This is a genomic window from Mycobacterium sp. NTMscope_MAC_12 (assembly GCF_976985675.1).
Genome location: NZ_CDRJYY010000001.1, coordinates 1,551,346 through 1,607,931, shown reverse-complemented (window position 1 = coordinate 1,607,931; position 56,586 = coordinate 1,551,346). Strand labels below are relative to the sequence as shown.

Here is a 56,586-nt window from a genome sequence, read left to right as displayed (position 1 = left end):
GTCGGCCGCTGCGACATCGTGGCGAATGTCCTCGGTGAACTGACTCGTGACGTTCTCGTAGAGCGCCAACATGAGTTCTTCTTTACCGGCGAAGTGTTGGTAGAACGCACGCAGGCTCAGATTCGACCTGTCGATGAGGGTCTGGATCGTGAAATCGGCCTTACCCGACTCCTCCACCAATTCGAGCGCGGTGGCCAGGAACCGCGAACTGCGAGCGAGAGCACGCGCTCTGGCAGAACTCAGACGGCGCTCGATCGTGCGTTGCTGCCACGAGCCGTGCAGCTCGACGTTGTTATCGACCAATTCCAAGCCGGTTTCGGGGTCGGGACCGGCGGGCTTCTTCGTAGGCATAATGGGGAAAGAATACGCGCCCGACGCGGAAAACGTGCGATCTACCTGCACGTGCATGTTGATTCTCACTGCGCGCAAGTGGTTGTTGCCGGCGTCAACGCGGGCCGGGAGGGCGGTGCTCACCTCGAACCCGGTGAGACTCCGATGTCACGGTGGGGGCCAACGGCAGTCTGGAGGCGCCCCGCCGCACGGGACACACCCCATGCGGTACCGTGGAAACGGTCATTCTCATTTTTGAATCAATGTGCCGCTCGTTGAAGTCGTGGGCCGCTCTCGAAGGAGTACAGCGTTGAGCGCAGATATCCTCATCGTCTCGCCGGACGACCATCTGGTGGAGCCGGCCGATTTGTGGACAAGTCGGCTGCCCGAGCGTTATCGCGACATCGGTCCGCGGATCGTTCGCACCCGTGGGCGCATGGATCCATCCGTCACGTCCGACGTGGCGTTCGTAGAGGACGACGAGGGCCGCGCCGCGGACATCTGGCACTACGAGGACGCGGTCATCCCGATCCCACTCATCAGCGCGGCCGCCGGCTATGAAATCGACGAACTCACCACCGACCCGATCACCTACGACGAGATGCGTCCCGGCTGCTACCGTCCCGCGGATCGGCTCGCGGACATGGACATTGCCGGCATCGAAGCTTCGGCCTGCTTCCCCAACACCCTCGTACGCTTTTGTGGCCAACGCTTCCTGTACGCCAAGGACAAGGAGCTCGCCAAGCTCTGCGTCGAGGCGTACAACGACTTTCAGATCGACGAGTGGGGCGGCAGCTCGAACGGCCGGCTGATCCCGCTTGGCATCATCCCGCTCTGGGACGTCGAGTTGGCCGCGCAGGAGGTCGAAAGGGTGGCCGCCCGTGGGATGCACGCGGTGTGCTTCTCCGAGCTGCCCTCTCGTCTCGACCTGCCGTCCATTCACAGCGGCTATTGGGACCCATTCTTCGCCGCGTGCGAGCGAAATCAGGTCGGGATCATGCTGCACATCGGGTCGAGTTCGTCGCTGACGAAGTCCTCTCCCGACGCTCCGCATGTCGTGACGAGCGCACTGATGGCCGTCAATTGCACGATCGCCATGGTCGACTGGCTGTTTTCGGGCAAGCTCATGCAGTTCCCCGACCTCAAGCTCGCGTTCGCCGAGGCGCAAGCGGGCTGGATCCCCTACTACCTGCAGCGTGTCGACGAGGTCTGGGAGGACCGGCGCGGGTGGGGCGGCATTCACCCGCTGCTGACCGAACCGCCGAGCAGCCAGGTACCCGGTCGAGTGTGGTTCTCCACCTTCGGCGATCCGGTCGCGTTCCGCATCCTGGATCTGGTCGGGCCGGACCAGCTCATGTTCGAGACCGATTACCCGCACAACGACACGAACTGGCCGCGGAGCCTCGAGGTCGCAAACAAGGCGACGGAGGGCCTGGATGAGGACACCAAACGAAAGGTACTGTCCACCAACGCAAAGAACTTCTTCGGGATGGTATAGCGCGCGGAGTCAAGCCCTACAGGGCCTTCCACCGCGGCTTGCGCTTCTCGAGGAAGGCGCGCGGCCCCTCGATGGCATCCTTGGTCAGTGCCACCTTCATCCGGTAATTCTCGGCAAGCAGTTCTGCCTCGTAGATGGGCATCGTCAGCCCCTTGCGCACGGCCATGCGTGAACCACGCACCGCCAGCGGCGCATTCGAATTCACGACGTCGGCGATCTCCCAGGCGCGCGCCATGAGCTCATCGTGCGCGACCACTTCGGTGAAGACGCCCAAGTCATAAGCGCGCTGCGCGTCGAGCTTCTCGTGCTTGCCCATCAGGATCAGCCGCATCGCCACGGGCAGCGGGAGTATGCGGGCGAGCCTGACCCCCTCGCGCCCGGAGGTCACGCCGATGCTGACATGCGGGTCCATCAACGTCGCGCGCTCGGACGCGATGGTGATGTCCGCCGTGGTCACGAGGTCCATTCCCGCACCGCAGGCGATGCCGTTCACCGCGCAGATGATCGGCTTGGTCATTTGGAGCCACGGCGGCGTCGCCTCCTGCGGTGCATCCCACTGCCGCATCGAACTGAGAATGGGCTCGCCCTGATTGTCGATCCCTGCCGCGTTCTCCATGTCGTGCCCGGCGGCTTTATTGACGTCCGCTCCGACGCACAACGCACGGCCGGCGCCCGTGATGATCACGGTCCAGATATCTTGCGAGCGTTCGATTTCCGCATAAGCCACGGCCAGTTCGGCGATCATCTCGTCGTTGATCGCGTTGAGCACCTCAGGACGGTTGAGGGTCACACAGGCGGTATGACCCCTGACCTCGACCTCGATCGTGTCGTAGCGTGTCGCCAAGTCAAGGCCCTTCTCTCGATCTCGTTGGGGAATCGTCGGTTTCACTCGGCAGCCGCGGTGACGCGCGTGGTCGGTTGAACACCGAGGATGTCGTGAAATCGTTCGCAATAGCGCGGCCAGACAGCCGGGTTCAGCAAGCGAGGCGGCATGCGGCCTTCGAAGATCGTCTGCCACTGGGTCGCGGTGGCGACGGCGATATCCCGCGCGGCCTCCACAGTGATGCCCGCGGTGTGCGGCGTGGCAATGACATTGTCGAGCTGCAGCAGCGGGTTGTCCTGCCGGGGCGGCTCCTCGTGGAACACATCGAGGCCCGCCCCGGCGATTCCACCGCTCACCAGCGCGTCGAGCAAGGCCGCCTCGTCATGGACGGGCCCGCGCGCCGTGGTGATGAAGAAGGCGGTCGGCTTCATCGCGGCGAATTGCGTTCTGCCGATGAGACCGTGGGTCTCGCTGGTCAGAGGGCATGTCACCTGCACGAAGTCCGACCGTTCGACGAGCTCGGCGAGCGTCACCCGTTGCACACCGCGAGTCCGGGCGGTCATCTCGTCGAGATAGGGATCGAAGGCCAGCACCTCCATGCCGAACGGCGCACACAACTCGACGAGGCGGCTTCCTATGGCACCGAGCCCGATGACACCGAGCGTCTTGCCGAACAGCTGACTGCCACGCAGGGTCAGCCGATCGCGAAGCGGACCGCTTCGTAGTGCCCGGTCGGAGACAGTGATCTTCTTGGCGAGGTCGAGCATGAATCCCAGGGCGTGCTCGGCCACCGCCTCCGCCCCCGGCCCAGAGTTGTTGCACACCGCTATCCCCGCGCGGGTGCACGCATCGACATCGATGACGTCATATCCGGCTCCCGCCGAACAGACGGCCAGCAGCGACCGGCAGCGCGCGATCAATGCCTCACCGGCCAGCCACTGCGCGCCGTCGGCAACGGAAGCAACGTCGGTTCGCGTGGCGACTTGGTAGCCGTGCGCGGACTCCAATGCCGCCCAGCCTGATTCGGCGGGCGCAGTCAGATCGAGTTTGACGATGTCGATGCCGGACAGTTCCAGGACGTCCGCCGCGGCGGGGTCAGTCCACCGCTCGACGACCAATCGCGGTCGTGGCGCGCCGGTCATCTCCGTCGCGCGCCTTTCATGGCCGCGCCTTGGGTTTGGCCTGGGCCGCCTTGAACATGTCGGCCAGCGCCGTGTCGACGTTGCGGTAATCGTTGCGCGCGATCGCGCCGTCGCGCCCGGGCACCACGTCGTATCCGAGCCGCAAATCCTTGTTTTCCATGTGGAAGTACTCACGACCGATAGGCAGCCGACGATCTTCGCGCGGGACCTCCATCCAGGCGCGCAGGAAGCAGCGGGCCTTCTTGGGGTCGTCGCTGCTGACGAAGTCCGATCGGGAGTGGCACATCGCGAAATTGTTGGCCACGGCCGCTTCCCCGGATTCCAAACGGAATTCGACCTGTTGGTCGACGAGTATGGTGCGGAGCAGCTCGACGGCCTCTTCTTGCTCTGGGGTGAATTCGCGCCCAAGCGTCTTCATGGCCGGCAAGATGCTGCTATAGGTGAAGTTGATGCAGATTCGCCCGTTGATCTGGGAGAAGACCGGAACGTTGTAGGGCGTGACATCGGGCTGGTCATCAGGCTGTTCGCTGCGTCGGTGGTGCGGGAAGCCTTCGTAGAGCACGTCGAGCAGGTCGGGGCGTTCGGCCAGGATTCGGTTGTGCGCGGCGGGGCCGCTGGCGAACTGGCTTTCGCCTCCTTGGGCCGCCGGGTAGACGCACAGCAGCGCGAGGATGTCGGCGGCGTCGTTGTGCATCGCGAGTTCGGCGCGGGACTTCGTGCCGCGAGCGGGTTGCACGCCGCCGGGCAGGATCTCTTCCTGAACGCGCACCATGCGGTGACCAAAGGAGTTGTTTGATACGAGATAGCCGAGATGCGTGCAGAACGCCCAGTAGATGCGCTCGAGGTCGTCAATCGAATGCTGCTCGACGGGAAAGCCGCGCACGCAGGCCAGACCCTTACCGAACATCAGGTCCCGGTAGAGCCGTTCCAGATCGTCGTCGAGGTCTGGGTGACGAGCGTCCTCTGGCGTGATGTCGTCGCGGTCCTTATTCGCGGTCTTGGCCAGGATCGATTCCAGCGCAGCCACATTCCGGGCGGACAGGTCGAAGGCGAAGTCTTCCTTACTCGTGAAGTCCGCGCCGGTCCACGCCATCGGGTCGGTGACGCGTTCGGTGTAGATGGCTGTCGGCATCCGGTCCTCCTGTTATGTTGGCATCGCTCGGCTACTCGGTGTCATTCATCACGCTCGTCGCGGTGGCTCTGCAGTCCGCGAAGCGCTTTCGCGCGTGTTGTGGCCGCCTCGGTCATCATCCCGATGTCGGTCCCGGCCGAGATGAATCGCAATCCGAGTCCCACGAATCGATTCAGCAGGTCAACCGACGTTATTCCGGCGATACCGAGCGCCACGCCGTGACTACGACAAGCCGCCGCGACCGATTCTACTGCACTTTGGAAATGATCATTCTCATACTGTCCGTGGATGCCCATTTCGGCGGTCAGATCGCTCGGCCCGATGAGAATCATGTCGACGCCGTCGACGGCGGCGATGGAGTCGGACGCTTCGACAGCTTCCGGGGTCTCGACCATCACGGCCACGACCGTGCGCCGTTCGAGCAGCTCCACCAATTGCGGCGCTGTTCGCGGTGTGTATCCCGTGACCGCGTTGGGACCCGAAATGGACCGGTTGCCGATCGGCGGAAATCGTGCGGCCTGCACGATTCCTTCGGCTTCTTCCTTCGAATTTACGTGTGGCACAATCACTCCCACCGCACCAGCATCCAGCACCCGTGCGATGAGGCTGGGATCGTGGGACGGCACCCGCACCAGGCTCGAGATCCCCGCCCCGAGCGCGCTCGCACAGAGCATCTGGGCAGTATCCAGGGATGTGGACGTGTGCTCGAGGTCGACGTAAACGGCGTCGTATCCACAGGCCGCCGCGATTGCCGGCACATCGGGCGTGCGTGAGTGCAGCAACGCCAGGCACAACACCAGCTCCTGTCCCCGCAGGGCATCGCGCAGCGCCGTCGTCATAGGCTCACGGTAGCGGACCGAGAATAACGTTTCCATATTATCGTCAACGCCCATTATCAGCGACGACGTCGATGTGATAACCATGAGCTATGCGATCGAACCGCGTCGCCATCGTGGGCGCAGCCCTGTCCGACTGCGGCCGAGTGCCCGACAAGACCGCGATGGCTCTGATGGCCCAGTCCTCGCGGCGGGCGGTCGCCGATGCCGGGCTCACGAAGGAGGATGTCGACGGTTTCGGTGGGCACGGAACGTTGCTTCCCCCCGTGGAAGTCAGCGAGTACCTCGGCCTGCGACCCACCTGGGTCGATGCGACCAACGTCGGCGGATCCTCCTGGGAAGTGATGGCCGGCCATGCCGCCGCCGCGATCGCGGCCGGCGAAATCGAGGTCGCTCTGTTGACCTACGGATCGACCGCGCGCTCCGACGTCAAGCGACAGCTGCGCGCGTCGGCTGCCGCGATGGGAACCGGCGGTGCCCTGCAATACGAGGCGCCCTACGGCCCCACGTTGATTGCCAAGTACGCCATGGCGGCTCGACGCCACATGATCGAATTCGGTACCACGGTCGATCAACTGGCCGAAGTCGCCGTCGCGGCCCACGAGTGGGCGGCCATGAACGACAACGCATTTGAACGAGACCGCATCACCGTTGCCGACGTCGCCGCCGCACCCCTGTTGGCCGACCCGTTCACCTCCAAGCATGTGTGCCTGCGCACCGACGGTGGCGGTGCCGTCGTGCTCGCCAGCGAGCGCGTAGCCAAGGATTGCGCGAAGGATCCGGTGTGGATTCTTGGCACGGCCGACGCGACGTCGCATGTCAGCATGGGCCAATGGCCCGATTTCACGACGTCGCCGGCGGCGCGCTCGGGTCCGCAAGCATTCGCGCGGGCGGGTGTCAGCCCGGCCGACATCGATGTGTGCCAGCTCTACGACTCCTTCACGTCCACCGTCCTGCTGACCGTGGAGGACCTCGGCTTCTGCGCCAACGGAGAAGGGGGCCCGTTCATAGAGTCCGGAGCACTTCGCCCGGGCGGGTCGCTGCCGACTAACACCGATGGCGGCGGCCTGGCGTCGTGTCACCCGGGTATGCGAGGAATGTTCCTCATGGTGGAGGCGGTGCGGCAGTTGCGCGGCGAATGCGGAGCGCGTCAGGTCGCCGATGCCAGGCTGGCATGCGTCCACGCGATGGGGGGCTTCTTCACCCACAGCGCCACAATGATTCTCGGGAGGCAGTAATGACGGCTCCTGATCGGCCCACGATCGACGCCGACGGTCAGGCGTGGTGGTCAGCCACGCAGGACCGCCGGCTGTTGGTGAACGCCTGCGGGTCCTGCGGTCAGAAATCGTTATACGCCCGGCCGTTCTGCCCGCATTGTTGGGCTGAGGACGTCGAGTTGGCGCCGGCAACCGGTCGCGCGCGGCTCTACACGTGGAGCGTCATCCACCACAATGCCGCACCTTTCGACGTGCGCACGCCGTACGTGCTGGCGATGGTGGATCTCGAGGAGGGACCGCGGCTGATGACAGTCGTGGAGAATTGCCGCGTCGAAGATCTGCGCGCCGACATGGAATTGGTGATCGCTTTCCGCGACGACGAAGACGGATTCGTCGTCCCCGTCTTCCGTCCTGCTGCGGGCTAGCTTCCGGCGGCGCGATTCTCATCCGGTAGTGGTGAGACGGTCGGCGAGCAGCCGCTGCCGCCCGGCCGACCGCGTGTCGAGCTTGGCGCGGTCGACTTTGCCGTTGGCGTTGAGGGGAAGCGGCTCGTCCCAGAAGACAAGTTCTTCGGGCAGCTTGTATTTCGGCAGGCCTTCCGCGGCGAGAGCCCGGATGATTTCGGCGAGCGAGATCTCGACGCCGGGTTCGAGCACGACTGCCATAGCCAATCGTTCACCGGTGGTGGGGTCGGAAACGGAATAGGCGGCACATTCGCGTATCCCACCTATCCTCGAGACGGCTTCCTCGACTTCGGCGGCCGGGATCTTCAGCCCGTTACGAATCACGATGTCCTTGATCCGGCCGACGATCCGAACCCGACCGTCGGCAACCTCCGCCACGTCGCCGGTGCGGAACCATTCGCCCTCGAACGCGTATTTGTCGTCCTCGGCATCGGTGTAACCGAGAAACGTGTGCGGGCCCTTGATGCAGCACTCGGTGGGATCGGCCTCGGATCCGACGCGCACGTCGACGCCGCCGAGCGCGACCCCGTCGTCGGCATGGCGGATGTCTCGGGGTTCGGTTCGCAGTCCGGACGTGCTGATCGGGGTCTCCGAAGACCCGTAGGCGCGCATGACAACGATGCCGAACTCGTCTTCGATGCGTTCGACGATCCGCCGGTCCAGCATCGTGCCGCCCAGGTACACCGCGCGTAATGGCACAACAGCGTCGCGCGCGACGGCCTGGTCCAGCATCCGGTCCAGCAGCCGGTCCGGGCCCCCGTACCAGGTGGCACCCGAGCTGACCAGGAGGTCGCAGGTCGCCGCCGGGTCCCAGCGATCCTCCAGAATCACTGGCGCCGCCAGCATCGGACCGATGAACAGCGCCTGCAACACCCCGGTGACCGACGCGAGCGGGCTGATCAAGAAGATCCGGTCGTCGGAACCCAGGCCCGCCGCCGCAATGTAATTCGCCGAAGCCTTGGCCAGCGTGCTCAGCGAGTGGATCACGCCCTTGGGCCGCGCGGTTGTGCCCGAGGTGTAAAGCACAAGGCACGGCTCATCGGCTGACCGCACCGACCGCGGCGGCTGGGCGGTGCCCGTTCGGCCACCGTCACCGATCCAATCGCAGTGGCCGGACAGTTCTGCCTCGGTGATCCTCGCCCAGTTCGGCGCTACGCCGAATCGTGCACCGGTGCGTGTGAGGATGTCGGCGATCTGCGTCGCTCCGGCACTACGCGGCACGAGCAGAACCACCGCATCGACCCGTAGCGCCGCGTGAACCGACACCACCGAGTCCACGTCGTTACCGACTACGACGACGACCGCGCCGCCCGGAGCCACGCCGGCATCGATCATCGCTCGAGCGGCCGAATCGATGCGCTTGTCCAGTTCCCCGTAGGTCAGTTCGGCGCCTCGATCCGCGACGGCAAGCCGCGCAGAGTGCCGCGCCGCGGTGGACCGCACCAGGTCAATCGGCTCCGCCGTCCAGTAGCCGGCCTCGCGGTAGCGGTGCCGCATTCCTTCGGCTCTGCGGCGCGCATGTCGTAGCAACTCAGTCGGGCCGGTCATGGGCCTCCTCCGAAGCCTCCGATGCAAATGGTTGTTCTCGATTAGGTAAATGTAACCTCTCACCCATGCATTCAATGTCTTTCGACAACCAGGTCGCCATCGTCACGGGGGCGGGCCGCGGACTGGGCCGCTGTCATGCACTCGAGCTCGCCCGGCGCGGCGCCCGGGTCGTGGTCAACGACCTGGGTAGTTCGGTGGACGGCAGCGGGGCGACGATATCGGCGGCCCAAGCAGTGGTCGACGAGATCACCGCCGCCGGGGGTACCGCGATCGCCAACGGTGACTCGGTGGCCACCGAGGAGGGCGGTGCGGCAATCGTGACCGCCGCGATGGACGCTTTCGGGCAGGTCGATGTGCTGGTGAACAACGCGGGGATTCTGCGCGACGCGGCGTTCAAGAACATGACCGCCGAGCAGGTCGACGCCGTTATTGCCGTGCACCTCTCCGGAGCATTCAACGTCACGCGGGCGGTGTGGCCGGTCATGCGGGCGCAGAATTACGGCAGAATCGTTCAGACGACCTCGGGCACCGGCCTTTTCGGCAATTTCGGTCAGGCCAACTATGGCGCCGCAAAGATGGGGCTGGTCGGCATGATGCACGTTCTCGCCATCGAAGGCGCCCGCAACGGCATCGCCATCAACGCCATCGCCCCCATCGCGCTGACCCGAATGACCGAGGACATCATGGGCGACGCCGGTAAGGCCATGCATCCCGAGCTTGTCACCCCCGTCGTGGTCTATCTGTGCCACCGGTCCTGCGACCGCACCGCGCACATCTACTCAGTTGGCGCCGGGAAAGTGTCGCGGGTATTCATCGGTGTCACCAAGGGAGTCGAGGACACGTCGCTGACGGCGGAGTCGGTGGCATCGTCGATCGACGAGATCGACGACTGCGCAACGTTCACCGTTCGCGGCGGCCCGACTGCACGCTGACCCACGGTAAGTCATCGACCCAGGAACTTGGGATTGCGGCGTTCGGCGAACGACGCGAGACCCTCTTGGAGGTCCGCCGTACCCGACACCACCTCCTGAGCCCACGCCTCCTGCTCGAATGCGCGGTGCCGATCGGACTCCGACGAGACCGACAACAGCCGCTTGGTCAGCGCCAGCATCACCGTCGGCCCCGCGGCCAAGCGCCCCGCGAGCTCCTCGGCGACGGCGTCGGTGTCGTCCGGTGCGGTCACCCGATTGACCAGTCCGAGCCTTTCGCAGGTGGCCGCGTCGACCGGCTCACCGAGCATCAGCAGTTCGGTCGCCTTGCGCAGGCCGACGATCCTCGTCAGGAGGTGGATGGCGCCGGAATCCGGCAGGATTCCGCGATGCACAAACGCCTCGACAAGCTTTGCTTCCGTTGACATCACGACCAGGTCGCACGCCAGAACCAGGCTCGCGCCCGCCCCCGCGGCCGTGCCCTTGACCGCCGCGATCACCGGCTTGTCACAGTCGAGAATGGACGCGACCAGCCGCTGCCAGCCCTGCTGAAGCATCCGCGCGATGTCACCCGGACGCTTTTGCACCGGCTCGACGGCGGCCCCGGCGCCCGCCGCTTGCGGTGCGAGGCCGGCCCCGGCGCAGAAGTGCCGAGTGCCGCTGGCGTTCAACAGCACCGCGCGGACGGCGGGGTTGTCGTTAGCCCGTAGGAAGGCTTCGGTTAGTGCGTCACGCGCGAACGGAGACAACGAGTTTCCCGTTTCCGGGCGATCTATGGTCACCCGCGCGACGCCGTCGGCGCCGATCGCACACACGATCCCGGATGCTTCTTCTGCCATCTCGTTCACCCCTGCGTTAACGGCGTTTCCGTTTTTCGGGTATCTTAATTTCCACCTTGTCCGGGCTACGACGCGGGCCACAACGAGGAGGCGATCCGATGGGGCAGACCGGCCTGATCACCGACGAGGGATTGGCCAGGTTGCGCGCTACCATCGGCATCGCCGTCCCGCACACGCAGCCGCCGCACTACTACCGCCCCAACGAAGACACGTTTCGTCACGTCGCCGAAAGCTACGGTGACGCCAACCCGTTATGGACCGATCCGGAATACGCAGCGAAGTCTGTATGGGGAGAGTCTGTGGCCCCACCTGCCCTCGTCGGCGGCGACACGCTGATCGGAGAGGACGAGGTCCCGGCGCTCTCCGACGAGGACCGCGCACTGACCAAGGGCGACCCACTTCGCGGGGTACATGCCTTCTACGCCTCGTCGGCTCGGGAATGGTGGGCCCCGCTGCGCGCCAACCACCGCGTGTTCAGGCGCAACGCCCTGGTGGCGGCGCTCGACAAGAGCAGCGACTTCGCCGAGCGTGCCATCCACGAGTGGTCCGCCCAGGTGTTTCGTGACGACGAGGGCACGATCTTGGGCGCGCAGTACCGCAACATGATTCGCACCGAACGCAGCAAGGCGCGCGGCCGCAAGAAGTACGACACCGTCGAGCTCAAGACGTGGACCGCGGACGAGATCGCCGAGCTCGACGAACGCTACGCGCGCGAAAGCCCGCGCGGCGCCGATCCGCGATGGTGGGAAGACGTCACCGAAGGCGACGATGTGGGGCCGTTGACGAAGGGGCCGTTGACGGTTACCGACATGGTCTGCTGGCACGTCGGCATGGGTACCGGCATGTATGGTGTGCGTCCGCTGAGACTCGCATGGCGCAACCGGCAGCGCATCCCCCGCTTCTACACCCCCAACGAATACGGTGTCCCCGATGCCCAGCAGCGGGTGCACTGGGACCCCGGCGCCGCGCGCAACGCGGGCAACCCCACCACGTTCGACTACGGGCGCATGCGCGAGACGTGGCTGATCCACCTGTGCACGGACTGGATGGGCGACGACGCCTGGCTGTGGAAGCTCGATTGCGAGTTCCGTCTGTTCAACTACGTTGGCGACGTCCACACCGTCACCGGTACCGTCGTCCGCAAGTACCTCGCCGACGGTGAACGCCCCGCCGTCGACCTCGAACTCGCGGCGACCAACCACCGCGGCCAGATCACCGCGCCGGGACACGCGACCATCCTGCTGCCCAGCCGCGACCGAGGGCCCGTGCGCCTGCCCGACCCGCCGGGCGGCGCGACGAACCTCGGCGAATTGCTGACCGCCGTGACGAAACAGTTCGCCGAGCGCTGAGCACATGAGTTACCGCAGTGTTCCTGGTCTTCTGGCCGAACAGCAGGGCCCGATCCTGCGGCTGACCCTCGACCGCGCCGACCGCCGCAACGCCGTGAACGACGTCATGCTCGATGCGATGATCGGACACCTGGCCGACGCGGGCATCGACGAGTCGGTGCGGGTCATCCGGATCGACGCCAACGGAGCGGACTTCTGCGCCGGCGCGGACTTGATCGCCAATAACGCGAAGTCCGAACGGAAACCACGCGTGGGCAGCACGCAGCGCCGGTTACCGAACAAGGCCAATCGGCTGATCCCGCTGATGCTTCAGACGCAGGTGCCGATTGTCGCCGTGGTCCGCGGTTGGGCGATCGGCCTGGGCTTTCACATCGCGCTGGCGTCAGACTTCTGCGTCGCCGCCGACGACGCCCGGTTCTGGGAACCCTTCATGGCGCGCGGTTTCACCCCCGACAGCGGCGCGGCCTGGTTGCTGCCACGGCTCATCGGATTGGTCCGCACCAGACAACTGCTGATGCTGGGACAGCAGATCACCGGAGCTACCGCGGCCGACTGGGGAATCATCCACGGTACCTGCGCGTCCGACGAATTACCGTCGCTCGCGGAGCAACTCGTCGGGCAACTCGGAGAAGCGCCCACGGTTTCTCTCGGGCTCACCAAGTGGTTGTTGCACAGCGGCAACGGGCTCGATCTTGACCGCCATCTGCAGAACGAGGCATTGGCGCTCGAATTATCCAGCCGTAGTGAGGATTTCAAGGAGGGCCTGGCCGCCTTCCGCGACAAGCGCGGCGCAGAGTTCAAGGGCCGCTGAAAAGGTTGAGATCATGACCCAACTACCGATCCGCCCGGGCACACCGGTCGATGATGCACTCGCGGTGGTACGGCAGTGGATCGATGCCGAGGTGCCCGCAGCATGGCGCTCGGCCGCGGCCGACGGGCCGGCGGCGCTGCGGGCCGTCCGCACCCCCGCCGACTACCGGCGGTGGTACCCGACATTCGCCAGGACGGGTCTGGTCGTGCCGACGTGGCTCCCCGAACACGGCGGCCTCGGCATCGACAACGACATGGCGCGCGCCATCGAGGGAGTACTTGCGCCGCTACGCCTCTCGCGGCTCAACCCACTGGGGCTCAACAACGCCGCAGCCGCTCTGTTCAGTCACGGGACAGAGGAGCAACGCCGGCGTTTCCTCCCACCGATCGTGCGCAACGAGGAGAAGTGGTGCCAGTTGTTCAGTGAGCCGGGCGCTGGCTCGGATCTCGCGTCGCTCGCCACCAAGGCCGTACGGGACGGCTCGGGCGAGGACGCAGACTGGGTGATCTCCGGCCAGAAGGTGTGGACCACATGGGCCGATGAGGCCGATTTCGCGATCCTGTTGGCGCGGACGGATCCCGACCAGCCCAAGCACAAGGGCATCACGTACTTCCTGCTTGACATGCACCAACCGGGCGTCGAGGTGCGACCGCTTCGCCAGATCACCGGCGAGGCCGAGTTCAACGAGGTCTTCCTCGACGAGGCGCGCGTGCCGGACGCCCAGCGGGTCGGCGACGTCAACGACGGCTGGCGCGTGAGTGCATCGACATTGTCCAGCGAGCGGCAGATGGTGTCGGGCTCGGGTTCGGGTGGCATGGGCCGCCTCGGTGGCTCGAGCGCCGAACGACTGATCACCCTCGCCAGGGAGACCGGGCGGTGGGCCGATCCGGTGGTCCGGAACAAGGTGATGCGCCTGTGGGCGCAGGAGCGGGTCCGTGGCTGGACCAATGATCGTGTGCGCGCCGCACTTTCGGCCGGACAGTCACCGGGCGCGGCGTCCTCGATTGGCAAGGTTCACCAGGCCACCATCAATCAGCAGATACAGGACCTGATGGTCGATCTGCTGGGTACGGCGGCGATTGCATGGCCCACCACCGACGATGATGATGCTCTGCCACGGGATGTGCAGGGCATGATGCGCAGCCTCGCCAACGGCACCGAGGGCGGCACCACCGACATCAACAAGAACATCCTCGGTGAACGCGTGCTCGGCTTGCCGAAGGAGCCCGATCCCTGGAAGGGCAAGCCCTGGAAGGACATTCCCCGTTCATGAGCGGCTATGAACGCTTGATCGTATCCAAGTCCGACGGGATCGGCTGGCTGATCCTCAACAGGCCCGACGCGGGCAACGCCTTCGACGCGCTGATGCTCGACGAGCTCGAGGCCGCCTGGGCCGACCTCGATACCGATCCGGAGGTCAACGTGATCGTCAACGCCGCCAACGGCAAGGCGTTCTGCACCGGGATGGACGTGGTCCAGGTCGCGCGGGACAAGGGGGCCATGCGACGGCACTCCCGCCGAACCAGGGACGCCGAGCTGAAGATCTCGTCTTGGCACTGCGGCGTGTGGAAACCGGTGATCGCCGCGGTCAACGGGGTGTGCGCGGGAGGGGGTCTACACCTTGTCGCGGACGCCGACATCGTCATCGCCGCCGAGCAGGCATCCTTCACCGACCCCCACGTCTCCATCGGGCAGGCCGTCGCGTACGAGGCAGTCACGCTGCTGCGCAAGTCGCCGATGGAGGCGGTGCTTCGAATGACGCTGGGGGGCAAGGGTGAACGCATCTCGGCGCGGCGCGCCTACCAGTTGGGCATTCTGTCCGAGGTGGTGCCGACCGATCAGCTCCGCGCAACCGCGGGCCGACTCGCAGCCGCGATCGCCACAAATTCGCCGACCGCGATGCGCACCACCAAGAAGGCGCTCTGGCACTCCTTGGAAGTCGGATTGACGCAGGCGCGACGCGATGCCGCCGAGGAGATCTGGCGGCTCCGCAATCACCTTGATCATGCCGAGGGTGTGCGGGCGTGGCGCGAGAAGCGTGCGCCGCGGTGGCAGCCGCTGCCGGACGTGGCGGAGGTTTCATGACATACCAGCGACTCATCGTCGAACGGCGCGGTCCCGTCGGATGGATCATCAATGACCGCCCTGACCGTCTCAATGCCTATGACGTCGTGATGCGCGAGGAATTCCCCAGGGCCTGGGCGGAATTGAATGCCGATCCCGACGTCCGCGTCATCGTGCACACGGGAAACGGTCGGGCGTTTCAGGTTGGCGCCGATGTCGAGGACCTCGACGGCGAGGCCGTGCAGCAATTTCAGGAGACCATGCGCACACTGGATCTGAAGCTGAGCGCCTGGCACTGCAATGTCGAGAAGCCGGTCATCACTGCCGTCAATGGGGTCTGCGCGGGCGGCGGACTGCACTGGGTGGCCGACGCCGACATCGTCATCGCGTCGTCGGATGCGACCTTCGTCGACCCCCACGTCTCCATCGGTCAGGTCAGCGCGCTCGAGACCATCGCACTGATGCGAAAGATGCCCGCCGAAGCCGTGTTACGAATGGCGCTCATCGGTAGTCACGAACGGCTCAGTGCCCAGCGCGCGTACGAACTCGGCATGATCAGCCAGGTGATCGACCCGCCCGACGAGCTGCTTGCCGCCGCCCAGGAGCTCGCCGAGAAGATCGCCAAGAACTCACCGGCGGCGATGCGCGCCACCAAGCGGGCGCTGTGGGGCGCACTCGAATACGGGCTCACCGACGCGTGCCGCGAAGGTGCGAAGCACCTGACGTCGATGTGGGGGCATCCGGACCAGAACGAGGGCCCCCTTGCCTTTGCGGACAAGCGAACTCCGAACTGGGCTCCCCTGGTGGCTGATTCGTGAGCCTGGCAATGCTGCTGGACGGTCTGCCTGAGGTCGCTGTGCACACGGTCGGCGCCACGGACAACCAAGTGTCGCGTGATGAGCTGTCGGCCAGCGCCGCGCGACTCGCCGAGCTGCTCGCCGAGTCCGGGCTGGCGACGGGACAGGTCGTCGCCGCGATGCTGCCCAACGACGCCACCACCGTCGCCGCGCTGTTCGGCACGTGGCGCGCCGGCGGCGTGTACACACCGCTGAACCCCAGGGCGGCCGATGCCGAGATCGTCACCCAGCTGGAAACGTTGCGCCCCGTCGCCATCATCACCACTCCCGCACTCGTACGGCGTTTCTCGACTTGTCACCTGCCCGTCATCACCGGAGAGGCGCTGTCGTGGACGAGGGTCGCATCGTCAGGTCACCGGGCCGACGCGCGGTCCTACGACGACGATGTGGCCCTGCTGCAGTTCACGTCCGGCACCACGGGACCGCCAAAGCCGGTGCCGCTTCGCCATACCACGGTCCTCGATCTGATCGACCGGCTGCTGGCCAAACTTCGCGGCACGAGACCTGCCTCCAAATCCGCTGCAGCCGAACCGAAGCGGTCCCCCATGCCGAATCTGGTGCCCTTGTCGTTATCGCTGTGGGCCGGCATATACCAGGTCTTGTTCGCCTTCCGCGCGGGCTCGGGTGTCGTGCTGATGGAGAGGTTCTCACCAACGGACTTCGCGGCTCTGGTCAAGCGACATCAGTTGCGGTCGACCGTATTACCACCCGCAGCGCTGACCATGGTTCTGCACGACGACTCGGTGGCCGACCTCTCGCCACTGAAGATCGTGCGGTCGATCACCGCTCCCCTGTCGCCCGTTCAGGCGCGCCGGTTCCGGGACAAGTTCGGGGTGATCGTGCTGAACTCCTACGGCCAGACCGAACTCGAGGGTGAGGTGGTGGGCTGGTCGGCCGCCGACGCCCGGGAGTGGGGCGAGACCAAACTGGGTTCGGTCGGCAGGCCACTGCCCGGCATCGACGTCACGATCGCCGACGACGAGGTGATGGTCCGCACGCCCACGACGGCCGCGCGGAAGATCGATCCGGCCTTCCTGGACCGGCTCACCGACGACGGCTGGTTCCACACCGGCGACCTCGGCTGGTTCGACGATGACGGTTTTCTGTGGCTCGATGGCCGAGTATCGGACATGATCAATCGTGGTGGCCTCAAAGTGTTTCCCGGCACGGTAGAGGACGTCCTCCTGGCCGCCGATGGTGTGCGCGAAGCCGCCGTCGTCGGCGTTCCCGACGAGCGGCTCGGGGAGGTGCCGTGGGCGTTCGTCGTCAGAGGCGATGAGTCGGTCTCCGAGGCCGGCCTCGTGTCGTGGTGTCGCGAGCGTCTGACGCCCTACCGTGTTCCGGTACGCATCGTGTTCGTCGAACAGCTGCCCCGCAACGATGTCGGCAAGGTGGTCAAGCGCGATCTCGCTGCGCTCGCGGACGTGTGACCCTGTCCCTCTAGTGCCTCCGCAGCGGAAACGACTGTTCTCATTTCTGAGAGTGATGTTAACGTTTGGTGGGAAGTCGTCGCTTCGGTAGGAGGGTCTCATGTGGCAGGAACTGGTCCGACTGGCTGTGACCTGGGCAGTGATGTGTGGGCTTGTCGCATTCTTCTACTGGATGCTGGCCAACATCGGTACCTTCTGATAGACGCGGAGACACAGTGGACGAGCAGGATCGACGACGCAAACGTGGATTGATCGCGTTCCAGGTCTTCATCTACGGAGTGCTGATCGCGATGTTCGCGATCCAGCTCCAGATGTATCTCACGAGGGATTGGTGATCAATGACGAGTCCAACCCGATCGCTCACCATGGACGAGCACGAGGCACACACGCGGGAGATCCAACGGCGCGCGGATCGATGGTGCATCGCCGGCACCGCACTCATGGGCACCCTCGTCCTCGGAGTCGTCGGCCTGCCCGTATTTTGCCGAGGCATCTATCTGTTGAGAAAGGCGCAGCGCGACGGGTTTTCGGTTCGGCCAATGATGGTCACGCTCATCGGATACGTCATCATCCTCGACGGTGCGATCAACAGCATCGGCTGGGCGCTCGACCTGTTCGCCAACCACGCCCTGATCACCCGCACCGTCTTCACCGCGTGGGGCAACTGGATCGACGCCGGCTATTTCTGGCATTACAACGAACTCTGGATCGGCGGTGCAGGCGCCCCAGGGGAAAAGGCGTGGGTGATGGTCTGCGTCCTGATCGTGTTCCCGATGCGGATCGCGGCCGCGATCGCGCTGCTGCAGATGAAACGTTGGGGACACCAGTGGACCATCGTGACGTGCTGGTTCGGCGTGGTCATCTGGACCGGCTACATCTTCAATATGACGATGTACGCCGACGTCCGCTATACGGGAGTCGGACTACCGGTTCTCGGGTGGTGGGCATTCAACATCTTCTACGTCACGCCGTTCCTCGCCATCCCGTACCTGCACACCGTCAACCGAGAGATCTTTTCCGACTAGCACCGAAGAAGGGACCGCCTTGTCTAATTCCACTGTGGAGACCGAGGATTCGGTCGAGCCGCTGCCGGTCGGAACCACCCCGACGTGGGCGCGAATGCACAAACGGCTCAAACGCGGGCTGTACGTCTGCCTGTTCGGGCTGGTCATCGAGGGCTCGTTGACCGTACCCGTGATGGCGGTCTGGTACGGCTGGCCAACCCTATCGCTGACCGAGATCTGCAGTGAGCTCATGAAGGTGCGCTTCTCCGACGACAATCTCCAATGCCAACAGCCCTATCCACTCGGCGGGCCCCCGTTCGGGGGAGCACCCGAAGCGGCCGGCCAGCACACCGCCCGCGACGACTGGGGCATCCAACCCAAACCCCGGTACGTACGTATCGGGTTCAGGGAGCTGGTGAAAATTCACGATGCCCGCCTAGCGCGCCAGCCGAGTCGATGACGTGGCGTCGTCCACAGTCGTCTTGGGCGCGGCCGACGGTCTGGCGCGCGAGCTGGCAGACGGACTCGACGGCATCGTCGCAGCACCCGGACGTGGACTGGCATCGGATATCACCGGAGCGGTCGTAGTCGTCGGTACCGATCCGACCCCGCGGCCGTCCGACGCGGCCGGCCTCAGTGGCGAGGAGTGGGATCACATCGTCGACGGGATGATGTGGCCCGCGCTCGCTGCGCTCCAGCGGGCACGGTCCGCGTTAGCACCCCACGGGGGACGAATCGTCGTTGTCGTGCCGACGATCGGCATGGCGGGTGCGGCCCGACTGGTGGCGTACACCACCGCGGTGGAAGGCATCCGGGCGATGGCGAAATCCGCTGCGCGGCAATGGCAGCCCGAAGGCGTGTCCGTCAACCTGGTCGCAGCCCCTCTGCGACTGTTCGCGCCCGAGATGGACTCTTTTACCGCGCACCTCACCGCGGCTGTGGTCCAAGACGATTCGACGCTTCTCCACACCGTCGTCGAGGCCGTGAAATTCCTCTTGCGGCCGGATATCAATCACCTCGTCGGCGAGACGATCGTCGCCGACGGAGGGGCGGTGATGCTGCCATGAACCTGCACGGTCTGACCGCGCTGGTGACGGGTTCGGGCGCCGGGGTTGGCCGCGGCATCGCCATGGCTCTCGCCTCGGCCGGGGCGCACGTCGTCGTCGCCACCCGGTCCGAGACGGGATTGGCCGTCGCCGAGGAAATCACCGCGCGGGGCCACGGTGCGACGTGGGCACGATGCGATGTGACCGACGGTGACGCAGTGGCCGGCGCGATAGAGCTGTCCCTGACCACCACCGGGCGGCTCGATGCCGTGGTGCACAACGCCACGAGCAACGCCTCGAGCCAGCCGCACCAACTGGCTGATGTCGATCGTTCCGTTTGGGGCGACCACTACTCGGTGTCACTTCGTGGAGCGCACTTCTGCGCCGTTTCAGCATTTCCCGCGTTGAAGAAGCGGGGCGGCACCTTCCTCGTCATGACCTCACCCGCCGGCATCGAAGGCAGCGCGACCCTGCCGCTCTACGCCACAATGAAGGGCGCGTTGCGCGGTTTCGCCAAGAGCCTCGCGCGGGAATGGGCCCCTCACGGCATCACGGTGAATGTTGTTTCACCGCTGGCATATTCACCTGCGATGACCTTGGCGATAAGCGCCGAGCCGGCGATGGAGGAAAGGCTGGCACGCCGAATCCCGCTGGGACGCATCGGAGACCCCGAAAGCGATATCGGCTCAGCCGTGGCATACCTTATCGGTCCCGCCGCTCGCTACGTCACCGGGCAAACCCTCGGTGTCGACGGCGGCCATTTCATGAACCTCTGAGCCCGTTCGCTGCAGATACCAACGTTCGCTATGATTGAGAATCAATATTCTCACGCCTGCTGGAGGTGCTGGTGAGCGACGACAAAGCGTTCGAGGTCTGGGACGCCGACAACCACATGTACGAGACGATCGACGCCTACACGCGATATCTGCCGGAGAAATACTCCGAGGCGCTGAAATTCATCGACGTCAACGGGCGCAAGAAGTTGCAGATCTTGGGCACGGTCACGGAGTGCATCCCCAACCCGACATACGAGGTGATCCCCACACCCGGCGCCTGGTCCGATTACTTCCGGGGCATAAACCCAGAGGGCAAGACATTGCGGGAGCTCGCCGAACCGATCCGCTGCCCCGATGAGTTCCGGCGGCCCGACCTACGCCTGGCGCTGATGGACCGGCAGGGCGTCTACGGCGCCGTGATGTTCCCGACGACAGCGGGCATGCTCGAAGAAAGGACCAAATCCGACACCGAGCTCACCCACGCGGTCACGCATGCGTTCAATCGGTGGTTACTCGACGACTGGACATTCAACTACCAGGACCGGATCTTCCCCGTTCCTGCGATCTCGCTGAACGATCCCGCGCTGGGCGTGCAGGAACTCGAATGGTGCCTGAACAATGGCGCCCGGACGGTATTGATCCGGCCGGCGCCCGTTCCGCGCGAGGACGGCACGTCGCGGTCACCGGCGCTGCCGGAGTTCGACGATTTCTGGCGACTGGTCGAGAATTCGGGTATCTCGGTGCAGATGCACAACTCGGACTCCGGCTATGAGCGCTACGTCGACGACTGGGAGGAAGCTACGGAGTTCAACGGATTCGCGCTGAGCAAGCTGCGGGGTTTCATCTACGAGGAGAGCCGAAACATCTTCGACACTCTTGCGGCGTTCATCGCGCACGGGGTGTTCGAGCGCTTCCCCGGGGTACGCATCGGCGTGGTCGAGAACGGCGGCTCGTGGGCACACCGCCTGTTGGACGTGTTCGACCGCGTATACCGCAAGAGGCCATACGACTTCAGCGAGCATCCCTGCGATGTCTTCCGCAGACACGTGTGGATCAATCCGTTCCACGAGGAGGACATGTCGCACCTCGTCGACATCCTGGGTGCGGATCGGGTGATGTTCGGCTCGGACTACCCGCACCCCGAGGGGCTGGCCGAGCCCGCGGATTTCGTCAAGGAGCTCGAGGATCTTCCGGAGGACACCAGGGCACGAGTGATGGGCGGCAACCTCAAGGACCTCATCGGCATCTAGCCGGGCCCGATGAAGTGCTTCAGCCGAACTTCGCCCGCAGCTCGTTCTTGAGCACCTTGCCGGTGATATTTCGAGGCAGCGCATCCACGATTTCGAGTCGTTCGGGCGTTTTGTGCTTGCTCAATCCCCGCGCTTGACAGTGTTCGAAGATCGACGAAAGCGTCACCGCCACACCCGGGCGCGCGACGACGACGGCGCAAACACGCTCGCCGGTTCGCTCATCCGGCACCCCGATGATCGCCACGTCGGCCACCGCCGGGTGGCTGGCCAGGACACCCTCGACTTCCAAGGCCGAGATGTTCTCCGCGTTGCGGATGATCGCATCCTTGATTCGGCCGGTGACGACGACGTTGCCGTCATCATCGATGCGGCCCAGATCTCCTGTGCGAAACCATCCTTCGGCGTCGAACGCGTGGGCATCCAGAGTTGCGTCGACGTAGCCGAGGAAGCACTGCGGCCCTTTGAGCCGCAGCTCCCCCTCCGTGCCACGCGGCACCTGCTGTCCAGCTTCGTCGACGACCCGTACCGCAACGCCGGGCACCGGTTTCCCGACGGTGTGATCCAGCAGCTCCGCGGGACCGTTAGGCGCCTGAGAGGTGGCTACCGGAAATTCGGTCAGGCCCCACGCATTGGCCACGCCGTCGACTGAAAGTGTCTGCCGCACTTGATGACCGAGCTCGGCGGTGATTGGTGCGCCCCCACCGACGCAGCCCCGCAGCTCGGGGTAGAGCGGTTCGTCACCATACTTCGCCTGCGCCGCCATGAAAGCGACGAAAAAGGGGGTTGCGCTGCCCAGCAGAGTCGGGCGGTGCGCCGCGATGGCAAAGGGGGTCTCGACGGGGTCGAAGGCATCGAACAGCACCAGCTTCATCCCGGTGAGCAGAGCCGCGGCGAGCATGGCGGCGCCTCCGATGTGCGAAACCGGAAACGCGATCGGGTTGACGTCGTTGCTGGAAGCCCCGACGATTCCGATGACCCCTGCCGAACCGGCGATGACCGACCGGTCGCAGTGCCGCGCTCCTTTCGGTGCCGCCGTAGTGCCCGACGAATAGTAGATCCACCGCGGGTCCTCCGCGCTGCTCGGAGGAGTAGGCAGCGTTTCCGGATCACCGCTGGGCAATCGAAGCCCGTCGGCAATGGGAGCGTCGTGGTCGATGACCAGGACCCGCATGGGCCGCTCATTCGCGAGCCGATGTGCGAGCGCGGTGTGGTCAAAACTGCGCCACAGCCCCGGTACGATGATGACGTCGGTCGCGAGTTGCGCTGTCACGTACCGTAGTTCGCTTTCGCGCCAGATCGGCAGCACCGGGTTCTGGACGGCGCCGAGGCGGGCCAACGCCGTCATGACGACCATCGTCTCCAGCGTGGTCGGCAGTTGCCATGACACCACCGTGCCCGCACCGATCCCCCGCTGCGCCAGCGCCGCCGCGCACGTCAGTGCGGAGTCCCGCAGCTGGGCACACGACAGGCTGCGCCCGTAGTCGTCCGCGAGCACCACCCGGTCAGGGTGTGCTCCCGCCGCGGTCTCGACCAGAGACCAGTACGTCTGCACGGCGCGATCTGTGGTCACCGGCTCGGCAAGTGCAGTCGGCGCTTGGCAAGAATGTTGCGCATCATCTCCGAACTGCCGCCCGAAATCGTGTAGGCGCGCGACCACAACCAGCATTCCCGCAACCGTTGTTTGGCGTTCTGCACCTCCGGGTCCGCGACCCCGGCGACGGTCGCGGACGCCGCCAACTGGGCGCCGTAAGCCGCGACGCGGTGGTATGTCTCCGCAAAACTCAACTTGGCTATCGACCCGTCACCCGGTTGTTCGTCGCCCGACGTCAGCCGCTCCACGTGATCGTCGATGAACGCCTTGGCCACTTCGACCTCCACGGCTAACTCGGCGACCTCTTGGCGGACGTCGCCACACTCCAACGCCGGCAGGCCGTCGATATGTGCGTGACGGGCCACCGCGACCAGATCGTCGATCAGCAATTCGAGCAGGATGACGTTCCCGCCGATGCCGAATCGTTCAAAGTCCAGGCCCGCCATGATGATCGCCCAGCCCTGGCCCACCTCGCCGATCAGGCTGTCGGCGCCCAGCCTGACTCCGGTGAGGAAGACCTCATTGACCTCGATCGCGTCACCGATCGTGCGGATCGGACGAACCTCGACACCCTCCGCCGAAAGCGGCACGGCGAAGACCGACAGGCCGTGGTGGCGCGAGGATCTCGGGTCGGTGCGGACCAGGGCGAGGCCCATGTCGGCCCAGTGTCCGTCGGTGATCCAGGTCTTCTGCCCGTCGAGGAGCCAGCTGCCATCGTCTTGCCGCGCACCGCGGCTGCGTACTCCGGCGATGTCGCTGCCGGCGTCGGGCTCGCTGAGCAGCTGACACCAGACATGTTCGCTGCGCCGAATCGGTGGCAGTAACGTCTGTTTCTGTTCGTCAGAACCGAAGTGCAGGAGCACGTGGGCAGCCAGGTTCACCTGGTCCACCGGGCGCGGCGCGCGGGCGCGCAGAATCTCCTCACTCACGATGCGATCGTGCAGCGGGTGGTAGTCGCCGCGACCGCCGTATTCGATCGGCCAGTCCGCGCCCACGAAACCCGCGTCGAACAGGCCGGCGAACCAAGCGCGCAGTAGGGTTTCCTGTTCGGCGGTCTCAGGAGCTCGATGGCCTTCGCGGGCCTCGATCGCCGGTGCGTGGTCGGCGATGTATGTCCTGACCCGATTCCTGAAATCGTTCAGCTGCGCCTCGGTGGGCCGGTTGACGAAAGCGCTCACCAGCCGGACACCTCCGCCAGCAGCGCCCGACTCGACCGCGCCGTGCCCATCAGCTGGGCGTTGGTGAAGACACGGCGCATCTCGTGGTGCAGCGGGTACTCCCAGGTGAATCCGATGCCGCCCGACAGTTGCATGCATTCGTCCACGGCGGCCGTGGCTTTCGCCGCTACGAATGCGTGCGCCGCCGCCGTCAAGGTGGTCGCCCGTTGGTCGGCGGAGGCGATGGCACGCGCGGCCTTCATGACGACGGCGCGCGCTTTGACTTCGAAGACCAGCAGCTCGACGAGGCGGTGCTGAATCGCTTGGAAACTCGCGATCGGCGCCCCGAACGCCACGCGCTCCCGCAGGTATGCCGTCAGCCGTTCAAGGGTCATCGACGTGGCACCCACGGAGTCGGCGGCAACGAGCAGCCGAGCCACGGCCGTCAGCTCTGTGGCCCTGTCGGGCGGCCCGATAAGGGTGCTGGGCGCGTCGGTGAGGTCGATACGCCAGACCGTTCTGGTGACGTCGAGCAGGTCGCCGTCCAGAACCGTCCGCGCGGGATCCGGGTCACGAATCACGTGAATTCCGTTGCGTCCCAGAAGCACAATGATGTCGACTTCATTGCCGCGGATGATCCGTGCGGAGCCATTGACGACGGTGACGCCCGCCGCCATCGTGCCGGCGAGCAGACCGGGCAGCAACTGTTCCCTCAGGTCGTCGGGCGCCGAGGCGAGCGCCGCGGCGGCGACCGTGGTTCCCAACCACGCCGACCTGTAGTTCGCTCGTCCGAGTTCTTCGGCTATGACGCACGTTTCGACTGGACGCCAGCCGGCGCCACCCACCACCTCATCGACGAGCAGGCCCGTCCAGTCCATCGCCGCAAGGTCCTTGACGGATTCCTTCTCGCCGCGGTCGGCCAGAAACTGCCGCGCCGACACCCTCAGTAGGTCGAGGTCGACGTCGTCGTCTGCCATCGGGCGTTTAGCTCCGGGAGAGCAACTGGTCGGCGTTGTCGCGCATGATCCGTCGCTTGGCGGCGTCGTCGAGCGGGTCGAGCAGCTTGGCAAATTCGGCCGGCACGGCCAGGCCTTCGGCGTGTGGGTAATCCGAGCCCATCACCAAGCAGTCGTCGTATCCTAGGCCCTCGACGATCGCCGGGATGTCGTCCTCGGGGTACGGCACCACACGGACATGACGGCGGAAGATCGCCGAAGGCCGCTCCGTCAGCTTCCCACCAATCCAAGGCCCGTTGCGGCCCATCCCTCTGCTCTTGTCCATGTGTTTGACGAAGAACGGCACCCATTCCGCCCCGTGCTCGGCGACGAGGACGTTCAGGCCCGGGAAGCGACCGAAGAGGTTGTCGAAGATGAGAGCGGACAACGTCTCCTCGATCGGGCGCTGGCCGTAGACATTCATCCACTGCCACGCCGACATGTGCCAAGAAGCCGGGTCGGAGTTTTGTCCCCAAGCGGGCGAGATCGCATTGAAGTACCAGAACGGCATGATGTGGAACACCAGGATGCAGCCGGCCTCCTGCAAGCGTGCGTAAATCGGGTCGAAGTACGGGTCGCCGGGCGATCGACCGTAAGCCGGCCCGGTCGGCAGCAGCACGAACTTTGCGCCCTGCGCGATGATGGCCTCCGTCTCGGCGATCGCAGAATCCAAGTCGCGCAACGACATCAGCGCCGTGGCGAAAATTTTGTCTTCGTAGTTGAAACCCCACTCTTCGTCGAACCATCGGTTGAACGAGCGCAGGTTGGCGTACAGTGCCGCTGTGTCGTCGACGTAGTGTTCGGCGGCCAGGGCCATACCGCTGGGATAGATGACCATACGCTCGATGTTCTGCTCCGCCATGACGGCAAGGCGCGCACCGCGCTCGATGAATTCCGGTTGCATGGGTTGCGGCTCGTAGGATTCCTCGGGGTTGCCCGATCCCATCTGCTTGAGCATCTCCTTGAGCGAGCCCGGCCGATAAGCGACATCGAGGCCCAGTCCCCCTTCGCTGTTGAACGTGGCGACCCGATGTCCCGCAAGGATCACCTCGACGCCGTCCGCCCCGCGCACGGTGGTGATCGCCCGGTCCCGAAACTCCTCCGGCAGATAACGGGTGAACGCGTCCCGCGTCTCGTAGCAGTGGGTGTCGCAGTCAAAGATGCCGTAGTCGAGTTTCGTCGTCACCGCTTCGCTCCTTAAGCGCGAGAATGGTTATTCTCTATTTTCACAAAACATACTATCCTGATCCGACAATGGCCATCTCGCGTGGGATGGCCAGGCGCCCGAGTGAGGGACGCCGGCGTCGGCCGCGATCGCGCAAAGGAAGACATGACTCCATCAAAACCGATGTACGACAACATGATCGGGTGGGCACCGCTGAGCGTTCGGTCTGCCGCGCTGCGTATCACAGATCCGGCAGCAGCCCGGGTGAGGCCGAACCGGGATGCCCTGCGTGCCGTCAAGTGAGGTCGACGAGCTTCGCAGCGTCGTCCGCGACTACTTGAGCGCGACATCGCCCAGCGAGACCGTTCGCAAGCTGATGGCGACGGACATCGGGTACGACGAGGCGTCGTGGCGCCAGATGGCGGGCGAGTTGGGACTGCAGGGCATCGTCGTGCCGGACCAATGGGGCGGGGCCGGTGCCGGCGTGGCCGAATTGGCGGTGGTGTTCGAGGAAATGGGACGCGCGCTGGTGTGCTCCCCCTTCTTCGCCACCGTGGCGCTGGCGACGCAGGCCATTCTCGCCAGCGGCGACGACGCGGCGGTGGAGCGGTTCGTCCCCGGGTTCGTCGACGGCTCCACCACAGCGACGCTGATCCTCAACGGCCGGCTAGACGCATGGGACCCCGCCGCGGTGACGGTGCGGGCTGACCGCGACGGTACCGTCTATCGGATCCGTGGTGAGGCGCCTCTCGTGATCGACGGCCACACCGCGGACGTCATCCTGTCGCCGGCCATCAGCGACGCAGGCATCTCGTTGTTCGCGGTACGTGCCGGGTCACAGGGCCTTCGTCGCACACCGTTGGCCAGTCTCGACCGCACCCGCAAGCTGGCCCGGGTGCAGTTCGACGGCGCCCGCGCAGAGCTGATCGGGACCGAAGGTGGCGCCGCGGACTTCCTCGCGCGCACATCCGACCTCGCCATTATCGCGGTGACCGCCGAACAGGTCGGCGCGGCGCAACGGTGCCTCGATATGGCCGTCGACTACGCCAAGGATCGCATTCAATTCGGTCGGCCGATCGGTAGTTTCCAAGCCGTGAAGCATCGGTGCGCGGACATGTTGGTCCAGGTAGAGGGCGCACGTTCGGCCGAATCACATGCGGCCGAAGTGGCCGCCACCGATGATCTCCCGACCGCCGCCTCGGTCGCGAAGATGGTGTGTTCGGAGGCTTTCCTGCAGGTTGCGCTCGACAACATGCGCATTCACGGCGGAATCGGCTTCACCTGGGAACACGACGCCCATTTGTTTGTCCGACGCGCAAAGGTCAGTCAGCTGATTTTCGGCGACCCGGACTACCACGCGCAGCGCCTGGCCACGCTCGTCTCTGAATGAAAGGATCCTCGTGACCGTCTCCTTTTCCCTCGAACTGCCGACTCATCGTGTCGAATCGGTCGATGAGTTCGTAACCGCCGAAGCGATCGCCGACATCGCGCGAGTGGCCGAGGAGAGCGGGTTCGCGGCCGTCCAGGTCACCGATCACCCCGCACCCGATGCGAAGTGGCTCGACCACGGCGGCCACCACGCCCTTGATCCGTTCGTCGCGTTGGCTTTCGCGGCCGCCGCAACGACCGATGTCAGGCTGCTGACCAATGTCTACATCGCCGCCTACCGCAATCCTTTTCTCGGCGCCAAATCGATTCAAAGCCTCGCCTCGCTGTCGAGAGGTCGATTGATCCTCGGAACGGCGGCGGGATACCTCAAGCCCGAATTCAGGGCCCTGGGAATCGATTTCGACAACCGCGGCGCCCTCCTCGATGAGGCGCTGGACGTGTTGGACAAGGTGCTCACCGGCGAGGACATCGCCTACGAAGGGACGACGTTCGCGGCCCGCGGCGTTCGGTTGCGCCCGCTGCCGGCGACCCGGCCACCGGTGTGGGTCGGCGGCAACAGCAAGCCGGCCGTGCGGCGGGCGGTATCGCGCGCTCAGGGATGGGCGCCGTTCAACACGTTCGGCTACGCCGCCGCGTCGCGCACCGCGGAGATCTCGACGATCGACGAGTTGGCGGCCGCCATCGACTGGGCCAGGCACTACGCAACCGAAATCGGCCGCACCGCACCGCTGGACATCTGCTTTTCCGCGGGAAACCTGTTGGAGGACAGCAGATCGGCCGACGAACGGCACGCCACCATCGCGAGGCTCGAGGCAATGGGCGTCACCTGGCTTACCATTGCGTCGCCCGGCGCGGACCGGGCCGAACTCATCGAGCGTTCGCGCGCATTCGGCAAGGAGTTCATCACGGCATGATCCTTAGGCCATCAGGCTGTCCGCGGCGAATGCGTCCACACTGATCCGGCGATGGGCGAACAGCCACCGACCTCCGATGGGGACCAATATGTCGCGGTAACGGCCCCAGTGGTCGAGCCCAATGTCAGTGTGGACGGCGAAGTAACTGCTGACCTCGACCCTGTCGCGGGCCACCGACCCGAACCGGACGCTGGATACATGGTGCCGGACGTGGGTCGGTGCCGGTTGCCCCGATTTCGAAGGCCGGGTCACCGCGGCGCCGAGACCGGCCGCGATTTCCGCCGATCCCCTCAGCGGCTCGGTACCACCACTGAATTCCAAGACGCCCGCATCACCGAAACACGAAGCCAGCGCGTGGAGATCGAATCGATCGGTGGCGGCGGTGTAGTCGGCCAGCGTCTGTCGTACCGCCTCCCGCACCTCGAGCTCCCAGACATCCATGGGGCCTCCTCGTTGGAAATTTAGTTCCCGCACACGATAACGTCTATTCTCATGCCGCCACCATCGCTCCAATCGCTGCTCGATCCCGCCACCACCGCGCTCGTGACTCAGGAGTGCCAGGGCGGGGTCATAGGTCCGCAAGCCGGCCTCCCATACCTCGCCGAAGAGGCTCGCCGCGAGGCCATTCCGAACATTTCCAAACTGCTCGACGCCGCTAGGGCGGCGGGAGTCGCGGTAGTGCACTGCCTCATCGAGAAGCGCCCGGACAACCGCGGATCGAACTCCAACGCCCGGCTGTTCATGGCTGGGAAATCCTTCGCCGCCGACCTGACTCCCGGCAGCCCTGGCGCGTGGCTTCTCCCCGAGTTCGGCCCGGTACCCAGCGACCTCGTGCTGACACGCACCCACGGCGTCGGGCCCATGACCGGTACCGATCTTGACTCCGTGTTGCGGAACATGAACATCAAGACCATTGTTGGAGTGGGCGTTTCGATCAACATAGCCATTCAGAATTTCGCGATGGACGCGGTCAATCGCAGCTATCAATTCGTGTTGCCGCGCGACGCGGTGAGCGGGTATCCGCGGGAGTACGCCGAGTCGATCATCGACAACACGCTGGCACTGCTCGCCACGGTGACCACCACCGATGCTGTGATCGGCGCATGGAAAGGAATCCAAGCGTCCTGACCCCGATCTGGATGCTGAATAGCATAGGTGATAATGTCGTTCTCAAATAGCGTAAATGTTCATATTCGCTGCTCTGAGGAGGGTTCAGCCTCATGTCACCCCGGTCCCTGCCGTATCCGGTCTTCGACATCGACAACCACATGTACGAGACCACCGAAGCGCTCACCAAATACCTGCCGAAGGAACACCGCGGAAAGGTCGGTTACGTCGAGGTCAACGGCCGGCCCAAACTCGTCGTCAAGGACCACATCAGCCACATGATCCCGAATCCGACATTCGAGCGAGTTGCCAGGCCCGGCAGCGCGGAGGACTACTTCCTCGGCAACAATCCCGAGGGTCTCAACTTCCGCGAGTTCATCGGCGAGGCAATGGATGTCATCCCGGCATACCAGTCACCCGCGCCCCGACTGGAACTGATGGACGAACTCGGCATCGATCAGTGCGTGATGTACCCGACCCTCGCCAGCCTCATCGAGGAACGCACGACCGACGACGTCATCCTCACCCACGCGATCATTCATGCGCTCAACGAGTGGATGCACGAGCACTGGACGTTCAACTACCACGACCGGATCTTCGCGACCCCCGTCATCTGCCTGCCCTTGGTGGACGAAGCCATCAAGGAGTTCCGCTGGGGCGTCGAGCACGGCATGAAGACCTTCCTGGTGCGGCCCGCACCCGTGCCCAGCCGCTTCGGCGGTTCGCGCTCCATGGGCCTTCCCGAGTTCGACCCGTTCTGGGAAGAAGTCGTGAACGCCGGCATGCCGGTCACCATGCATGCCTCGGACAGCGGCTACCAGAAGCACCTCATGGAGTGGGAGGGCGGTGACGAGTACCTGTCCTTCAAGCCGAGCGCGTTACGCGAGGTCGTGATGGGCCACCGCGCCATCGAGGACACGCTGGCCGCGATGATCTGCCACGGCGCCCTGTCCCGCTTCCCCGATCTGAAGATCTTCTGCGTCGAGAACGGCAGCGGTTGGGTGCGCAATCTGCTCGAACAGTTGAACACCGCGTACAAGATCATGCCCAAGGAGTTCGACGAGCACCCCGTCGAGGTGTTCAAGCGAAACATCTACATCCATCCGTTCCTCGAGGACGACCTCAAGGGGATCATCGACATCATGGGCGAGGATCACGTGATGTTCGGCTCCGATTTCCCGCACCCCGAAGGCATCGGTGATCCGCTGAGCTTCGTAGACCGGCTCGACGGCATCTCGGAGGCCGCCGAGGCGAAGATCATGGGCGGCAACGCTATTGAGCAGTTGGGACTCAAGGTCCCGGCATGACCCGGGCGCGCATATCCCCGAAGGTTTACGACGGAATCGCCGACTTCGAGGCTCACGTCGGCGAACACCTCGGTTTCAGCGACTGGCACCAGGTCACTCAGAAGGAAATCAACTTGTTCGCCGAGGTAACCGGCGACCATCAATGGATTCACGTCGATCCGGAGAAGGCGGCAGCCGGCCCCTACGGCCGGACGATCGCGCACGGCTATCTGACGCTGTCGCTGGTACCCATTCTCGTGCAACAGATCTACCGGGTGACCGGCTTGGCGATGCAGGTCAATTACGGCAGCGACAAGCTGCGCTTCCCCGCGCCGGTACCGGTCGACTCACGCATCAGGGCGGGCGCCGAACTGCTCAAGGTGGAGCGCAACGACAAGGGCGGCCGGGCCACGGTTCGCGTCACCGTCGAAGTCGAGGGCAGCGAACGCCCGGCGTGTGTCGTCGACACGATCGCCGCGATGGTCGACGCCTGACCGAACGGGCCGAGGTCATCGGCTACGCGTTCAGCACACGTTCCCCGATGACACGTTGCTCACGCAATGCGGCAATTTCCTGAGCGGAAAGGCCAAGCGCTCCAAGCACCTCGGCGTTGTGCTGCCCGAGCGTCGGCGCCGCGGTTCGGTGATGGTGCGCGGGTCCCGGCGAGATGCGAAACGGCCAGCCGGGAAACCTCTGTCGGCCGGTGATCGAATGGTCCAGGTCCTGATAGAAGCCGCGCGCGTCGAGCTGCTCGACGTCATACATCTGATCGGCCGTCAGTAGTCGCTCGGCCGGCACACCATGCCGGCCCAACGTTGCCACGACCTCCTCCGCGGTTCGCCCGCATGTCCAATTCGCCAGTACCTCATCGAACTCGTCGTGGTTTGCCCGGCGCGCTTCTGCGTTCGCAAACATCGGGTCGTCACGTAGATCGGGACGGTCAATCACGTCCAGCACCGCAAGCCAATCCGCGTCATCCCGCACCGTGAGCGCGACCCACTCGTCGACATTGCTGGTTTTGTAGACGCCCTGGGCGTATTCGCGGTGGCGATTTCCCTCGCGCTGCCGCACCGCTCCCGTCAATGAGTATTCGATGACGGGTTCGGCAGTCACCGCCGCGCCAACCTCGATTTGCGCGACCTCGATCAGCTGCCCCTCACCGGTGGACCGCCTGTGCTCGAGGGCAGCCAGCAGCGCGACGCACGCGTGTACGCCGGCGATCGGGTCGGCGGGCCCCTGCAGATTGCACGGCGGGCCGTCCGCATAACCGGTCGCGGCCGACATGCCTGACACCTGTTCGATGTTCAGCGCCCAGCCCACGTAGTCGCGCCACGGCCCGTCCAGCCCGAACCCGGGCATCCGCACCATGATCACGCCGGGATTGTTGTGCGCGATGGAGTCGTAATCCATCCCGAACTGTTCAACCACGCGCGGCGAGAAGTTCTCCACCACCACATCGGCTTCTGCGGCCAGTCGCAGCGCCAGCTCGCGACCGGCGGCAGAGGTGAGATCGAGCGTGATGTCGCGCTTGTTGAGATTGGTTCCCTGCCAGAGCGGCCCACGCTCGTACCAGTCGTCGCCCTCACGCAGCAGCGCGCCCGAGTAGCGGTGTCCGTCGGGGCGCTGAACGGATTCGACCTTGATCACGTCCGCCCCGAACGCACCGAGGTAGCACGTCAGGTATGCGCCCGCCCAGAAAGTGCTCAAATCGAACACCTTCAGCCCGGCGAACGGCAGCGACACGTCGATACCGTCGCCCCTCGGACGGGGTGCGCCGCGCTCGCTCCACGTGGCCTGCGCGCCGTTTGTTCGCAGGGCGGGAGCAGGCAAGGGCGGCCGCGCCGGGGTCTTCGAAAGCCGGAACGGCGCTCCCGGTCTGGTGAAGCGCCATGCTTCAGCGGCTGATTCGACGAAAAACCCTCGCTCCGCATACTGCGGGCAGCCCAGGATCGTGTCGCCTTCGGTGATCGGCGCCGCGGGAATGCGCATGGCCTGGCTCAATTCGACCAGATCGGCAACGGACATCGATTCAAGGAAGGGCTGGGCCTTGGCGAAGAACTCGTCGCGCTCGGGCCCGCCGAGCATGATCGCGAGCTGATGGTCGCCGAACTCGGGCAACCCGACCATCGCGCACACGTCCAACCAGTGCTGACCGGTCAGGCAGTTGATCCCGATCCAGCCGTCGGCGGCACGCACGATACCCAGCATCGGCGCGGCCTTGGAATTCGTCGGCAAGCCAAGGGCTTTCAGGCGGGCAGCCATCAGCATGGGATAGGGCAGTGTCGACAACAGCGACTCGAAGATCGACACGTCCACCTCGACCGGCCGGTTCGTTTCGGCTGTGCCGATGTGTAGGGCCGTGAGCGCGCCGAGGGCCGCGTAGCCGCCCGCGATGTACTCCGGAATTCGGGCACCGGCCTGCACCGGCGCTCGGCCGGGCTCACGCATGTTGACCCAGCCCGCCGCCGCCTGCAGGGTCAGCGGAGTCGTCACCCGGTCGCGCAGCGGCCCCTTCTGACCGAAGCTCGAGATTCGTACCACGACAAGATTCGGGCTGACCTGGGCCAGCGATTCTGCGTCTAGGCCCCACGCCCGGCGCTCGGGCGCGCCCGCTGGCAGGTCTTCGACAAGAAGGTCCGCTTGAGAGATCATTTCGCGCAAGGCGTCACGGCTGCCATCATGTGCGAAATCAAGTGTGGTGCCGCGCTTTCCGGCGTTCAGGTACTCGAACAGACCGCTTCGCTCCGGATGAGGGCCCTCCGGCGGAAAGGGACCCCAGCGGCGCAGTGGGTCACCTGACGGGGGCTCGATTTTGCGCACGTCGGCGCCCAGGTCCACGAGCAGCTTCGTGCAATAGGGGCCCGCGATCTCGGAGGCCAGCTCGACGACGCGCAAGCCCGCCAGGGGCCGGTTCACGCGGGTATCCCGATGGCCTTGGGCTCCATGTAGGCCCGCAGCCCCATCACGCCGCCCTCACGACCGATGCCGCTCTGCTTGAACCCCCCGAACGGCGCGTCTCCGGGAATCGTGCCGTTAATCGATACCTGCCCGGTCCTGATCCGGCGCGCGATGGCCACCGCGCGATCGAGATCGCTCCCCCACACCGCGCCGCCAAGGCCGTAGGACGAATTGTTGGCGATGGCCAACGCATCGTCGTCGTCTCGATACCGCAACACGGTCAGCACGGGACCGAACACCTCCTCCTGCGCGATATACGAGTCGGGGGAAGCATCGGTGAGTATCGTTGGCTCGAAATAGAAACCGCGGCTCAGATCCTTCGGACGGGCTCCTCCGGCCACGACCGTTGCGCCGTCGGCTTCGGCGCGTTTGACGAATCCCTCGACACGGTCGAGGTGCTCGCGGCTGATCAACGGTCCCATGGTGACCGCGGGATCGACGGGATCACCGATCACGACCCCGCGGGCCAACTCGGCGAGCCGGTCCACCACCTCGTCGTGGATCGCCTCGGGCAGCAGCAACCTGCTGTTGAGAATGCAGGCTTGACCGGCATGCATCGTGCATCCTTCGAACAGCAGCCGCTCCAACAATTCGTCGCTGACGTCGACGTCGGGCAGCAGTATGGTCGCCGACTTGCCGCCGCACTCCAGCAACACTCGCTTCATCGTGGTCGCCGCACCCGCCATCACATCGCGGCCGACCGCTGAGCTGCCGGTGAAGCTCACCATGTCGACCCTGGGGTCCAGCGTCAGGCTTTTGCTGGCCTCGACGCCGGTCGGCGTGACCACGTTGACGACGCCGGCTGGAATGTCGGTGTCCTCGTCGATGATTCGCGCCAGCGCCAGGCCGGCCAGCGGTGTCAGAGGTGAAGGCTTGAGCACGAGCGTATTTCCTGCCGCCAGCGCAGCGCCCAGCTTCATGACGTTGAGGGTGTGCGGGAAGTTCCACGGCGTCATGGCCGCCACCACACCGAGCGGTTCGTAGCGCAACACCGTGGTTCCCGCGGCACCCCACGCATCCATCGGCGCCTCGGCGGGCTCCGTGGCGAGCTCGGCAGCATGACCGACCATGAATGCCGGGCCGTCGACGTGAATCAGCCGTTCGTTTGCGGAACAACCCCACTCGGCCTGCGCGAGTGCGTAGACCTCCTCGCCCCTGGCCATCAACGCATCGCTGAGCTGTTGCAGGCATCGGGCCCTTTCCGCGGGCTCTGCCGCGGGCCACGGGCCCGTGTCGAAAGCGGTCCTGGCCGCGGCGATCGCCCGCTGGACCTGCGCCACGCTCGCGTCGGGCGCCGTTTGGATCACCGCCTCGGTGGCGGGATTGACGACGTCGTAGCGTCCGCTGTCCGGGTCGGTCCATCGGCCGTCGATGTAGTGACCGTAGGCCTCCAGGAGCGAACGCGACCCAGCCATCCTGCCTGCCTTCCCTGACTGCACGATCGTGAGGCAGCGCGACCGCGCCACCGAGATAACTTACATACTCAACCTGTGTGTACACGCCGACGCCAACGCCGTCAACGGCTAATTTGCGCCGTTTGCGGACAAATATACGGCGATTGACAGATGATCTAGCTCTCCTGTAGACAGCATGGAAACGGACATTCTTGCTCCATCTGTCCGGCCAGCCCCCAGTGTCAAGGAAGGCATGCTGTGCCCACTACTAAAGTTCCCTTGCACTCTCCGGACTTCTACGCCGGCGATCCCTACCCGGTCTACCGGGAACTCCGCAACACGACGCCAGTGGTGTGGAACGACGTCACCAACTTCTGGGCGCTATTGAAGTACGAAGACGTCCGCTACGTTTCGGGCCACCCACTGACCTTCTCGTCGACGAAGGGCATCACGATTCCGGATCCCAGCCAGCCTGAACCCGTTCAGGAAGGCAACCTCATTTTCACCGACCCTCCCCGCCACCGGCAGCTCCGCAAGCTCATCAACTCCGGCTTCACGCGCCGGCAGGTGCAGTTGCTCGAGCCCAAGGTGCGCCAGATCGTGAAGGGCATCGTGGACAGTGTCGAGCCGTCGCGAGAGTACGAGTTCGCCGAGGAGATCGCCGCGCCCCTTCCCACCCGGATGATCGCCGAGATGCTCGGTGCCCCACCCGAAGACTGGGAGCAATTCCGCGCGTGGTCGGACGCGGCGGTCGGCACCGCCGACCCGGACATCGAACTGGACTCGATCGTCGCGCTCGGTGAGCTGTACGAATACTTCACCAAGCTCATCGCCGCGCGGCGCTCCGGCGAGGTCAGCGGGCAGGACGACCTGCTGAGCATCCTGGCCGCGGCCGAGGTCGACGGCGAGCGGCTCACCGACGCGGATCTGCTCAACTTCTCCTTCCTGCTGTTGGTCGCCGGCAACGAAACCACGCGCAACCTGATCGCGTTGGGCACGTTGGCGCTGATCGACCACCCCGACCAGTTCGCGCTGCTGCGATCGGACCCGTCGCTGCTGCCCAGCGCGGTCGAGGAGATGCTGCGATACACCAGCCCGGTCACCCACATGGCCCGCCGCGCGACCGAGGACGTCGAGATCCGCGGCCAGCAGATCAGGGCGGGAGACACAGTGGTCATGCTCTACGGCTCCGCCAACCGCGACGAAGAGATCTTTGGGCCCACCTGCGAAGAGTTCGACATCACCCGTAATCCCAACCCGCACATCGCGTTCGGGGCCGGGGAGCACGCGTGCCTTGGCGCCCAGCTCGCGCGCCTGGAAGCCAGGGTGATGTTTGAGGTGCTACTGGGCGCCTTTCCCACGATCGAGCTCACCGGTGACGTGACCCGGCTGCGCGCAACCATGGTGCCGGGCGTGAAACGCATGCCAATCCGACTGGGGGCGGGCAACTGATGGACTTCGACTACACGCCCGAACAGGAGCAGCTCCGCAAAGATTACCGGACGCGCTTGGAGGCGGTGATGACCCCGGAGCGCCGCGCCGCCGTCGCCAACCTCACCGAGGGCGGCGCCGCGATGACCGAGTGCCGACGCGCTCTGGGCGATGCCGGGTTGCTGGGCGTCGCCTGGCCGGTCGAATATGGCGGCGGCGGGCTGACCGCGTTGGAACAGTACATTTTCTCGGAGGAAGCGCGCAGGGTCAATGCACCGTTGCCGTTTGTCACCCTGAACACTGTGGGCCCCACGCTCATTCAGTACGGCACCGAGGAGCAGAAGGCCAAGTTCCTCCCCGCGATCCTCAAGGGCACCGTTGATTTCGCGATCGGTTACTCCGAGCCCGGCGCCGGGAGCGACCTCGCCTCGCTGCGGACCACCGCGGTCAGGGACGGCGACGAGTTCGTCATCAATGGTTCGAAGATGTTCACCAGCGGCGCGGAGTTCGCCGACTACATCTGGCTGGCGGCGCGCACCGACCCAACCGTCAAGAAACACAAGGGAATCACCCTGTTCATCGTGCCGACGGACTCGCCCGGGTTCTCCTGGAAGCCGCTGCACACCATGCCGGGGGTGTCCACGTACTACACGTTCTACGATGACGTCCGGGTACCCGAGAGCGCCATCGTGCTCGGCGAAAACCAGGGTTGGACACTGGTGACCAACCAGCTCAACCTCGAACGCGCCGCCCTCGGCAACCTCGGTGCCCTGGAGCCGCTCTTCGCCAAGACGCTCAAGTGGGCGTCGACGACACCGCTCGACGACGGCATGGTCATCGATCAGCCCTGGGTGCAGCAGGCCCTGGCCCGGGTGGAAGCGCAGGTCGCCGCCTACCGGCTGCTGAACCTGCGCGTGAACGCGACGATGAGTTCGGGTGCCCTCGGGATGGGCGAGGCCTCGGCGACAAAGGTTTTCGGCACCGAGCTCACCCAACAGGTTGCCCGCGAACTGCTCGAAGTCGTCGGACAGGCGGGTGTCCGCAAGGACTCGGCAGCTCCGCTCAAGGGCGAGCTGGAAAGCGCCTACAGGCTGGCGGTCATCAACACATTCGGCGGCGGAGCCAACGAACTTCAACGCGACATCATCGCTATGGCCGGCCTTGGGATGCCCCGCGCACCCCGAGACGTGCGGGCCTCCGGAGAGGGGAAATCCACGTGACAGAGCTAGCCAAAGATGACCTGCGCGAGCGCCTCGACGCGTTGATCGGGACGCCCACCGACGGAGTCGGCAGACCCTCCCGCGCCCCCGATCCGGTGAACGCCGCGATGATCCGGCACTGGGCGTACGCGTTGGACGACATGAATCCCGCCTACCTTGATCCCGAGTTCGCGGAGAACTCCCGCTACGGCGGCCTGGTTTCCCCGCCCGTGATGCTGCAGAGCTGGACGATGCCGCCGCCCAAGCTCGCCGGCATCCATGAGCGCGGCGGCGTGCCGATCGAGATCAAGACGAACCCGCTGCAATTCCTCTCCGACGCGGGTTACACGGGCATCATCGCGACGAACTCTGAGTTCGAGATCGAACGCTATCCCCGCGTCGGTGACGAGATCACCGGCGAGACGGTGTTCGACTCGATCTCCGACGAGAAGACGACCGCGATGGGCAAAGGATTCTTCGTCACGTGGGTGACCACCTACCGCGATCAGAACGGCGAAGTCATCGGCCGCCAATGGTTCCGCACGCTGCGATTCAAGACGGGCGGGGCCCCCGCCGGAACGGCTGGGGACTGATGGCGACCAGACTTGCTCCGTCGATCAGCCCGGACACCGAATTCTTTTGGTCGGGCCTCAAGGACCACAAGCTGCTGATCCAGCGCTGCGCCGACTGCAAGACGCTGCGGGTGCCGCCCCGTCCGATGTGCGGAAATTGCCAGTCGCTCAACTGGGATTCCATCGAATCGACCGGGCGCGGAACGGTTTACAGCTTCGTGATGCCGCAATACCCGCCGCTCCCCTTCCTCCAATACCCCTATGTCGTGGCACTGATCGAGCTCGACGAAGGCGTCCGCATCGTGTCGAACCTGTGCGATATCGAACCGGCGGCCATCGACGTCGGGATGCCCGTCGAGGTCTTTTACGAGAAGTTCGAAGCAATCCCGAGCGGGGACGAGCTGGTGCTGCACCAGTTCCGGCCCGCGCGCTGAACACGAGGCACCAGGCGAACATGGATTTTTCCTTCACCGAAGAACAAGAGACCGTCGGCAAGGTGGCCCGCCAGCTCTTCGAGCACCGCGCCACCACCGAGCAGCTCACCGAGTTCGAATCGGGCGAGATCCGTTTCGACCCCGCGCTGTGGCGGGAGCTGGCGTCGTCGGACTTGCTGGGCATCGCGCTACCCGAATCCGTCGGCGGCAGCGGTGGCAGCTTCCTCGACCTCGGCGTGCTGCTCGCGGAGGTCGGCTGGAGCGTTGCGCCGGTTCCGGTCTATGCGACCCTGGTGCTCGGCGCGGATACGATTGCGCGGCATGGTGACTCGACTATCCAGCAACAATACCTGCCGAAAGTGGTCGACGGCAGCACAATCCTGACCGCTGCGCTCGCCGAACCGGGAAGCTCCGACCCGGCCGTCCCACGCACCACCGCACGGCCCGATGGAGGCGCCTGGATCCTGGACGGCGTCAAGGAGCTCGTGCCCGCCGCCCAGCTTGCCGACGCCATCATCGTCTCGGCCCGAGCCGACGACGGCCCTGGGCTGTTCGTCGTCGAGACGGCCACCGAGGGCGTCGTCGTCACACCGGCAATAACCACCAATGGTGAGCCCTACGCTGACGTCGAACTCTCCCATGCTGTCGGACATCGCCTCAACGGGTCAAGCGGTGCGGATGCCGTCGGCTCGCTCTACACCAGGGCGCTCGTCGGCCTATGCGCGATGCAGGTCGGCGTGACCGAACGCGCCCTGAAGATCGCGGCGTCGTACACCAGTGAACGCGAGCAGTTCGGTAGGCCGATCGGTTCATTCCAGGCCGTGCAGCAGCGGCTGGCCGATGCATTCATCGACGTCGAGGCGATTCGATGGACCACCTGGCACGCGGCGTGGCTGATCGCGGAAGGACGGCCCGCGGTCCGCGAGGCCGCCATCGCCAAATTCTGGGCCGCTGAAGCGGGAGCCCGGGTCGTCGCATCAGCCCAACAGGTCCACGGCGGCATGGGCATCGACGTCACCTACCCGCTGCACCGCTATTTCCTGTGGGCCAAGCAGATCGAGCTCGCGCTCGGCTCTGCCCCCCAACAACTCGCCCGGCTCGGCGCAACATACCCGGAAGGAAGCAAATGACCTCCACCGTCGACCGCACCACCACGCTCGCATGGAATTCCATCAACGTTGGCGACGAAGTCACCCCGATGGACGTTCCGGTGACCACCACACTGATCGTGGCAGGCGCCATCGCATCCCGTGACTACATGCCCGTACACCATGACCGCGACTTCGCGAATTCCCAGGGATCCAAAGACATCTTCTTGAATATCTTGACGACCAACGGGCTTTGCGTGAAGTTCCTCCATGACTGGGCGGGCCCCGAGGCGATGATCAGAAAGTTGTCCATCCGGCTCGGCGTACCGGCATACCCGAATGACCCGATGCGCTTCACGGGATCCGTCACGGACAAATCGTCGGGCGACGGCGAAGGATTCATCGAGGTCACCTTCAAGGGCACCAACAGCCTCGGCGACCACGTCTCCGGAACCGCGGTGCTCAGCTTGCTCGAAGGCGTGGATGCATGAACAGGGACTCCAGCGGGATTGGCGGCAAGGCCGCCCTCGTCGGGATCGGACAAACCGAGTTCTCCAAGGAATCGGGCCGCAGTGAGATGCAACTGGCCTGCGAGGCAGTCAAAGCCGCCATCGGCGACGCCGGCCTTCGTCCCGCCGACATCGACGGCATGGTCACCTTCAGCGTCGACGACAACGAGGAGATCGAGGTCGCCCGCAATGTCGGGATCCGGGATCTGACTTTCTTCACCCGGGTCCCACACGGCGGTGGCGCGGCCGCGGGAACGGTGATGCAGGCCGCGATGGCGGTCGCGACGGGCGTCGCAGAAGCGGTGGTGTGCTACCGCGCCTTCAACGAGCGCTCCGGATTCCGCTTCGGTGGTGCCGGCCGCCAGCCGGGCGTGACTCCGCTATGGATGGCACCCTATGCGCCGTTCGGGTTCATGACGCCGGCCGCGTGGGTGGCGTTGCACGCTCAGCGCTACATGACGACATACGGCGTCACCAACGCCGATTTCGGCAAAATCTCCGTCATCGACCGCAAGCATGCCGCGAAGAACCCCGACGCCTGGTTCTACCAGAAGCCGATAACCCTTGAGCAGCACCAGCAATCGCGGTGGATCATCGAACCCGTGCTGAGATTGCTCGACTGCTGCCAGGAAAGCGACGGCGGCGTTGCCATGGTGGTGACGAGCGTCGAGCGCGCCCGCGACCTGGCCAAGCCGCCCGCCGTCATCGCAGCCGCCGCGCAAGGCGCCGCCTACGACGGCGAGGTGATGACCAGCTACTACCGCGAGGAGATCACGGGCCTGCCCGAAATGGGCGTCGTCGGCGACAAGCTGTGGCGGGATTCCGGTCTTAAACCGCAAGACATCTCGACGGCCTTCCTCTACGACCACTTCACGCCATTCGTCTTCACTCAACTCGAGGAGCTCGGATTCTGCGGCCGCGGGGAAGCCAAGGACTTCGTCTCGGTCGAAGAACTGTCGCTGGGCGGCCGGATGCCGATCAACACCAACGGTGGACTGCTCGGCGAGGCGTACATCCATGGCATGAACGGGATTACTGAGGGCGTCCGGCAGGTGCGCGGCACGTCGCACAATCAGGTGGCCAACGTCGAACACGTGCTAGTCACGTCGGGTACGGGCGTTCCGACGAGCGGACTGATCCTCGCACCCGATCACTGAGCGCGGAAAGTTTCAGATGACGTACGCGACTGGGGTCGACACCCGCGAGGTGCTCATCTCGGCCGCGTTCGCCTGCTTCCGCACGCAAGGATTGCGGAAGACGACGATCGTCGACATCGTGCGCACCGCAGAAGTCTCCAGGAGCACCTTCTACGAGTACTTCCCGGACAAGGAGACGATTGTGGGGGCTTGTGCGGAGGCGGCGTCTCAGCGCTTCTATCGCAGGCTGGCCAAGGCAATCGACCGCCATGGCGGCAGCACCCTGGAGGAAAAACTGGTCCGGGCGGGCGTTTTCGTCACCCAGGCCCGCCGGGTGGTGGAGCCAGAATCCTATTTCGACCAAGAAGTAGTCAGCCTGATGTTGACCAAGAACGCGTCGACCCTCCTACAGGAATGCGGCGAGTTTCTTGCGCCGTACGTCTCCGCCGCACGGCTGACGGGCGAGGTCCGCGGTGACCTCGACATCCGGTCGGCAACGGAGTGGTTTGCGCGAATGCTGTTCTCGCTGTTCACGACTGAATCGCCGTATCTTGACATGAGTGACGACGACGTGGTCGCCGACTTCGTCCGCGCCCACGTCGTGCGGGGATTTCTGAGTGACGGACTCAAGAGGCGCTAGTGTCGTGAGTCGTTAACCCGCATTCGGATAGTTGGCTTGGCCTGTGCCGGGCCCTGCTGCTGCGGCTGTGGTTTTGTCTAGCGCCTAGCGTGAGCAGTTGAGGGCGTGGACCCGCCGTGAACTACTGCAAGCGAATTGACTCACGACACTAGAAAATCCGGTCAGACGGTCAGCTCACACGGGAGTTTGTCCGGTGCCGGCATTTACGTCGCCTCGTAGCGAGCGATGACCGTTTCGAGTTCGGCGGCGGCGTGACACATCCGCTGACCTAACTCCTTCACGGCGGTCGCTTCCAGCGACGCGAAGGGGATCGCCGAGGCCGACATGACGACCGCGCCGTCGGTGTTCCGCACCGGAGCCATCACCATGGCCACTTCATTCAATTGGCCAGGGTGAAGCTCCCTGGTTAGGAAGTCGACCACGGTGCCGTCGGCGATGGCAGTGGCGAGGCTGGTGGTCACGATGTCGATGTCACCATGCCCGCTCAGCGCTTGAAGCGCAGTGTGCACCCGCAGCCATTCAGGGCTCAGACGCTCGATGGCGTAGCCGCGGTCGCGTACGTCCGCCAGTACTTCGTCCATACGAGAACGAAATTCGGGCGTCGCCGATTTCAAGCGTGCGAGCCAAGCCCCATGCGTTTGGTCATCGGCCCACGCGACGAACTCGCGGCCGAAAGGGGCCAAAAACGGGATGTGGAAGCCGAGGCCTACCTGGGCAGCCGTCGCCGTCTGGCCAGCGGTCTCGATCACCGTCATGTCGGTTCCGTTGCGCCGTACCAGCAGAACCTGCATCTGAAGTTCAGTCGCCAGTTCGGCCAGGCGGCCCCGGACGAGACGTCGTCCCGCTCCGGAGGGACGAGCCAATGCCTCGATGGCCGGGCCGCAACTGAATTGACCAGTCTCGGGGTCCCGAATTACCCAGTCGTGAACGGCCAGTGCATTCAGCACTGCGTGTGCGGTCGCTCTGCTGATTTCCAACGCTCGGCCGACTTCGGTGACCGTGAAGCAACGGTCGGGGGCACCACCCAGCAGGCTCATGACGGCGACCACCCGATCGGTGGGTGGCGAAACGGATTGACGCGGTTGGGAATCCAAGGTTACGCTCGGTGTCATGATATCGATGCTATATCGAATATTCGATATAGCATAGTCCGGCCCGCTGAACCACGCCGCGCGGCTGGCGGAGAGGAAGTACGGCGTATGGGGTCAATTCATCACCGCCGACCCGGCGTCGAGGCGATTGCTGCCGCATCGGGTCAGCCAGCGACATCGCTGGGCGATGGCATCTGGATGTCACCGGGAGTGTCGAACACCTATGCCGTAGAGACCGGCAGCGGGCGGATCATCATCAACACCGGAGTTTTCTACGAGGGGCCACTGCATCGCGACGCCTACCAGGCGGTGCCGGGGCCGACCCACACGATCATCGTCACGCAGGGCCACGCTGATCACTGGGGCGGAGCGGCCGCGCTCCGAGACCCAGACACGGCGGTGGTGATGCACGCCAACTATTACTACTGGCGCGACGACAACGAACGACTAATGCCGGCCCGTGTGCGCAACACCGCCTTCGCCTTCGAGAAATTCACCAGAGCCACGCTCGAACACCTCAAGGACGTCGACATGTCGCTTTTCGACATGTCTTTTCCTGAACCGACTATCACGTTCGATCGTCACCTTGGTCTGAACGTCGGCGGAAGGCAAGTGGACCTGCACTGGACGCCCGGAGGCGAAACCACCGATGCGCTGGTCGCATGGTTACCAGACAGCCGAGTCCTGTTCACCGGTAACCTGTTTGGCCCGCTGTTCGGTCACGTCCCAAATCTCGTGACGATCCGCGGTGATCGGTATCGCGATCCGATCCAGTACATCGAGGCGCTCGATCTGGTGCTGTCCCTGCAGCCCGATCGCCTCATCACCGGGCACTTTGACCCCATCGAAGGTGCGGACCTTATCGCGACCGAGGTCACCGCCATGCGCGATGCCATGCAGTGGGTACACGACCGCGTCATCGATGCCATGGTGTCGGGCTCCGATATCTACAGCCTGATGAACGAAATCCGCCTGCCCGAACGTTTCGACGTCGGCGAGGGTTACGGGCGGACCACGTGGAACTCCCGCGCCATCTGGGAGCTCTACGGCGGCTGGTTCCACCACCGCTCCACCACCGAGCTGTTCCCCATCCCGCCGTGGTCGGTCGCGCCAGACGTCGTGGCGGCCGCTGGCGCCGAACGGCTCGTCGCGGCCGCCCGCTCGCGTTTAGATGCCGGCCAGGCGGTCGAGGCGCTGCACCTAACCGATCTAATTCTGGCCGGCGACGACACCAATGCGGCCGCCAAGGACGTCGCCATTGCCGCACACGAGCGCCTGCTCAGCGATGCAGACAACTTCTGGGTGAAGGCCTGGATCCAGCACTCCATCAAAGGATTATCGGCATGAACGCGGTCACCTTCGACTTCGTCGGCGCCAAGGTTCTCGTCACCGGTGGCACGAGCGGTATCGGACAGGAGATTACCACCCAATTCGCCAAAGCGGGTGCCGCCGTGACCATCACCGGGACCCGTGCCTCCACCGAAGACTATGACGACGACCTGAGCGCATTCACCTACCGGCAATGCCAGATCCGCGACGAAAAATCGGTCGACGACCTCGCCGAATCGCTTGGCGAACCGGACATCCTGGTCAACAACGCGGGCGGCCCCTTCCCGGAGTGGAAGGATGAATGGACCCCCGAGGGCTTCGCCCTATCCCTGACGCAGAACCTCTTCGGCGCGATGCGTTTGACTATGGCATGCGAGGGTCTGCTCAAGAGCAGCACGGCACCCGGCGGAGCCAACGTCGTCAACACCACCTCAATGTCGGCGTTCCGCTCGGCGATCCTGTCACCGGGATATGGATCGTCGAAAGCGGCACTCACCGCACTGACATGGAATCTCGCGCGACGCTGGTGCAACGACGGCATCCGCGTCAACGCCGTCGCACCTGGCCTCATCCACACGCGACTGAGTGACCCCGGTATCAACCTCCCGCAAGTCGTCGACGTCGAAATCGGATTCCATACTCCGCTCGGGCGTCCGGGAAAGCCTGAAGACTGTTGGGCGGCAGTGCTATTCCTCTGTAGTGAACCGGCCAGGTACATCACCGGAACCACCATCGCCGTCGACGGAGGGTACCTGACGGTATGAGCACCGACACGCCGCCCGCGGTGGATTACCGTGCGGTCCGCAGCCCCGATGACGTCCTGCGCCTCGCGCAGCAGCGCAGCGGTTTACACGAAATCGATTCCGATTCCTGGCGGGAGGGGTTGGCGATCCTGCTCGACGAAATTCACTCCTCGCCGCTGGTCACCGACTCCGGTCGCGAATACCTGATCAGCAACTTCGCACGGGTCCTAGCGAGCCGCCTGGAAGTGCACGACTACGCGAAGCGCCACCCCGAAGTGCGCGAGCAGGAGATCAAACGGCCCCTCGTCACCCTTGGGATGCCGCGCACAGGTACCACGGTGATCAGCTATTTACTGGGCGAAGACCCCGCACGCCGCTCGCTGTTGCACTGGGAGTGCATCCACCCGGTGCCGCCCGCGACCACTGCGACTCTGAAGAGTGACCCGCGATGCTTGGCCATCCTCGAAGAGCAGAAGGTGATGCTGAAGATGGCGCGGAAGGCCAAAGTTGCTATCCCGCACTGGGAAGACGCCGATGGTCCGACCGAGGACATGTTCATCCACGCCGCCGATTTCCAGGCCCTGTCGTGGGAATCATGGCAGCCCACTTCTCGATACTCCGAGTGGCTCATCGGCGAAGCGGACATGACAAGCACTTACGAGTATCAGAAGTTGGTGCTGCAAATCCTGCAGTCGAAGGCGCCTGGCACCTGGAACCTGAAAATGCCGTCGCACGCGGTGCACATCGAAACCCTGCTGACCGTGTTCCCCGACGTGCGTATGATTTGGGCCCATCGTGACCCGTTCAAGGCCACGGGTTCGCTGTGCAACCTGCTGATGATGCCCCAGCAGGTGGTGATGCATGAAGCAGACATCGATCGGCGCGCGCTCGGCCGCAAGGCCACCGATCAGATGCGCGCGCACGTCACCCGCCCGCTTCGAGTCCGCGAACGAATCGGAAATGACCGCTTCTTCGACATGTATTACTCGGAGATGATGCGTGATCCGATTTCAGTGATGCGCAGTCTGTACGACTGGGCCGGCGATGAACTCACCGATGACACCGTTCAGCGGATGCGTCGATGGCTTGCCGAACATCCTCAAGATCGGTTCGGTTCTGCCGCCTACTCATTGGAGCAGTACGGCTTGACCGTCGACGGGATCCGGCCCGTGTTCGACGAGTACTTAGCCGCCTTCGACATCGAGCTTGAAGGGACTCCGTGACATGCCCGGGACTGGTGCGAACATACCCGGACGCAGACGAGTCCTGGTGACCGGCGCGGCCACGGGCATCGGCGCGGCCATCGTCGACGTCTTCGTGAATTCCGGCGCCGACGTCGTCGCCACCTTCCATGAGGCGCCGGCCCCCGAGCGCTCCCCAGCCTCCTGGCTTCGCTGCGACGTCACCAGTGTCACCAGCGTGGACGCGACGGTCGACGCAGCGGCGGCAGCCATGGGGGGCTTGGACGCCGTCATTCATGCCGCCGGCCTGTGGCTACCGGGCATCGCGGGAACGATCACCGACGCGGACATCGATCGGCTCGTGTCGATCAATGTGCGCGGGACCATCCACGTCAATCAAGCCGCCCACCGGGTCATGCAGGGCTCAGGAGGCCGGATCATCAATTTCGGCTCCGCAGAAGCGGTCATGGGCAGTCCCATCTCGGCGGTCTACGCGGCGACGAAGGGAGCGGTACACGCGTGGACGCGCTCCGCCGCCAAGGCCTGGGGCAGTGAAGGCATCACCGTGAACGCGATCGCGCCGGCGATGCAGACGCCCGGAGCCGACCGCCTGCGTAGCTTTCTCGGTCCGGAAGGTTCGGCGTTCATGGACGAGAACCTGAAGTTGGCCATCCCATTGCGCGGAGCCCTCGGCGACCCGGCCACAGACCTTGCTCCGCTGCTGGTTTTCCTAGCCGGCGAGGGGTCTGGGTTCATCACCGGTCAACTGCTCGCCGTCGATGGCGGCCTCATCATGCTGGGCGCCTGAGAAATCACACCGATCGGAGTACACCATGGACCGGCTGGGCATCGAATTCCTGAGCATCTTCGGCATGCCGCCACTCGAATTCATCTCTCTCACCGCGGAGTTGGGCTGCCACTACATCTCCACGGCGCTGTACGGGGTGCCGCTGCCCGAATTGGGTTACCCGACGTATTCGCTCAAGGACGACACACGTCTGCGGCGTGAGGTGATCGCCGCCCTGGCCGATACCGGGGTGAAGATCTCGTTGGGCGAGGGACTGCTGATCCTGCCCGAACGCGACTCCGCCAGTCTGGCAGCCGATCTCGACCTGATGGCCGAGCTCGGCGCCGAGCAAGTCAATGTCGTGAGCTTCGAGCCCGATCTACGCCGAAGTTGTGACGAGTTCGCCGCGATCACCGAGATGGCTGCCCAGCGTGAAATGAATACCGTCACGGAGGTCGTGCCAGGCTTCACCGTCGGAGACCTCCGCACGGGCATGACGGTGGTCGAGTACGTCGATCGGCCCGAATTCCGCCTGCTGATCGACACCATGCACATCGCCCGGTTGGGCGCACGGCCCGCCGATCTCGCAGAAATTCCGCCGGCCTGCATCGGATACATCCAGCTGTCCGATACCACTATGACCAGCCGATTCGACGACTACAACTTCGAGGCCATGAACGAGCGACTGGTCCCGGGTGCCGGTGAGGTGCCCCTGAAGGAGTATCTGGCCGAGCTCCCCAAGGACGTCGTCGTGGGCCTGGAGATGCCGCAACGCGAAGCGGCCCTCGCCGGTACCGGAGCGGCCGCACGACTGCGTCCCGGCGTCGAAGCAGCGCGCGAACTACTCGCATCCATCTGATGACCGTCTCACAACGCGCACGAAGAAAGGCAATGAAAATGGAAGAAGGGCAACGAGAATGAAGGCAGACGATCTGTACCACTGCGGACTCGTCGTCGAAGACTTCGACGCCGAGATGGCTTTCCTCACCGACGTAGTCGGTCACCGGTGGACTCAGGCTTTCGAGGTGGACCAGACGGTCGAACTCGACGGCCGGGTCGACACCATCCCCCTACGGCTGGCGTTCTCGCTGACCGAACCACGCCTGGAACTCGTCCAGGCCGTTCCCAACACCCTGTGGACCCCTTCGACCTCGGGCCTACACCACCTCGGATACTGGTCCGACGACATCGATGACGACATCGCGGCGCTGCGAGAAAATCACTTTGCTGTCGAGGGGCGGGGTCTGACCCCCGACGGCGAAACGCTCTGGGCGTACTGCAAAGGACCGATCGGTCCCCGGATCGAACTCGTCAACCGCGTGATGCAGCCCGTAATGGAGAGCTTCTTCGCCATGGGGGCGGCCGATCCCGCGCGCGTGGACGGCGATCGGCCGATGCCATGAAGCAAGCGACAGTCATTGCCGTCGGCGAGACCGGGTTACTCGACGTTCCGAAGCCGCAAACCGGACCGAACGACGTCCTGTTGCGAATGCGTGCCTGCGGCGTGTGTGGGTCCGACGGGATTTACATATCCATGGGCGGGGTCCCACCTGTGCAGGGCCGCATGCCTCTGGGCCACGAACCCGCCGGTGAAGTCGTCGAGGTGGGCGCGGACGTCGTAGGGATCCAGGTCGGGGATCACGTGGTCGTCAACCCGATGAGCGCCCCGAGCGGCATCATCGGAAACGGCGGCACCACAGGGGCGTTGGCACCGTACCTACTCATCGAGAACGCGGCGCGGGGACGCAGTCTCGAGGTGATACCCGAGCACGTGCCGTGGGAGGTCGCAGCGCTCAACGAGCCCATGGCCGTCGCCCTACACGGCGCCAATCGCTGCAACCCTCGAACCGGAGACAAGGTCGTCGTCTTCGGCGCCGGACCGGTGGGCCTCGGCGCAGTGCTGGCGTTCAAATCGCTCGGCGTGGGCCACGTGGTGGTGGTCGACCCAATCACCGGCCGCCTCGACAAGGCGCTGCAGGTCGGCGCCGACGCCGTGATCAATCCCGCCGAGGAGGACGTCGCCGCTCGCCTCTCGGAACTGCACGGCGAGGGCGAATCAATGTTCGGCGGTCGGGTCGGGACCGATGTCTACCTCGACGCTGCGGGCGCGAAAGCCGTCGCCGACACCGTCCTGTCGGTGGCGAAGCGGGGCGCGCGATTGACGATCGTGGGCGTCCACAAGGAACCCGTGTCCGTGGAGCTGCTCAACGTGATGGGCAACGAAATCGAGATCGTCGGATCCTGCGGGTATCCAGACGAAATCTTCGAAGTGACAAAGGATCTGGTGACCAACTGGCAGAAATACGCCGTCATCGTCAGTCACACGATTCCGTTCGATGACGTCGAGGAGGCATTGCGGCTGGCGGCCACCCCCGGCGCCGCGGACAAGGTCGTCGTGACGTTCCCCTAACGTTGCGCGCGATCATCTTTGGGATTCGATCGCGGCGAGCAAGCCTGTCCCAGGCCTCCGCTCAAGGCCGCTGAGTTGCACCGATTGCTCGGCGAATAACCGACTTGCGGCGATCACGACGCGCTCGCGGTTGCGTTTAGCGTCGGTGCGCGGGAGGCACCGCGTGAATGAAATCGACCGGGGCACTTGTGTCTCGCGAGCCGCCCGTACAGCCACGCCAGCAATTCTCCGGCGATCTCGTCGCCGGCGTCGGCGAGGTCGGCCAATTCGATCACCGTCTGGCCCATGTCGGCGTCCGCAACACTTCATCTAGTTCTGCGCACGGGCACATTGGACCACCCGCAAACATTGGACATTGCCACCCGCCGCAACCCGCTGCGATCGACTTCGTACTCGGGGAGGAGATCGAGCAGCGCGCCTAGGGCGATGCGACTCTCCATCCGCGCCAACGCCGCCCCCAAACAACTGTGCACGCCGTACCCAAAGGCGAGATTGAAGCCCATCTTGCGCTCCCTGTCGATGTCGAGCCGATCGGGATCTGGGAACATTCGCTCATCGCGCGTCGCTGAACCTGTGACGAGCAACACGGCGCTGCCCTCGGGAATTGTCTTGCCGTGCAACGTCACATCGCGGGTGGCGGTGCGGACCTGGTACTGCGACGGCGCCTCGTAACGCAACAGCTCTTCGATCGCGGCCGGAATCTTGCTACGGTCCTTCTGCAACTTCTGCCACTGGTCGGGAAAGTCGGAAAAGGCGACCATGGCGTTGCCGACGAGCTTGGTGACGGTCTCCGCCCCCGCTCCCCCGAGCATGGTCGCAAATCCGGTGATATCCACATCGGTGAGCTTCTCGATCTGCCCGTCTCGCTCGATCTCGGTCTCGATGAGCCGGCTGATCATGTCGTCGCAGGGTTCGGCACGGCGCTTCTGCACCAGGTTGTAGTAATAGATCCCCGTCTTCGTCGAGGCCTCGAAACCCTCTGCAGTGGTGGCGATCTCACCTGGACGGCGTTCGAGCAGCAGATCGAGCCAGAGACGAATCTGGTCGCGGTCCTGCTTCGGCACTCCCAACATGGTGGTGATGACCTCGTTCGGAAACAAGGCCGAGAAGTCGGCCACCACGTCGAAGGAGGACGGGTCGAGCGCGTGGATGCGCTCGTAAACCTTCTCGCGCACCATGTCTTCCAGTGCTGCAATGGCACGGGGGGTGAACACGTTGCTCACCAGCCGGCGCATCTTCTGATGTTCGGGCGGGTCCATCGAGATGATCACCTTGGGCACCGGCAGCGCATCGTCGTGCGCCTGCACCATGTCCAATGTCGCGCCCTTGGCGGAGGAGAACGTTTCGTGGTCTTTGGTCGCGGACGCGACGTCGTCGTAACGGGTCAGGGCCCAGAAGTCCCACTTCGCGTTGTAATAAACGGGAGCCTCGTCGCGCAGGCGACGGTAGGTGTCGAACGCTCCATTGAAGAAGTCCTCCGAAAACGGGTCGAAGTCGACAGGACTCTCAGAAGCGATCTGCGACGGCGTCGCGCTCATAGAATGGCTCCAATTTCCTTGTAGTTCGCGATGGTGTCCCAGTCCAAGCCGGCCTCCATCAACACCTCTTCGGTGTGCTGGCCGTGTTCCGGCGCCCCCGGCGGAACAACGGCCCGCTCGTCGAACTGGACCGGGTTGGTGGGCAGACAGTACGTCGAACCGTTCATCGTGGCGGTGTTCGCGATATAGCCGTTCGCGGTCACCGCTGGGTCATGGCAAAGTTCTCCCGGTGTCTGCACCACTCCCCAGGCGCCCGAAATGTCGGCCAGCTGTTCGCGCCATTCGGCCAGTGTGCGTTGGGCAAACACGTCGTCCATGCGCGAGATGAGTTCCGTTCGGTTGGCGAATCGTGATGCGGGATCGGAGAATCGCTCATCACCGACCAGTTCGGGTAGGCCGATGGCGCGCATCGCTTCGGCGTAGAACTTGTCGAGTTGCAGCATCATCAGCTGGACATAACGTCCATCCTTGGTGCGGTAGGTTCCCACCAACGGGTTGGGCGCGTCGGCGTGGCTGTAGTTCGGGATCGAGCTGCCACCGTGGATCTGGCTCACGGCGACATCGGGACTGAGGTTCCAGGCCGCCAACCCGAGCAGGGAGACATCCACAACCGACCCCTGACCTGTGGTCGCCTTCTTGTACAACGCGGCCGCAATCCCGCCTGCGATCGCCATGCCCCCGAGGAGGTCTCCGAACGCGGGTCGCGACCGCACCAGCTCGCCGGCACCGTCGGTGAGCACGGTGGCGATGCCGCCGCGCGCCCAGTAGGAGACGCCGTCGTAGCCGGGTTTGTCCGAATCCGGGCCCTTGGGGCCGTGGCCTGACCCGCGCACGTAGACGATGCCTGGGTTCGCGGCTCGGATGTCATCGACGTCGATGCCGAGCTTCTTGCGGCGGCTCGGCAGATAGCTGGTGAGGAACACGTCGCACGTCGCGGCAAGCTTACGGATGACGTCCTGGCCGCCGGGAGTATTCAGGTCGACGCCGATCGACTTCTTTCCCCGATTCGGTATCTCGATCATGTAGTTGACCGTGCCGCCGCCCTCGTCCACGATGCCCATCGTGACGAGGCCACGCTGTGGGTCACCGCCCTCGCGCGGCTCCACCTTGATGACCTCGGCGCCCCACTCCGCCAGCACGGCGCCGGCCGACGGCACGAAAGTCCACGCGGCAACCTCTAGGACGCGGACGCCACTGAGTACTTTGTCGGCGGAAATGACGGCCTCCATTGATCGCGGTGGTACAGGTGCGAGCGCACCGACAGGTAAGCAACGGCGGAAACGCCTGCTTGCATTCAGTGAGAATGTCAGTTTCGCACGGATTTGTAAACCGCGTCGAAGCGTGAGGCAGCCAGCACCGAACGTTATGGGCGCGCCGAGAGCCGTTCGGGCAACGCAGGATCTCCGTCGGCCCAGAAGTCCCGCCACGTCGGCATCCGGTGAGGCATGGCCGCACGCAACCGAACGTCGGCAGGCCAGCGCATGAACTCCGGGCCCGGGCGCTCCGTCACATCGACCGAGTACCAAGGGTGTTCCCTTCGCTTGACGAAGCACCACTGACCGTCGCGACGCTCGTAGACGTCGTCATATCGCATCGTGATCACGAACCACCCGTCGCCGTCCTCGTGTTCGGCGCGGCAATACACCGATCCGATCGCGTGGTCAGCGTCGACGAAGTCGAATTGGTGGCCGCAGATCAGATGGATGCTGCGATAGAACCGCCGAAGCACCCTGTCGTACCAACGCTTCAGTGCATCTCTGCCCCGACCCTCGGCACCCGCATCGACGTCGTCGACGAACAACGCCACCAGGGCACCGAGATCTCGCGCGTCGAGGGCCATCGCGTACCTGCTGGGCAACTGACTGATCGCGAGGCACGATTCGGTCCGGTCCAATCGATCGACTATGTCGCGATTCCCCGATTCTGTGACCATGGCGAAATTGTAAGCGGGGAGCGAGCTGCGAGAACCAATGTTCTCGTTTTTCGCAAATGCTACTATCCTGCGGACATGCCGTTCCCGAACATCTTGCCCACGATTCCTGCTCTGGTGAGGTCCTGCGCGGCACGTTTCGGGGACAAGCCGTTCCTCATTGCCAATGGCCAGGTACTCACCTATGCCGATCTTGACCGCCGCTCGGCCGCGCTGGCGATCTCCCTGTTAGCGGAGGGCATCGGCAAGGGTGACCACGTCGGAATCTTGATGCCCAACAGCATCGACTGGGCGTTGGCGTGGTTTGCCACCACGCGCATCGGCGCGGTGGCCGTTCCGCTCAATACCTTTTACAAGGCGTCCGAACTCGCCTGGACCGCGCGCCACGCTGACCTGCGCGCGATCTTGACGTGGTCACGGTTCCGCAATCACGATTTCGTCGCGCGCCTGCAGGAAGCTCTGCCAGGGCTGGCCGATCAGCGTGAGCCAGGCCGCATCGCGGTACGAAAAGCACCGTTCCTGCGGACCGTCGCGGTCTGGGGATCATCCGATCAGGTGTGGACGACGCCGATCAACGGCGATGGCGACGTGTCGGCCGGCGACGCCGACTTCCTCGTCGACGTGGAACTGTGTGTAACGCCGGCCGATGACGTGATGATCATCTACACCTCGGGCAGCACCGGGGATCCGAAGGGACCCGTCCACACTCAGGGCACGCTGGTCCGCCATACCTACAACCTCACTTTCACCTACGGCGTCAGCCACGATGACGTGATGTTCACCGCCATGCCCTTCTTCTGGGTGGGAGGTTTGATCACCGGATTGAATGCCGTGATCCACCACGGGGCAACCCTGGTCACCCAGCCCGCCTTCGATGCCGCCGAGGCCCTCGAGCTCATCGAGCGCCACCGCGCGACGATCACACTGGGCTGGCCCCAACAAGGCAAGTCCCTGGCCGAACATCCCGACTTTTCGGTGCGCGATCTGAGCTCGGTGCAACGCACCAGCATGCCCGCGATGGTGCCGCCCTCGCGGCGACCCAAGGGCCCCAATGCATTAGGGATGACGGAACTGTGCGGCAACCACATCGGGGTCGACCCCTACGTGCCGCAACCGCCCGACCGGTCCGAAACAGGCGGCGTATCGATCGAAGGGCTGCAACATGTGCTGGTCGACCCCGACACAGGACTGCCGGCGCCTCTCGGCACGCCGGGCGAGATCTGGGTCCGCGGATACTCATTGATGCAACGCCTGTACAAGCGTGAGCGCGAAGAAGTGTTCACCCCCGACGGCTACTACCGCACGGGCGATTGCGGCGTCGAGTACGACGACGGTTGGATCAGGTTTACCGGCCGGTTGGGCGATCTGATCAAGACGGGTGGCGGCACTAATGTCACACCCAGCGAAGTTGAACGGGCGCTATCCGACTGCGACGGTGTGCTCGAGGCGTACGTGGTCGGCGCCGAAAGCGATGAGTACGGAACGGTGGTCGCCGCCGCGGTGGTCCCGCGCGGTGAATCCACGCTGGACGGCGAGTCCTTGCGGACGCAACTGCGTGACCGGCTGTCGGCGTACAAGGTGCCGAAATTCATTTGGGTCACTGCAAAGCAGGACCTCCCGTTCACCGCGACAGGAAAGGTTAAGAAGTCGCAGCTGGCGCAACAGCTCAGCGGCCTGCTGGCGCGCCGCTGAGGGGCGATCGATTGGGCGACGCAATAAAACCAGCCGCAGTGAAAACGTCGATCCTTATATGCGCGAATCACAACTTCGGTCCAGTTCGCCATTCGCGCCGACGGGACGTATGCGAGAGAGGCAGAAGATGACGGGCAGCGCCAAGATCGCCGTAACGCCGTCATTCATGAAATCACCCAAAGGAGGCAGAGAATGAGCGACCGGCACTCCACCATCGCGGGGACACGAATGCTGATCATTGGCGCGTCGTCCGGGATCGGACAGGCGCTGGCCCTCGCCGCAAACTCCAGGGGCGCCACGGTAGCACTCGCCGCGCGACGGGTAGACCGCCTGGCAGAGCTGGCCGATCGGCTCGGCGGATCGGCTCATGAGCTCGACGTATCCGATCCGCGCGCCATCGAATCCGTCATCAGCGATGTTGCTGCCAAATTCGGGAAACTCGACGCAGTGGTATTCACCAGTGCCGTGGTGCCGTTCGCGTTGATCGAAGAGACCGATGTGGACACGTGGCTGCACGCATACGCCGTCAACGCTGTCGGTGCCTCCCACGTACTGCGGACGGCCCTCCCCCACTTGGCCGACAACGCCACGGTCGTCGTCGCGTCGAGCCACGACGTAGGCAGTCCCCGCGCGGGTGTGGCCGCCTATCATGCGAGCAAGGCCGCACTCGACGAGATCCTGCGCTCCTGGCGGGCCGAACATCCCGAGATCGCCCTGATCCGCGTCAGCGTCGGCCCCACGTGTGACACCGAAATCCTGCGCGGAGCCGACCGTGACCTGCTGGCCGATCTATACCGAGCCTGGGCGCGTGGCGGCCAGATTCCGGACGAGATGTCCACGGTCGAAGACGTGGCCAACGCAATGCTTTCCCTCATCGCCATTTCGCACGCCAACCCCACAGTGGTCAGCGAGATCGTTCACCTGGCTCCCCGAATCATCAAGAGCCAGCCGACTTTCACTGGCAGCGCATAAAGGAAGGACTGCTCGATGGACCTAGGTTTCGACGGTGCAACGGCGGTCGTCACCGGAGGCAGTAAGGGGATGGGGCTGGCGATCGCCGAGAGTCTCGGCGCCGAGGGCGCTTCCGTGGCGATCATGGCGCGCGGCCAGACTGCATTGGACTCGGCTGCGAGGCAAATCCGCAGTGCGGGCGCTCCCGAAGTGTTGACGATCACCGTCGACATGTCCGATGCCGAGTCCATCACATCGGCGTTCGCGTCTGTCGGTCATACCTGGGACAGCTTGAATGTCCTGGTACACACCGTCGGACCGAACGCGGGCACATTCGAAGAACTCGACGACGACGACTGGCACGCTGCCTTCGATCTGGGCGCGCTCTCCGCCGTGCGCTCGGTGCGGGCCGCGCTGCCCATGTTGCGATCGGCCGATTGGGCTCGCATCGTCACGTTCTCGGCACACTCGATTCAACGCCAGAGCGCGCGCCTGGTCGCCTACACAGCCACCAAATCGGCGCTGTCGAGCTTCACCAAGAACCTATCGAAAAGCCTTGGAGCCGAGGGTATTCTCGTCAACTGCATCTGCCCCGGTACCATCGTGACGGCGAGTTTCACCGAG

The 56,586-nt window shown here is 64.7% G+C and carries 57 protein-coding genes (2 of these 57 cut by a window edge); 38 read left to right on the top strand and 19 right to left on the bottom strand.

The window, feature by feature from the left end; genetic code table 11:
- On the bottom strand, positions 1-351 hold the 5' portion of the coding sequence (locus AC0KS4_RS07470; protein ID WP_225327041.1) for a TetR/AcrR family transcriptional regulator. 447 nt of this gene lie to the left of the window's left edge; the window shows 351 of its 798 coding nt (coding positions 1-351); its start codon is at positions 349-351; its stop codon lies beyond the left edge, outside the window.
- 289 nt (positions 352-640) lie between these two features.
- Here AC0KS4_RS07470 and AC0KS4_RS07465 point away from each other — a divergent pair, with 289 nt between their 5' ends.
- Positions 641-1,828, top strand: coding sequence for an amidohydrolase family protein (locus AC0KS4_RS07465; RefSeq protein WP_225326964.1), 1,188 nt, complete (start codon positions 641-643; stop codon positions 1,826-1,828).
- 16 nt (positions 1,829-1,844) lie between these two features.
- On the opposite strand, the gene AC0KS4_RS07460 is transcribed toward AC0KS4_RS07465, so the two are convergent.
- Genes AC0KS4_RS07460 through AC0KS4_RS07445 form a run of 4 tightly spaced genes read right to left on the bottom strand, consistent with a single transcriptional unit; the run spans position 1,845 to position 5,818 of the window.
- The gene (locus AC0KS4_RS07460) at positions 1,845-2,672 is read right to left on the bottom strand and encodes an enoyl-CoA hydratase/isomerase family protein (RefSeq protein ID WP_238957702.1); all 828 of its coding nucleotides are present in this window, start codon (positions 2,670-2,672) and stop codon (positions 1,845-1,847) included.
- A gap of 41 nt (positions 2,673-2,713) precedes the next feature.
- Positions 2,714-3,793 carry a hydroxyacid dehydrogenase gene (locus tag AC0KS4_RS07455; protein ID WP_238957701.1) on the bottom strand — a complete coding sequence of 360 codons (1,080 nt, stop codon included), beginning with the start codon at positions 3,791-3,793 and terminating at the stop codon, positions 2,714-2,716.
- A gap of 16 nt (positions 3,794-3,809) precedes the next feature.
- Entirely contained in the window at positions 3,810-4,925 is a 1,116-nt protein-coding gene (locus AC0KS4_RS07450; protein ID WP_225326967.1) for a TauD/TfdA family dioxygenase, read from the bottom strand.
- Positions 4,926-4,966: 41 nt separating this feature from the next.
- Positions 4,967-5,818, bottom strand: coding sequence for an HpcH/HpaI aldolase family protein (locus tag AC0KS4_RS07445; RefSeq protein WP_238957700.1), 852 nt, complete (start codon positions 5,816-5,818; stop codon positions 4,967-4,969).
- Positions 5,819-5,853: 35 nt separating this feature from the next.
- Here AC0KS4_RS07445 and AC0KS4_RS07440 point away from each other — a divergent pair, with 35 nt between their 5' ends.
- Together AC0KS4_RS07440 and AC0KS4_RS07435 are read left to right on the top strand one after the other, a co-directional pair.
- Entirely contained in the window at positions 5,854-6,999 is a 1,146-nt protein-coding gene (locus AC0KS4_RS07440; RefSeq protein ID WP_225326969.1) for an acetyl-CoA acetyltransferase, read from the top strand.
- Entirely contained in the window at positions 6,999-7,403 is a 405-nt protein-coding gene (locus AC0KS4_RS07435; protein ID WP_225326970.1) for a Zn-ribbon domain-containing OB-fold protein, read from the top strand. Before AC0KS4_RS07440 ends, AC0KS4_RS07435 begins: the two co-directional genes overlap by 1 nt.
- Positions 7,404-7,421: 18 nt before the next feature.
- Here AC0KS4_RS07435 and AC0KS4_RS07430 read toward each other — a convergent pair whose 3' ends face one another.
- The gene (locus AC0KS4_RS07430; RefSeq protein ID WP_238958021.1) at positions 7,422-8,939 is read right to left on the bottom strand and encodes a class I adenylate-forming enzyme family protein; all 1,518 of its coding nucleotides are present in this window, start codon (positions 8,937-8,939) and stop codon (positions 7,422-7,424) included.
- Between the two features lie 116 nt (positions 8,940-9,055).
- On the opposite strand from AC0KS4_RS07430, the gene AC0KS4_RS07425 reads away from it, so the two are divergent.
- Positions 9,056-9,922, top strand: a complete 867-nt coding sequence (locus AC0KS4_RS07425; RefSeq protein ID WP_225326971.1) for an SDR family NAD(P)-dependent oxidoreductase — start codon at positions 9,056-9,058, stop codon at positions 9,920-9,922.
- 11 nt (positions 9,923-9,933) lie between these two features.
- Here AC0KS4_RS07425 and AC0KS4_RS07420 read toward each other — a convergent pair whose 3' ends face one another.
- On the bottom strand, positions 9,934-10,767 hold the full coding sequence (locus AC0KS4_RS07420; RefSeq protein ID WP_308193097.1) for an enoyl-CoA hydratase/isomerase family protein: 834 nt from the start codon (positions 10,765-10,767) through the stop codon (positions 9,934-9,936).
- Between the two features lie 89 nt (positions 10,768-10,856).
- On the opposite strand from AC0KS4_RS07420, the gene AC0KS4_RS07415 reads away from it, so the two are divergent.
- The 11 genes from AC0KS4_RS07415 to AC0KS4_RS07365 all read left to right on the top strand — a co-directional run bounded on the left by AC0KS4_RS07415 (position 10,857) and on the right by AC0KS4_RS07365 (position 21,345).
- On the top strand, positions 10,857-12,107 hold the full coding sequence (locus AC0KS4_RS07415) for a hotdog family protein (protein ID WP_238957698.1): 1,251 nt from the start codon (positions 10,857-10,859) through the stop codon (positions 12,105-12,107).
- 4 nt (positions 12,108-12,111) lie between these two features.
- Positions 12,112-12,918 carry an enoyl-CoA hydratase/isomerase family protein gene (locus AC0KS4_RS07410; RefSeq protein ID WP_238957697.1) on the top strand — a complete coding sequence of 269 codons (807 nt, stop codon included), beginning with the start codon at positions 12,112-12,114 and terminating at the stop codon, positions 12,916-12,918.
- A 13-nt stretch (positions 12,919-12,931) separates the two neighbouring features.
- A complete protein-coding gene (locus AC0KS4_RS07405; protein ID WP_238957696.1) occupies positions 12,932-14,191 on the top strand; it encodes an acyl-CoA dehydrogenase family protein in 1,260 nt (419 codons plus the stop codon).
- Positions 14,188-15,003: an enoyl-CoA hydratase/isomerase family protein gene (locus AC0KS4_RS07400; protein ID WP_225326976.1), complete on the top strand. Its 816-nt coding sequence runs from the start codon at positions 14,188-14,190 to the stop codon at positions 15,001-15,003. The genes AC0KS4_RS07405 and AC0KS4_RS07400 overlap by 4 nt, the downstream gene beginning before the upstream one ends.
- Positions 15,000-15,800, top strand: coding sequence for an enoyl-CoA hydratase/isomerase family protein (locus tag AC0KS4_RS07395; protein ID WP_238957695.1), 801 nt, complete (start codon positions 15,000-15,002; stop codon positions 15,798-15,800). Before AC0KS4_RS07400 ends, AC0KS4_RS07395 begins: the two co-directional genes overlap by 4 nt.
- Positions 15,797-17,269, top strand: a complete 1,473-nt coding sequence (locus AC0KS4_RS07390; RefSeq protein ID WP_225326978.1) for a class I adenylate-forming enzyme family protein — start codon at positions 15,797-15,799, stop codon at positions 17,267-17,269. The genes AC0KS4_RS07395 and AC0KS4_RS07390 overlap by 4 nt, the downstream gene beginning before the upstream one ends.
- A 365-nt stretch (positions 17,270-17,634) precedes the next feature.
- Positions 17,635-18,294: a hypothetical protein gene (locus AC0KS4_RS07385; protein ID WP_225327043.1), complete on the top strand. Its 660-nt coding sequence runs from the start codon at positions 17,635-17,637 to the stop codon at positions 18,292-18,294.
- 34 nt (positions 18,295-18,328) lie between these two features.
- Complete coding sequence (locus tag AC0KS4_RS07380; protein WP_238958020.1) at positions 18,329-18,733, top strand: hypothetical protein; 405 nt, start codon at positions 18,329-18,331, stop codon at positions 18,731-18,733.
- 1 nt (position 18,734) lies between these two features.
- Complete coding sequence (locus AC0KS4_RS07375) at positions 18,735-19,340, top strand: SDR family oxidoreductase (protein ID WP_308193096.1); 606 nt, start codon at positions 18,735-18,737, stop codon at positions 19,338-19,340.
- Positions 19,337-20,095: an SDR family NAD(P)-dependent oxidoreductase gene (locus AC0KS4_RS07370; protein ID WP_238957693.1), complete on the top strand. Its 759-nt coding sequence runs from the start codon at positions 19,337-19,339 to the stop codon at positions 20,093-20,095. The genes AC0KS4_RS07375 and AC0KS4_RS07370 overlap by 4 nt, the downstream gene beginning before the upstream one ends.
- A gap of 65 nt (positions 20,096-20,160) precedes the next feature.
- On the top strand, positions 20,161-21,345 hold the full coding sequence (locus tag AC0KS4_RS07365; protein ID WP_238957692.1) for an amidohydrolase family protein: 1,185 nt from the start codon (positions 20,161-20,163) through the stop codon (positions 21,343-21,345).
- 19 nt (positions 21,346-21,364) lie between these two features.
- Here AC0KS4_RS07365 and AC0KS4_RS07360 read toward each other — a convergent pair whose 3' ends face one another.
- The 4 genes from AC0KS4_RS07360 to AC0KS4_RS07345 are packed head-to-tail and all read right to left on the bottom strand — an operon-like array spanning position 21,365 to position 26,274.
- Complete coding sequence (locus AC0KS4_RS07360) at positions 21,365-22,915, bottom strand: class I adenylate-forming enzyme family protein (RefSeq protein WP_238957691.1); 1,551 nt, start codon at positions 22,913-22,915, stop codon at positions 21,365-21,367.
- Entirely contained in the window at positions 22,912-24,114 is a 1,203-nt protein-coding gene (locus AC0KS4_RS07355) for an acyl-CoA dehydrogenase family protein (RefSeq protein WP_238957689.1), read from the bottom strand. The genes AC0KS4_RS07360 and AC0KS4_RS07355 overlap by 4 nt, the downstream gene beginning before the upstream one ends.
- Positions 24,111-25,070 (bottom strand): acyl-CoA dehydrogenase family protein, encoded by a 960-nt coding sequence (locus AC0KS4_RS07350; protein WP_238957686.1) that lies wholly within the window; start codon positions 25,068-25,070, stop codon positions 24,111-24,113. Before AC0KS4_RS07350 ends, AC0KS4_RS07355 begins: the two co-directional genes overlap by 4 nt.
- Before the next feature lie 7 nt (positions 25,071-25,077).
- Complete coding sequence (locus tag AC0KS4_RS07345; protein ID WP_225326985.1) at positions 25,078-26,274, bottom strand: amidohydrolase family protein; 1,197 nt, start codon at positions 26,272-26,274, stop codon at positions 25,078-25,080.
- Positions 26,275-26,542: 268 nt separating this feature from the next.
- Here AC0KS4_RS07345 and AC0KS4_RS07340 point away from each other — a divergent pair, with 268 nt between their 5' ends.
- Both AC0KS4_RS07340 and AC0KS4_RS07335 read left to right on the top strand, forming a co-directional pair.
- Positions 26,543-27,643: an acyl-CoA dehydrogenase family protein gene (locus tag AC0KS4_RS07340; protein ID WP_225341154.1), complete on the top strand. Its 1,101-nt coding sequence runs from the start codon at positions 26,543-26,545 to the stop codon at positions 27,641-27,643.
- Between the two features lie 10 nt (positions 27,644-27,653).
- Positions 27,654-28,556 (top strand): TIGR03619 family F420-dependent LLM class oxidoreductase, encoded by a 903-nt coding sequence (locus AC0KS4_RS07335; protein WP_238957684.1) that lies wholly within the window; start codon positions 27,654-27,656, stop codon positions 28,554-28,556.
- A 3-nt stretch (positions 28,557-28,559) separates the two neighbouring features.
- Here AC0KS4_RS07335 and AC0KS4_RS07330 read toward each other — a convergent pair whose 3' ends face one another.
- Complete coding sequence (locus AC0KS4_RS07330) at positions 28,560-28,997, bottom strand: nuclear transport factor 2 family protein (RefSeq protein WP_225326988.1); 438 nt, start codon at positions 28,995-28,997, stop codon at positions 28,560-28,562.
- 51 nt (positions 28,998-29,048) lie between these two features.
- Here AC0KS4_RS07330 and AC0KS4_RS07325 point away from each other — a divergent pair, with 51 nt between their 5' ends.
- The 3 genes from AC0KS4_RS07325 (at position 29,049) to AC0KS4_RS07315 (ending at position 31,443) form a co-directional block, all read left to right on the top strand.
- The gene (locus tag AC0KS4_RS07325) at positions 29,049-29,684 is read left to right on the top strand and encodes a cysteine hydrolase family protein (RefSeq protein ID WP_225326989.1); all 636 of its coding nucleotides are present in this window, start codon (positions 29,049-29,051) and stop codon (positions 29,682-29,684) included.
- Positions 29,685-29,776: 92 nt separating this feature from the next.
- Positions 29,777-30,970: an amidohydrolase family protein gene (locus AC0KS4_RS07320; RefSeq protein ID WP_225326990.1), complete on the top strand. Its 1,194-nt coding sequence runs from the start codon at positions 29,777-29,779 to the stop codon at positions 30,968-30,970.
- On the top strand, positions 30,967-31,443 hold the full coding sequence (locus tag AC0KS4_RS07315; RefSeq protein WP_238957683.1) for a MaoC family dehydratase: 477 nt from the start codon (positions 30,967-30,969) through the stop codon (positions 31,441-31,443). Before AC0KS4_RS07320 ends, AC0KS4_RS07315 begins: the two co-directional genes overlap by 4 nt.
- 22 nt (positions 31,444-31,465) lie before the next feature.
- On the opposite strand, the gene AC0KS4_RS07310 is transcribed toward AC0KS4_RS07315, so the two are convergent.
- The gene (locus tag AC0KS4_RS07310) at positions 31,466-33,865 is read right to left on the bottom strand and encodes a CaiB/BaiF CoA transferase family protein (protein WP_225326992.1); all 2,400 of its coding nucleotides are present in this window, start codon (positions 33,863-33,865) and stop codon (positions 31,466-31,468) included.
- Entirely contained in the window at positions 33,862-35,322 is a 1,461-nt protein-coding gene (locus AC0KS4_RS07305; protein ID WP_225326993.1) for an aldehyde dehydrogenase family protein, read from the bottom strand. The genes AC0KS4_RS07310 and AC0KS4_RS07305 overlap by 4 nt, the downstream gene beginning before the upstream one ends.
- Positions 35,323-35,580: 258 nt before the next feature.
- On the opposite strand from AC0KS4_RS07305, the gene AC0KS4_RS07300 reads away from it, so the two are divergent.
- Genes AC0KS4_RS07300 through AC0KS4_RS07265 form a run of 8 tightly spaced genes read left to right on the top strand, consistent with a single transcriptional unit; the run spans position 35,581 to position 42,310 of the window.
- Entirely contained in the window at positions 35,581-36,753 is a 1,173-nt protein-coding gene (locus AC0KS4_RS07300; RefSeq protein WP_225327045.1) for a cytochrome P450, read from the top strand.
- Positions 36,753-37,952, top strand: a complete 1,200-nt coding sequence (locus AC0KS4_RS07295) for an acyl-CoA dehydrogenase family protein (RefSeq protein WP_238957681.1) — start codon at positions 36,753-36,755, stop codon at positions 37,950-37,952. The genes AC0KS4_RS07300 and AC0KS4_RS07295 overlap by 1 nt, the downstream gene beginning before the upstream one ends.
- A complete protein-coding gene (locus AC0KS4_RS07290) occupies positions 37,949-38,524 on the top strand; it encodes an FAS1-like dehydratase domain-containing protein (protein ID WP_014711341.1) in 576 nt (191 codons plus the stop codon). The genes AC0KS4_RS07295 and AC0KS4_RS07290 overlap by 4 nt, the downstream gene beginning before the upstream one ends.
- The gene (locus tag AC0KS4_RS07285) at positions 38,524-38,937 is read left to right on the top strand and encodes a Zn-ribbon domain-containing OB-fold protein (protein ID WP_225326995.1); all 414 of its coding nucleotides are present in this window, start codon (positions 38,524-38,526) and stop codon (positions 38,935-38,937) included. Before AC0KS4_RS07290 ends, AC0KS4_RS07285 begins: the two co-directional genes overlap by 1 nt.
- Positions 38,938-38,957: 20 nt before the next feature.
- A complete protein-coding gene (locus AC0KS4_RS07280; protein ID WP_225326996.1) occupies positions 38,958-40,067 on the top strand; it encodes an acyl-CoA dehydrogenase family protein in 1,110 nt (369 codons plus the stop codon).
- Positions 40,064-40,516 (top strand): MaoC family dehydratase, encoded by a 453-nt coding sequence (locus AC0KS4_RS07275; RefSeq protein ID WP_225326997.1) that lies wholly within the window; start codon positions 40,064-40,066, stop codon positions 40,514-40,516. Before AC0KS4_RS07280 ends, AC0KS4_RS07275 begins: the two co-directional genes overlap by 4 nt.
- The gene (locus AC0KS4_RS07270) at positions 40,513-41,691 is read left to right on the top strand and encodes a lipid-transfer protein (RefSeq protein ID WP_225326998.1); all 1,179 of its coding nucleotides are present in this window, start codon (positions 40,513-40,515) and stop codon (positions 41,689-41,691) included. Before AC0KS4_RS07275 ends, AC0KS4_RS07270 begins: the two co-directional genes overlap by 4 nt.
- A 16-nt stretch (positions 41,692-41,707) precedes the next feature.
- On the top strand, positions 41,708-42,310 hold the full coding sequence (locus AC0KS4_RS07265; RefSeq protein ID WP_225326999.1) for a TetR/AcrR family transcriptional regulator: 603 nt from the start codon (positions 41,708-41,710) through the stop codon (positions 42,308-42,310).
- Between the two features lie 203 nt (positions 42,311-42,513).
- Here AC0KS4_RS07265 and AC0KS4_RS07260 read toward each other — a convergent pair whose 3' ends face one another.
- The gene (locus tag AC0KS4_RS07260) at positions 42,514-43,422 is read right to left on the bottom strand and encodes a helix-turn-helix domain-containing protein (RefSeq protein ID WP_225327000.1); all 909 of its coding nucleotides are present in this window, start codon (positions 43,420-43,422) and stop codon (positions 42,514-42,516) included.
- A gap of 87 nt (positions 43,423-43,509) precedes the next feature.
- On the opposite strand from AC0KS4_RS07260, the gene AC0KS4_RS07255 reads away from it, so the two are divergent.
- Genes AC0KS4_RS07255 through AC0KS4_RS07225 form a run of 7 tightly spaced genes read left to right on the top strand, consistent with a single transcriptional unit; the run spans position 43,510 to position 49,851 of the window.
- Positions 43,510-44,748 carry an alkyl sulfatase dimerization domain-containing protein gene (locus AC0KS4_RS07255; protein WP_014384318.1) on the top strand — a complete coding sequence of 413 codons (1,239 nt, stop codon included), beginning with the start codon at positions 43,510-43,512 and terminating at the stop codon, positions 44,746-44,748.
- Positions 44,745-45,494, top strand: a complete 750-nt coding sequence (locus AC0KS4_RS07250; RefSeq protein ID WP_225327001.1) for an SDR family NAD(P)-dependent oxidoreductase — start codon at positions 44,745-44,747, stop codon at positions 45,492-45,494. Before AC0KS4_RS07255 ends, AC0KS4_RS07250 begins: the two co-directional genes overlap by 4 nt.
- Positions 45,491-46,696 (top strand): sulfotransferase family protein, encoded by a 1,206-nt coding sequence (locus AC0KS4_RS07245; protein WP_225327002.1) that lies wholly within the window; start codon positions 45,491-45,493, stop codon positions 46,694-46,696. The genes AC0KS4_RS07250 and AC0KS4_RS07245 overlap by 4 nt, the downstream gene beginning before the upstream one ends.
- Position 46,697: 1 nt before the next feature.
- Positions 46,698-47,462, top strand: a complete 765-nt coding sequence (locus tag AC0KS4_RS07240; protein ID WP_225327003.1) for an SDR family NAD(P)-dependent oxidoreductase — start codon at positions 46,698-46,700, stop codon at positions 47,460-47,462.
- A gap of 25 nt (positions 47,463-47,487) precedes the next feature.
- The gene (locus tag AC0KS4_RS07235; RefSeq protein ID WP_225327004.1) at positions 47,488-48,300 is read left to right on the top strand and encodes a sugar phosphate isomerase/epimerase family protein; all 813 of its coding nucleotides are present in this window, start codon (positions 47,488-47,490) and stop codon (positions 48,298-48,300) included.
- A gap of 58 nt (positions 48,301-48,358) precedes the next feature.
- Positions 48,359-48,844, top strand: a complete 486-nt coding sequence (locus AC0KS4_RS07230) for a VOC family protein (protein ID WP_225327005.1) — start codon at positions 48,359-48,361, stop codon at positions 48,842-48,844.
- A complete protein-coding gene (locus tag AC0KS4_RS07225) occupies positions 48,841-49,851 on the top strand; it encodes a zinc-dependent alcohol dehydrogenase (protein WP_225327006.1) in 1,011 nt (336 codons plus the stop codon). Before AC0KS4_RS07230 ends, AC0KS4_RS07225 begins: the two co-directional genes overlap by 4 nt.
- A gap of 113 nt (positions 49,852-49,964) precedes the next feature.
- Here the strand turns inward: AC0KS4_RS07225 and AC0KS4_RS07220 are convergent, their stop codons facing one another.
- The 4 genes from AC0KS4_RS07220 to AC0KS4_RS07205 form a co-directional block, all read right to left on the bottom strand.
- On the bottom strand, positions 49,965-50,138 hold the full coding sequence (locus AC0KS4_RS07220) for a hypothetical protein (RefSeq protein WP_225327007.1): 174 nt from the start codon (positions 50,136-50,138) through the stop codon (positions 49,965-49,967).
- Between the two features lie 18 nt (positions 50,139-50,156).
- The gene (locus AC0KS4_RS07215; protein ID WP_238957679.1) at positions 50,157-51,389 is read right to left on the bottom strand and encodes a cytochrome P450; all 1,233 of its coding nucleotides are present in this window, start codon (positions 51,387-51,389) and stop codon (positions 50,157-50,159) included.
- Entirely contained in the window at positions 51,386-52,618 is a 1,233-nt protein-coding gene (locus AC0KS4_RS07210) for a CaiB/BaiF CoA transferase family protein (protein ID WP_225327009.1), read from the bottom strand. Before AC0KS4_RS07210 ends, AC0KS4_RS07215 begins: the two co-directional genes overlap by 4 nt.
- Before the next feature lie 134 nt (positions 52,619-52,752).
- Positions 52,753-53,229 carry a nuclear transport factor 2 family protein gene (locus tag AC0KS4_RS07205; protein ID WP_255641388.1) on the bottom strand — a complete coding sequence of 159 codons (477 nt, stop codon included), beginning with the start codon at positions 53,227-53,229 and terminating at the stop codon, positions 52,753-52,755.
- Between the two features lie 168 nt (positions 53,230-53,397).
- Between AC0KS4_RS07205 and AC0KS4_RS07200 the strand changes: the two genes are divergently transcribed.
- From AC0KS4_RS07200 to AC0KS4_RS07190, 3 genes are all read left to right on the top strand, one after another.
- Positions 53,398-55,011: a class I adenylate-forming enzyme family protein gene (locus AC0KS4_RS07200; protein WP_225327011.1), complete on the top strand. Its 1,614-nt coding sequence runs from the start codon at positions 53,398-53,400 to the stop codon at positions 55,009-55,011.
- A gap of 192 nt (positions 55,012-55,203) precedes the next feature.
- Complete coding sequence (locus AC0KS4_RS07195; RefSeq protein WP_225327012.1) at positions 55,204-55,983, top strand: SDR family oxidoreductase; 780 nt, start codon at positions 55,204-55,206, stop codon at positions 55,981-55,983.
- A 15-nt stretch (positions 55,984-55,998) separates the two neighbouring features.
- Positions 55,999-56,586, top strand: the 5' portion of a protein-coding gene (locus AC0KS4_RS07190) for an SDR family NAD(P)-dependent oxidoreductase (RefSeq protein ID WP_238957677.1). The gene runs 216 nt beyond the window's last position; the window shows 588 of its 804 coding nt (coding positions 1-588); its start codon is at positions 55,999-56,001; its stop codon lies beyond the right edge, outside the window.

Bases quoted from the DNA above. Each gene is read 5' to 3' on its own strand.
- AC0KS4_RS07455 (WP_238957701.1), bottom strand. From the start codon at position 3,793: ATGACCGGCGCGCCACGACCGCGATTGGTCGTCGAGCGGTGGACTGAC.
- AC0KS4_RS07450 (WP_225326967.1), bottom strand. From the start codon at position 4,925: ATGCCGACAGCCATCTACACCGAACGCGTCACCGACCCGATGGCGTGG.
- AC0KS4_RS07445 (WP_238957700.1), bottom strand. From the start codon at position 5,818: ATGGGCGTTGACGATAATATGGAAACGTTATTCTCGGTCCGCTACCGT.
- AC0KS4_RS07440 (WP_225326969.1), top strand. From the start codon at position 5,854: ATGCGATCGAACCGCGTCGCCATCGTGGGCGCAGCCCTGTCCGACTGC.
- AC0KS4_RS07435 (WP_225326970.1), top strand. From the start codon at position 6,999: ATGACGGCTCCTGATCGGCCCACGATCGACGCCGACGGTCAGGCGTGG.
- AC0KS4_RS07430 (WP_238958021.1), bottom strand. From the start codon at position 8,939: ATGCGGCACCGCTACCGCGAGGCCGGCTACTGGACGGCGGAGCCGATT.
- AC0KS4_RS07425 (WP_225326971.1), top strand. From the start codon at position 9,056: ATGCATTCAATGTCTTTCGACAACCAGGTCGCCATCGTCACGGGGGCG.
- AC0KS4_RS07415 (WP_238957698.1), top strand. From the start codon at position 10,857: ATGGGGCAGACCGGCCTGATCACCGACGAGGGATTGGCCAGGTTGCGC.
- AC0KS4_RS07410 (WP_238957697.1), top strand. From the start codon at position 12,112: ATGAGTTACCGCAGTGTTCCTGGTCTTCTGGCCGAACAGCAGGGCCCG.
- AC0KS4_RS07405 (WP_238957696.1), top strand. From the start codon at position 12,932: ATGACCCAACTACCGATCCGCCCGGGCACACCGGTCGATGATGCACTC.
- AC0KS4_RS07400 (WP_225326976.1), top strand. From the start codon at position 14,188: ATGAGCGGCTATGAACGCTTGATCGTATCCAAGTCCGACGGGATCGGC.
- AC0KS4_RS07395 (WP_238957695.1), top strand. From the start codon at position 15,000: ATGACATACCAGCGACTCATCGTCGAACGGCGCGGTCCCGTCGGATGG.
- AC0KS4_RS07385 (WP_225327043.1), top strand. From the start codon at position 17,635: ATGGACGAGCACGAGGCACACACGCGGGAGATCCAACGGCGCGCGGAT.
- AC0KS4_RS07370 (WP_238957693.1), top strand. From the start codon at position 19,337: ATGAACCTGCACGGTCTGACCGCGCTGGTGACGGGTTCGGGCGCCGGG.
- AC0KS4_RS07350 (WP_238957686.1), bottom strand. From the start codon at position 25,070: ATGGCAGACGACGACGTCGACCTCGACCTACTGAGGGTGTCGGCGCGG.
- AC0KS4_RS07330 (WP_225326988.1), bottom strand. From the start codon at position 28,997: ATGGATGTCTGGGAGCTCGAGGTGCGGGAGGCGGTACGACAGACGCTG.
- AC0KS4_RS07325 (WP_225326989.1), top strand. From the start codon at position 29,049: ATGCCGCCACCATCGCTCCAATCGCTGCTCGATCCCGCCACCACCGCG.
- AC0KS4_RS07320 (WP_225326990.1), top strand. From the start codon at position 29,777: ATGTCACCCCGGTCCCTGCCGTATCCGGTCTTCGACATCGACAACCAC.
- AC0KS4_RS07315 (WP_238957683.1), top strand. From the start codon at position 30,967: ATGACCCGGGCGCGCATATCCCCGAAGGTTTACGACGGAATCGCCGAC.
- AC0KS4_RS07305 (WP_225326993.1), bottom strand. From the start codon at position 35,322: ATGGCTGGGTCGCGTTCGCTCCTGGAGGCCTACGGTCACTACATCGAC.
- AC0KS4_RS07295 (WP_238957681.1), top strand. From the start codon at position 36,753: ATGGACTTCGACTACACGCCCGAACAGGAGCAGCTCCGCAAAGATTAC.
- AC0KS4_RS07285 (WP_225326995.1), top strand. From the start codon at position 38,524: ATGGCGACCAGACTTGCTCCGTCGATCAGCCCGGACACCGAATTCTTT.
- AC0KS4_RS07280 (WP_225326996.1), top strand. From the start codon at position 38,958: ATGGATTTTTCCTTCACCGAAGAACAAGAGACCGTCGGCAAGGTGGCC.
- AC0KS4_RS07275 (WP_225326997.1), top strand. From the start codon at position 40,064: ATGACCTCCACCGTCGACCGCACCACCACGCTCGCATGGAATTCCATC.
- AC0KS4_RS07270 (WP_225326998.1), top strand. From the start codon at position 40,513: ATGAACAGGGACTCCAGCGGGATTGGCGGCAAGGCCGCCCTCGTCGGG.
- AC0KS4_RS07265 (WP_225326999.1), top strand. From the start codon at position 41,708: ATGACGTACGCGACTGGGGTCGACACCCGCGAGGTGCTCATCTCGGCC.
- AC0KS4_RS07260 (WP_225327000.1), bottom strand. From the start codon at position 43,422: ATGACACCGAGCGTAACCTTGGATTCCCAACCGCGTCAATCCGTTTCG.
- AC0KS4_RS07255 (WP_014384318.1), top strand. From the start codon at position 43,510: ATGGGGTCAATTCATCACCGCCGACCCGGCGTCGAGGCGATTGCTGCC.
- AC0KS4_RS07250 (WP_225327001.1), top strand. From the start codon at position 44,745: ATGAACGCGGTCACCTTCGACTTCGTCGGCGCCAAGGTTCTCGTCACC.
- AC0KS4_RS07245 (WP_225327002.1), top strand. From the start codon at position 45,491: ATGAGCACCGACACGCCGCCCGCGGTGGATTACCGTGCGGTCCGCAGC.
- AC0KS4_RS07240 (WP_225327003.1), top strand. From the start codon at position 46,698: ATGCCCGGGACTGGTGCGAACATACCCGGACGCAGACGAGTCCTGGTG.
- AC0KS4_RS07235 (WP_225327004.1), top strand. From the start codon at position 47,488: ATGGACCGGCTGGGCATCGAATTCCTGAGCATCTTCGGCATGCCGCCA.
- AC0KS4_RS07230 (WP_225327005.1), top strand. From the start codon at position 48,359: ATGAAGGCAGACGATCTGTACCACTGCGGACTCGTCGTCGAAGACTTC.
- AC0KS4_RS07225 (WP_225327006.1), top strand. From the start codon at position 48,841: ATGAAGCAAGCGACAGTCATTGCCGTCGGCGAGACCGGGTTACTCGAC.
- AC0KS4_RS07220 (WP_225327007.1), bottom strand. From the start codon at position 50,138: ATGGGCCAGACGGTGATCGAATTGGCCGACCTCGCCGACGCCGGCGAC.
- AC0KS4_RS07215 (WP_238957679.1), bottom strand. From the start codon at position 51,389: ATGAGCGCGACGCCGTCGCAGATCGCTTCTGAGAGTCCTGTCGACTTC.
- AC0KS4_RS07210 (WP_225327009.1), bottom strand. From the start codon at position 52,618: ATGGAGGCCGTCATTTCCGCCGACAAAGTACTCAGTGGCGTCCGCGTC.
- AC0KS4_RS07205 (WP_255641388.1), bottom strand. From the start codon at position 53,229: ATGGCCCTCGACGCGCGAGATCTCGGTGCCCTGGTGGCGTTGTTCGTC.
- AC0KS4_RS07200 (WP_225327011.1), top strand. From the start codon at position 53,398: ATGCCGTTCCCGAACATCTTGCCCACGATTCCTGCTCTGGTGAGGTCC.
- AC0KS4_RS07195 (WP_225327012.1), top strand. From the start codon at position 55,204: ATGAGCGACCGGCACTCCACCATCGCGGGGACACGAATGCTGATCATT.